General features: G+C 67.7%; 53 protein-coding genes and 1 pseudogene (2 of these 54 only partly in view). 34 read left to right on the top strand and 20 right to left on the bottom strand.

The genetic code is table 11. The features are described 5' to 3' along the window. Positions 1-2179 carry the 3' portion of a DUF3427 domain-containing protein gene (locus tag ABZ194_RS16630; RefSeq protein WP_355596956.1) on the top strand. The gene continues 908 nt to the left of window position 1, outside the view, so only the last 2179 of its 3087 coding nucleotides appear in the window; the start codon falls outside the window, past its left edge; its stop codon occupies positions 2177-2179. A 182-nt stretch (positions 2180-2361) separates the two neighbouring features. Here ABZ194_RS16630 and ABZ194_RS16625 read toward each other — a convergent pair whose 3' ends face one another. Both ABZ194_RS16625 and ABZ194_RS16620 read right to left on the bottom strand, forming a co-directional pair. Continuing rightward, on the bottom strand, positions 2362-2565 hold the full coding sequence (locus ABZ194_RS16625) for a DUF397 domain-containing protein (protein WP_355596954.1): 204 nt from the start codon (positions 2563-2565) through the stop codon (positions 2362-2364). Between the two features lie 11 nt (positions 2566-2576). After that, complete coding sequence (locus ABZ194_RS16620) at positions 2577-3428, bottom strand: helix-turn-helix transcriptional regulator (protein WP_355596952.1); 852 nt, start codon at positions 3426-3428, stop codon at positions 2577-2579. An 870-nt stretch (positions 3429-4298) separates the two neighbouring features. On the opposite strand from ABZ194_RS16620, the gene ABZ194_RS16615 reads away from it, so the two are divergent. From ABZ194_RS16615 to ABZ194_RS16585, 7 genes are all read left to right on the top strand, one after another. Next, the gene (locus ABZ194_RS16615; protein WP_355596950.1) at positions 4299-4799 is read left to right on the top strand and encodes an ATP-binding protein; all 501 of its coding nucleotides are present in this window, start codon (positions 4299-4301) and stop codon (positions 4797-4799) included. A gap of 198 nt (positions 4800-4997) precedes the next feature. Beyond that, a complete protein-coding gene (locus ABZ194_RS16610) occupies positions 4998-5351 on the top strand; it encodes a hypothetical protein (protein ID WP_355596948.1) in 354 nt (117 codons plus the stop codon). A gap of 563 nt (positions 5352-5914) precedes the next feature. Next, positions 5915-6151, top strand: coding sequence for a hypothetical protein (locus ABZ194_RS16605; protein WP_355596946.1), 237 nt, complete (start codon positions 5915-5917; stop codon positions 6149-6151). 159 nt (positions 6152-6310) lie between these two features. Continuing rightward, entirely contained in the window at positions 6311-6850 is a 540-nt protein-coding gene (locus ABZ194_RS16600; protein ID WP_355596944.1) for a DUF4262 domain-containing protein, read from the top strand. A 109-nt stretch (positions 6851-6959) separates the two neighbouring features. Next, entirely contained in the window at positions 6960-7511 is a 552-nt protein-coding gene (locus tag ABZ194_RS16595; RefSeq protein ID WP_355596942.1) for an RNA polymerase sigma factor, read from the top strand. After that, a complete protein-coding gene (locus tag ABZ194_RS16590; protein WP_355596940.1) occupies positions 7511-8425 on the top strand; it encodes a hypothetical protein in 915 nt (304 codons plus the stop codon). The genes ABZ194_RS16595 and ABZ194_RS16590 overlap by 1 nt, the downstream gene beginning before the upstream one ends. Before the next feature lie 207 nt (positions 8426-8632). After that, positions 8633-10204: a hypothetical protein gene (locus ABZ194_RS16585; protein ID WP_355596938.1), complete on the top strand. Its 1572-nt coding sequence runs from the start codon at positions 8633-8635 to the stop codon at positions 10202-10204. Here the strand turns inward: ABZ194_RS16585 and ABZ194_RS16580 are convergent. Both ABZ194_RS16580 and ABZ194_RS16575 read right to left on the bottom strand, forming a co-directional pair. Next, positions 10152-12107: a nitrate- and nitrite sensing domain-containing protein gene (locus tag ABZ194_RS16580; RefSeq protein ID WP_355596936.1), complete on the bottom strand. Its 1956-nt coding sequence runs from the start codon at positions 12105-12107 to the stop codon at positions 10152-10154. The genes ABZ194_RS16585 and ABZ194_RS16580 overlap by 53 nt on opposite strands. Positions 12108-12392: 285 nt before the next feature. Further along, entirely contained in the window at positions 12393-12944 is a 552-nt protein-coding gene (locus ABZ194_RS16575) for an ECF transporter S component (RefSeq protein ID WP_355596934.1), read from the bottom strand. A 1168-nt stretch (positions 12945-14112) separates the two neighbouring features. Between ABZ194_RS16575 and ABZ194_RS16570 the strand changes: the two genes are divergently transcribed. The 5 genes from ABZ194_RS16570 (at position 14113) to ABZ194_RS16550 (ending at position 19044) form a co-directional block, all read left to right on the top strand. Next, positions 14113-14469: a hypothetical protein gene (locus ABZ194_RS16570; protein WP_355596932.1), complete on the top strand. Its 357-nt coding sequence runs from the start codon at positions 14113-14115 to the stop codon at positions 14467-14469. Positions 14470-14692: 223 nt separating this feature from the next. Beyond that, positions 14693-15316: a TetR/AcrR family transcriptional regulator gene (locus ABZ194_RS16565; protein WP_355596930.1), complete on the top strand. Its 624-nt coding sequence runs from the start codon at positions 14693-14695 to the stop codon at positions 15314-15316. Positions 15317-15752: 436 nt separating this feature from the next. Further along, positions 15753-16130 carry a hypothetical protein gene (locus tag ABZ194_RS16560; protein WP_355596928.1) on the top strand — a complete coding sequence of 126 codons (378 nt, stop codon included), beginning with the start codon at positions 15753-15755 and terminating at the stop codon, positions 16128-16130. A gap of 171 nt (positions 16131-16301) precedes the next feature. Beyond that, complete coding sequence (gene secD, locus ABZ194_RS16555; protein WP_355596926.1) at positions 16302-18572, top strand: protein translocase subunit SecD; 2271 nt, start codon at positions 16302-16304, stop codon at positions 18570-18572. A 271-nt stretch (positions 18573-18843) separates the two neighbouring features. Next, a complete protein-coding gene (locus ABZ194_RS16550; RefSeq protein ID WP_355596924.1) occupies positions 18844-19044 on the top strand; it encodes an EF-hand domain-containing protein in 201 nt (66 codons plus the stop codon). 222 nt (positions 19045-19266) lie between these two features. On the opposite strand, the gene ABZ194_RS16545 is transcribed toward ABZ194_RS16550, so the two are convergent. Next, positions 19267-20658 (bottom strand): hypothetical protein, encoded by a 1392-nt coding sequence (locus tag ABZ194_RS16545; RefSeq protein ID WP_355596922.1) that lies wholly within the window; start codon positions 20656-20658, stop codon positions 19267-19269. A 397-nt stretch (positions 20659-21055) separates the two neighbouring features. On the opposite strand from ABZ194_RS16545, the gene ABZ194_RS16540 reads away from it, so the two are divergent. Continuing rightward, a complete protein-coding gene (locus tag ABZ194_RS16540) occupies positions 21056-21688 on the top strand; it encodes a helix-turn-helix domain-containing protein (RefSeq protein ID WP_355596920.1) in 633 nt (210 codons plus the stop codon). Between the two features lie 34 nt (positions 21689-21722). On the opposite strand, the gene ABZ194_RS16535 is transcribed toward ABZ194_RS16540, so the two are convergent. The 3 genes from ABZ194_RS16535 to ABZ194_RS16525 all read right to left on the bottom strand — a co-directional run bounded on the left by ABZ194_RS16535 (position 21723) and on the right by ABZ194_RS16525 (position 23987). Continuing rightward, the gene (locus ABZ194_RS16535) at positions 21723-21923 is read right to left on the bottom strand and encodes a hypothetical protein (protein WP_355596918.1); all 201 of its coding nucleotides are present in this window, start codon (positions 21921-21923) and stop codon (positions 21723-21725) included. A 109-nt stretch (positions 21924-22032) separates the two neighbouring features. Further along, a complete protein-coding gene (gene erm / locus ABZ194_RS16530; protein ID WP_355596916.1) occupies positions 22033-22860 on the bottom strand; it encodes an ErmE/ErmH/ErmO/ErmR family 23S rRNA (adenine(2058)-N(6))-methyltransferase in 828 nt (275 codons plus the stop codon). 326 nt (positions 22861-23186) lie between these two features. Next, on the bottom strand, positions 23187-23987 hold the full coding sequence (locus tag ABZ194_RS16525) for a phosphotransferase (protein ID WP_355596914.1): 801 nt from the start codon (positions 23985-23987) through the stop codon (positions 23187-23189). Positions 23988-24933: 946 nt separating this feature from the next. On the opposite strand from ABZ194_RS16525, the gene ABZ194_RS16520 reads away from it, so the two are divergent. The 11 genes from ABZ194_RS16520 to ABZ194_RS16470 all read left to right on the top strand — a co-directional run bounded on the left by ABZ194_RS16520 (position 24934) and on the right by ABZ194_RS16470 (position 35918). Further along, positions 24934-25575: a DUF4360 domain-containing protein gene (locus tag ABZ194_RS16520; RefSeq protein WP_355596912.1), complete on the top strand. Its 642-nt coding sequence runs from the start codon at positions 24934-24936 to the stop codon at positions 25573-25575. A 49-nt stretch (positions 25576-25624) separates the two neighbouring features. Beyond that, entirely contained in the window at positions 25625-26254 is a 630-nt protein-coding gene (locus ABZ194_RS16515) for a DUF4360 domain-containing protein (RefSeq protein WP_355597009.1), read from the top strand. A 198-nt stretch (positions 26255-26452) separates the two neighbouring features. After that, positions 26453-27622, top strand: coding sequence for a homogentisate 1,2-dioxygenase domain-containing protein (locus tag ABZ194_RS16510; protein WP_355596910.1), 1170 nt, complete (start codon positions 26453-26455; stop codon positions 27620-27622). Then, positions 27619-28404: a hypothetical protein gene (locus ABZ194_RS16505; RefSeq protein ID WP_355596908.1), complete on the top strand. Its 786-nt coding sequence runs from the start codon at positions 27619-27621 to the stop codon at positions 28402-28404. Before ABZ194_RS16510 ends, ABZ194_RS16505 begins: the two co-directional genes overlap by 4 nt. Beyond that, entirely contained in the window at positions 28404-29540 is a 1137-nt protein-coding gene (fahA, locus tag ABZ194_RS16500; RefSeq protein ID WP_355597007.1) for a fumarylacetoacetase, read from the top strand. The genes ABZ194_RS16505 and fahA overlap by 1 nt, the downstream gene beginning before the upstream one ends. An 88-nt stretch (positions 29541-29628) precedes the next feature. After that, a complete protein-coding gene (locus tag ABZ194_RS16495; RefSeq protein WP_355596906.1) occupies positions 29629-30837 on the top strand; it encodes an Ig-like domain-containing protein in 1209 nt (402 codons plus the stop codon). A gap of 96 nt (positions 30838-30933) precedes the next feature. Beyond that, positions 30934-31368 (top strand): NfeD family protein, encoded by a 435-nt coding sequence (locus ABZ194_RS16490; RefSeq protein ID WP_355596905.1) that lies wholly within the window; start codon positions 30934-30936, stop codon positions 31366-31368. A gap of 2 nt (positions 31369-31370) precedes the next feature. Next, positions 31371-32438: an SPFH domain-containing protein gene (locus ABZ194_RS16485; protein ID WP_355596902.1), complete on the top strand. Its 1068-nt coding sequence runs from the start codon at positions 31371-31373 to the stop codon at positions 32436-32438. Between the two features lie 270 nt (positions 32439-32708). Continuing rightward, positions 32709-33737 carry an L-threonine 3-dehydrogenase gene (tdh, locus tag ABZ194_RS16480; protein WP_355596900.1) on the top strand — a complete coding sequence of 343 codons (1029 nt, stop codon included), beginning with the start codon at positions 32709-32711 and terminating at the stop codon, positions 33735-33737. Further along, a complete protein-coding gene (locus ABZ194_RS16475) occupies positions 33737-34909 on the top strand; it encodes a glycine C-acetyltransferase (RefSeq protein ID WP_355597005.1) in 1173 nt (390 codons plus the stop codon). Before tdh ends, ABZ194_RS16475 begins: the two co-directional genes overlap by 1 nt. Before the next feature lie 43 nt (positions 34910-34952). Further along, on the top strand, positions 34953-35918 hold the full coding sequence (locus tag ABZ194_RS16470; protein WP_355596898.1) for a LysR family transcriptional regulator: 966 nt from the start codon (positions 34953-34955) through the stop codon (positions 35916-35918). A 59-nt stretch (positions 35919-35977) separates the two neighbouring features. On the opposite strand, the gene ABZ194_RS16465 is transcribed toward ABZ194_RS16470, so the two are convergent. After that, entirely contained in the window at positions 35978-36409 is a 432-nt protein-coding gene (locus tag ABZ194_RS16465) for an NUDIX domain-containing protein (RefSeq protein WP_355596895.1), read from the bottom strand. A 32-nt stretch (positions 36410-36441) separates the two neighbouring features. Here ABZ194_RS16465 and ABZ194_RS16460 point away from each other — a divergent pair, with 32 nt between their 5' ends. Then, positions 36442-37437 carry an aminoglycoside phosphotransferase family protein gene (locus ABZ194_RS16460; RefSeq protein WP_355596893.1) on the top strand — a complete coding sequence of 332 codons (996 nt, stop codon included), beginning with the start codon at positions 36442-36444 and terminating at the stop codon, positions 37435-37437. A 633-nt stretch (positions 37438-38070) separates the two neighbouring features. Here ABZ194_RS16460 and ABZ194_RS16455 read toward each other — a convergent pair. From ABZ194_RS16455 to ABZ194_RS16440, 4 genes are all read right to left on the bottom strand, one after another. Next, positions 38071-39102 (bottom strand): hypothetical protein, encoded by a 1032-nt coding sequence (locus tag ABZ194_RS16455; RefSeq protein ID WP_355596891.1) that lies wholly within the window; start codon positions 39100-39102, stop codon positions 38071-38073. After that, the gene (locus tag ABZ194_RS16450; RefSeq protein WP_355596889.1) at positions 39099-40391 is read right to left on the bottom strand and encodes a glycosyltransferase family 4 protein; all 1293 of its coding nucleotides are present in this window, start codon (positions 40389-40391) and stop codon (positions 39099-39101) included. Before ABZ194_RS16450 ends, ABZ194_RS16455 begins: the two co-directional genes overlap by 4 nt. Continuing rightward, positions 40388-41587, bottom strand: a complete 1200-nt coding sequence (locus tag ABZ194_RS16445) for an NAD(P)-dependent oxidoreductase (RefSeq protein ID WP_355597003.1) — start codon at positions 41585-41587, stop codon at positions 40388-40390. The genes ABZ194_RS16450 and ABZ194_RS16445 overlap by 4 nt, the downstream gene beginning before the upstream one ends. Positions 41588-41899: 312 nt before the next feature. Then, a complete protein-coding gene (locus tag ABZ194_RS16440) occupies positions 41900-42424 on the bottom strand; it encodes an ATP-binding protein (RefSeq protein ID WP_355596887.1) in 525 nt (174 codons plus the stop codon). Between the two features lie 139 nt (positions 42425-42563). Between ABZ194_RS16440 and ABZ194_RS16435 the strand changes: the two genes are divergently transcribed. After that, positions 42564-43493 carry a helix-turn-helix transcriptional regulator gene (locus ABZ194_RS16435; protein ID WP_355597001.1) on the top strand — a complete coding sequence of 310 codons (930 nt, stop codon included), beginning with the start codon at positions 42564-42566 and terminating at the stop codon, positions 43491-43493. After that, entirely contained in the window at positions 43481-43693 is a 213-nt protein-coding gene (locus ABZ194_RS16430; RefSeq protein WP_355596885.1) for a DUF397 domain-containing protein, read from the top strand. Before ABZ194_RS16435 ends, ABZ194_RS16430 begins: the two co-directional genes overlap by 13 nt. Positions 43694-43830: 137 nt before the next feature. Here the strand turns inward: ABZ194_RS16430 and ABZ194_RS16425 are convergent, their stop codons facing one another. Both ABZ194_RS16425 and ABZ194_RS16420 read right to left on the bottom strand, forming a co-directional pair. Next, positions 43831-44199 carry an HsmA family protein gene (locus ABZ194_RS16425; protein WP_355596883.1) on the bottom strand — a complete coding sequence of 123 codons (369 nt, stop codon included), beginning with the start codon at positions 44197-44199 and terminating at the stop codon, positions 43831-43833. 594 nt (positions 44200-44793) lie between these two features. Continuing rightward, positions 44794-46476 carry an Eco57I restriction-modification methylase domain-containing protein gene (locus ABZ194_RS16420; protein WP_355596881.1) on the bottom strand — a complete coding sequence of 561 codons (1683 nt, stop codon included), beginning with the start codon at positions 46474-46476 and terminating at the stop codon, positions 44794-44796. 174 nt (positions 46477-46650) lie between these two features. Between ABZ194_RS16420 and ABZ194_RS16415 the strand changes: the two genes are divergently transcribed. Continuing rightward, a complete protein-coding gene (locus tag ABZ194_RS16415) occupies positions 46651-47358 on the top strand; it encodes a PaeR7I family type II restriction endonuclease (protein ID WP_355596878.1) in 708 nt (235 codons plus the stop codon). Positions 47359-47695: 337 nt separating this feature from the next. On the opposite strand, the gene ABZ194_RS16410 is transcribed toward ABZ194_RS16415, so the two are convergent. After that, complete coding sequence (locus tag ABZ194_RS16410; protein WP_355596876.1) at positions 47696-48925, bottom strand: acyltransferase; 1230 nt, start codon at positions 48923-48925, stop codon at positions 47696-47698. A gap of 929 nt (positions 48926-49854) precedes the next feature. Between ABZ194_RS16410 and ABZ194_RS16405 the strand changes: the two genes are divergently transcribed. The 5 genes and pseudogenes from ABZ194_RS16405 (at position 49855) to ABZ194_RS16385 (ending at position 51876) form a co-directional block, all read left to right on the top strand. Further along, complete coding sequence (locus ABZ194_RS16405) at positions 49855-50106, top strand: hypothetical protein (RefSeq protein ID WP_355596874.1); 252 nt, start codon at positions 49855-49857, stop codon at positions 50104-50106. Next, the gene (locus ABZ194_RS16400; RefSeq protein WP_355596872.1) at positions 50087-50602 is read left to right on the top strand and encodes a DUF6879 family protein; all 516 of its coding nucleotides are present in this window, start codon (positions 50087-50089) and stop codon (positions 50600-50602) included. The genes ABZ194_RS16405 and ABZ194_RS16400 overlap by 20 nt, the downstream gene beginning before the upstream one ends. Then, positions 50484-50774: pseudogene (locus tag ABZ194_RS16395) on the top strand (helix-turn-helix transcriptional regulator); the annotation flags it as partial. The gene ABZ194_RS16400 and the pseudogene ABZ194_RS16395, both read left to right, overlap by 119 nt. Before the next feature lie 78 nt (positions 50775-50852). Next, positions 50853-51437 (top strand): DUF5753 domain-containing protein, encoded by a 585-nt coding sequence (locus ABZ194_RS16390; protein ID WP_355596999.1) that lies wholly within the window; start codon positions 50853-50855, stop codon positions 51435-51437. A 34-nt stretch (positions 51438-51471) separates the two neighbouring features. Beyond that, positions 51472-51876, top strand: coding sequence for a hypothetical protein (locus ABZ194_RS16385; protein ID WP_355596870.1), 405 nt, complete (start codon positions 51472-51474; stop codon positions 51874-51876). Between the two features lie 199 nt (positions 51877-52075). Here ABZ194_RS16385 and ABZ194_RS16380 read toward each other — a convergent pair whose 3' ends face one another. The 4 genes from ABZ194_RS16380 to ABZ194_RS16365 all read right to left on the bottom strand — a co-directional run. Further along, entirely contained in the window at positions 52076-53911 is a 1836-nt protein-coding gene (locus ABZ194_RS16380) for a GTPase (RefSeq protein WP_355596868.1), read from the bottom strand. Next, entirely contained in the window at positions 53908-55686 is a 1779-nt protein-coding gene (locus tag ABZ194_RS16375; RefSeq protein ID WP_355596866.1) for an ABC transporter, read from the bottom strand. The genes ABZ194_RS16380 and ABZ194_RS16375 overlap by 4 nt, the downstream gene beginning before the upstream one ends. A 258-nt stretch (positions 55687-55944) precedes the next feature. Beyond that, positions 55945-56661 (bottom strand): response regulator transcription factor, encoded by a 717-nt coding sequence (locus ABZ194_RS16370; protein ID WP_355596864.1) that lies wholly within the window; start codon positions 56659-56661, stop codon positions 55945-55947. Positions 56662-56805: 144 nt separating this feature from the next. Further along, on the bottom strand, positions 56806-56989 hold the 3' end of the coding sequence (locus ABZ194_RS16365; protein WP_355596862.1) for an ATP-binding protein. It continues 1217 nt past the right edge of the window; only the last 184 of its 1401 coding nucleotides appear in the window; its start codon lies beyond the right edge, outside the window; the stop codon is at positions 56806-56808.

The following is a 56989-nucleotide window of genomic DNA, read 5'->3' as shown; positions in this document are numbered from 1 at the left end:
CCACCCCTTCCCGCACCAACAGGAGATGCTGGCAGACCTCGATGTCGAACGGACCGCGCATAACCGGCACCGCAATCTACTGGTGGCCGCCACCGGAACCGGCAAGACGGTTGTCGCTGCCTTCGACTACCGCAATCTGCAACAACGACTGGGCCGACAGCCCTCTCTACTGTTCGTCGCGCACCGCAAAGAGATCTTGCAGCAGGCCATGCGCACCTATCGGCAGGTCCTAGCCGTCCCCGACTTCGGCGAACTACACGTCGGCGACGATCAGTCCCGGCACTGGCGGCACGTGTTCGCCTCAGTCCAGTCCCTCAACTCGCGCGGCATAGGCGCCTTCGCCGCCGATCACTTTGACGTAGTAGTCATCGACGAGTTCCACCACGCCGCCGCCACCACCTATCGGCGAATCATTGACCACCTCAAACCGAAAGAGTTGCTCGGCCTCACAGCAACCCCCGAACGGGCTGACGGCACCCGGGTCCAAGACGAGTTCTTCGACCAGCACATCACCTCCGAACTGCGCCTGTGGGACGCCCTAGACGCCGACCTGCTCTGCCCCTTCCACTACTTCGGGATCAACGACGAGACGGATCTGAGTGACGTAACCTGGTCACGGGGCGCTTACCTTAACCGTGAACTCAACGAAGTCTTTACCGGCAACAGTAACCGGGCTCGCCTTGTGTTCAACGCACTGCTTGACAAAGTCAGCGATCTGCAGGCAGTCCGGGGCCTGGGTTTCTGCGTCTCAGTGCAGCACGCACACTTCATGGCAGATTTCTTCACCAAAGCGGGCTTGAAGTCACTAGCAGTGGATGGATCAACCGACCACGCCGAACGTAGGGCAGCACTGGCTGACCTGCGTAGTGGGAAGGTCACATTCCTTTTCACAGTGGATCTATTCAACGAGGGCCTGGACATCCCCGACGTGAACACACTGCTCCTGCTGCGACCAACCGAGAGTGCGACAGTATTTCTGCAACAACTCGGCCGTGGGCTACGCCGTACACCCGAAAAAGACGTGCTGACCGTCCTTGACTTCGTCGGCCAGCACCGCAAAGAGTACAGGTTCGGAAACCGATTCCATGCGTTGACCGGGTTCGCCCGAGGACGCCTGAAGCAGCAGGTAGAAAAGGACTTCCCGCTGCTGCCGTCAGGATGCCAGATCGTCCTGGACCGAGTCACCAAGGACCATCTAATCGCTGAGCTTAAGGTCCAGCTCAATGCCACTGTCGCTACCCTTACCCAGGAAATTCGCTCCTGCGCAGAAACGTCCCTTATCAACTATCTCGAAGCCAGCGGGCGCGATATCAGCGACGTCTACCGTAACCGACGATACTGGACCTGGCTGTTGCGCCATACCAATCTCATCGAGAAAGACGCCTCCCCCATGGAGGATGCACTTGGTCGTCGCGTGCGAGCCCTGCTACACGTCGACGACCGGCGGCGAGCCGAGGCGTACGCACGGCTACTGCGGCCCGACGGCCCGTTCTACGGCCAATGCTCCCCTGCCGACCAGGCTTTTGCCCGCATGCTGTTCTTCTCCTTCTGGCGCGACGGCGGCGACTTCACCTCCTATGACGAGGCTCTCACGCAGCTGCGCGCCGAGTCCGCACTGTGCGAGGAAATTCAGCAGGTGATCACCTACGGTGCAGAACGTCCCCGACATGTCACTAAACCCCTGCCCGAGCCGCTGGGACAGATACCCCTCGCGGTTAACGCTCGGTATTCGGCCGACGAGATCCTCGCGGCCCTCGGCTGGGCGGCGCTAGGTGGCTCTGTGACGTCAACCATGCGCGAAGGCGTCGCATGGATCCCTGCCACGCAATGCGACGCGCTTCTCGTCACTTTGCACAAGAACGAGAAAGAATTCTCACCACAGACCATGTACCGAGACTTCGCTCTCACCCCGAGCCTGTTCCATTGGGAGTCTCAGCACCGTACGAGCGCCCAGTCGACCACTGGACTCCGCTATCAACACCATGAACGAGACGGCAGCCACGTGCTGCTGTTTACCCGGGAACGTAAGGAGAACGAGAACCGCCATCCTGAGCCGTTCGTCTTCCACGGAACCGTCCGCTATGTGGAGCACCGAGGAGAGAGGCCCATGGCCGTAACCTGGCGACTCGACGAGGAGATGCCAGCCGACCTGTTCCGTCGCGCCGCTATCGCAGGGTAATAATAACTCACCACCTAACGGCCGACGCCGAAGCCGCCACAAGTAGAAAATCGATTGATTTAACGACAACTTCCTTCTGCCAATTAGATGGTCATATCATTGGCAGAAGTGAGACCTTTTTCACACCCCCGGCAATCTTGATCATTCCCGCAGAGGATTTGCTTGAGCCGCTAGCCAGCGGACTATACCGTCGGACATTCTGTTTTGACACCGCTAATAAAAGCCCGCCATTCACTCTTGGTAAAGTACAGTATTGGCCCGTTTTGGTCCTTGCTGTCTCGTACGGCGCGGCCTCCATCGGGAAGGGCTGCCACCTCCACGCAATTGTCCTGCTGAGCACTCAAGCTGCTCTTACGCCAAGCGAGTGCAGGGGGGATTCGATCCACGGTTCTCGCCTCTACTCCTGCTGTAGCCGGTCAACCAGGGAAGCCACGTAGCGCACGGACTCCTCGACGGTCAGGGCAGCCGCCACTACACGGTTAAAAGTGAGCGTATACGCCTGAACCTCCTCTGGTCTCTCCAGGAAAAGGTTGTCGGTTGGCGTCTCCAGGTAGACGATCGACGGGTCCAGCTCACCTGCGAAGTCCAGGATGACAAACCCGCTCCCCATCGCCGCATGTGCGCCAGTCGAGTCGAGAAGTACCTGAACAGCGATGTTGGGGCGCGTCGCCATGTTGACGAGGTGGCCGAGTTGCTCAGCCATGGCTGCGGGACCGCCAACCATCTTCCGTAGCGCCGCCTCGTCGATAACCGCCCAGATCTGCGGTGGGTGGGTGCGATCGAGAATCGTCTGCCGGGCCAGGCGCGCTTCAACACGTCGCTGGACGGCGGTCTGATCGAGCACCTGCCCGGCATGGAAGATCGCCGTAGCATAGCCGGCTGTTTGGAGTAGGCCGGGGATGGTCACGAGCTCGACAGTGCGGACCTGGGTTGCCTCTGCCTCGAACCCGGGCAAGCTACCGCCAAATACGTCCTTGTACTTCGACCACCAGCCTCTCTCGCGGGACTGCCGAGCGAGATCGAATATTGCCTCACGTACTGCGGCATCGGTGACGCCGTAGACGTCCAACAGGAGGCGGATGTTACCGATATCGGGTAGGACCCACTTGTTCTGCTCCATATGAGTAAGACGGCCACGCGACCATTCCAGCCGCTTGGCCACCTCATCATGCGTGAGACCGGCTTGCTCACGTAGCCGGATGAGCTCGGCGCTGAGGCGCCGTCGTTTGACAGTGGGACTACCAGCCATCAGGCCTCTCTTCACACATCAAATAGGTGAATAACACGACCGAGTTACCAAAATCAGACAATTGCCACGATGGTATTTTGGCCTTGAAAATTCAGCGACGGAAGGTCACTATGGGGAAAGTATCCATCACCTACAGTGATTTGGGTGTGACTCTCATACAACGCACCTTCTGAACTCTCAGTGAGCTGCCCCTTGTGGTGTTGGCGGTCCGACACAGCCGGGTTCATCCGGCACTAAGGAGCACTACAGAAACGGCTCTGCCAGGCGAGTCACGTCGCCTGGCAGAGCCTCGATCGCACAATGGAGGTGCGACCTATGCTCAACCCTAGTAGTAGAGCCCTCCGGATTACGCGGATCCGCTGGCATGCCGAACAACCGCCGTCACCGCTTGGTTGTCGGTGGTGCGGGCATCCGCCGTACGCCCACGACGCGGCCAGCCTGCCACACCGCCCTGACCACCTGTGGGATCAGCCCACCCTCGCTCAGGTTCGCACCCGTACGACGGCCCGACGTCGCCTCGGATTGTGTGGCCGCCCCTCCACGACCACGCCGACCATCACGGCAACACACCCGCTGAGCTATCCTCCTGCGGTTTCCTCCGCAACCCGGGGATGCCACTCACGACCAGCCGTAACAACCGCTGTGCCGTACGGGCACGAATCACCGCCAAGCGCACGTCTTTCGCTTGGCAGGCGTGAACCGTACCGAAGAAGGTCTGCGACATGAACTTGTCGTCCGGGAAAGCAGACGTCAAGTACCCGCTCAGCGTTATCCCGCCCCAGCTCAGACCTCCTACGCCGCGACCACGCAGCCACAGCAGCGAGAACACAATTGAGGGGAGTGATGAAGATGGCGACACGACTCCTGTCCATGATCGTCAGCAAGTTCACTGATCGATTCCGAACGGCGGCCAACGACATCACAGCCCCCGTTCCCCCAGGCATAGCGCGTCCGCCGTATCTGACCCCAACGCCTGGGAACTACCCCGTGCTCTCTCGGCGTTTCAAGGCCACACCCGATCAGGTCAAGCCCGCGCGGAACTTCGTTGCTGAGCTTCTTGGGGACAGTCACCCATTCCGTGATGACGCCATGCTTCTCACCAGCGAACTCGCCACTAACGCCATTGAACACCCCACCGGGCCAGCCGCCAGACCGCAGGAATTCCTCATCACGGTGACCTTCATCCTCCACGGCGTGCTGATCACCGTTCAGGATCCCGGTTCCATGGAGATCCCCTGCCCAAGGAACTCGAAACCGGATGCCACAGGTGGTCGTGGACTTGCACTTGTCAACAGCCTCGCCACCCGATGGGGCTTCCACCGTGACTCCATCGGAACTGTGATCTGGTTCGAGCTCGGCTCGGCCAGCTGAAGGAGCAGTTACCGAGAAATTCTCGAACGAGTCTGACAAACCGGCGCGACGGCACGATCCCCAACGAATCCGATCCGGATCAAGACCTTCCCTATCCGTGCCGTGGCGCCCCTTCAAGAAGCCGTCGCAAGCGAAAACACAGGCGAACGGTCATGCAGCAATGCGCTCGGCCATACGTGATGGCTCAGGTGAAGCCGCATGGAAAACAGACTCGACTCTCACTTGGAGGAGAACATGCCGTCACCCCTGATCACTATGGATCCCGAGCAGCGGGCCGAGGTGCTGCGGCGGGCTCTGGAGAAGTACGACATCGCCTGCGAGACGCACCATGGGTACGGGCTGGCGCTGGTATTGATCCAGACGGGCCTGGTGGTGTGGTGTGACGGGTGGAGCTACTGGTGGCAAGTCGGCTGGAACGCCGAACGGGGGCGTGTCATCTGCGTCCGGCATTCCACGACGGAGCCCGATCGGGCCGCGCGACGGGTGGCGTTCTGCTACGCGGAGCTCCGCAGAAGACATCCGCTGGGCGAGGTCGCGGGGAACGCCTCGTGATCAGGTTAGGGAAGTACGTAAGCACACGTGGGGCGGTGGCTCGACGAGATCATATGTGGTTGGGGTGGGGGCACCCGAACCAGATGCTGGAGCAGGTGCGGCCGGTGGTCTGGACGTGTGTCTGTCGGGCCACGGACTACGGACGGTGTGAAGGGGGCGGATGGGCGTTTGTCCAGCGGAACGTTGAGCTCGACGACCGGAGCCGGATGCCTGAGATCTGCCGATGGCTGGTTACTGAGACTCGGGTGATCTGGACGGCTCCGCTGTCCGGAAGAACCCGGTAGACCGGCGTGGCGGCGTGGGCTGGAGGGGGCCGCGTCGCCACGCCTTACCGGTCTCGGGCCGCCACCGGCTCAGTGCGGTCGGTATTTTGGCGGGTCATGACGGTGAATCCCAGTCGCCGTTCAAAGCTCTCAGCCGCCGTGAACGGATTCCGGTTCTCCTCCCCATCCGTCGCGCGGGGTTCGGATGGGGTCTGTCGTGGTGGGAGGCGACCAAAGTCTAGGGATGATCCGACTTAGGGGGGACGCGAAAGGTCAGGGCGTTCGGGCACTCTGGGAGCCATGAAGGGATTCCTGAGGCTGGTCGGGGTGGTCTTCCTCATCCAGGGGGTCGGCGGGGCGGTCAACAATCTGCTGGGCTGGTGGCGCTGGGCCCATGATCTGCTGCTGGTGAACCGGCTGGAGTTTCTGCGGGGCTATGAGGTGGTCGTCGGCGCCGTGGTCGCGGCGATCGGCTTCGCCCTCTACGCGCTGGGAGCGGAGAGCGGAGAGGCGGCCCGGAAGGAGGAACCCTCGTAACGAAAGGCGGCTCCGCGGCCTTGATCCCCCCGAGCGGACCGCCGGTGGCCGGGAGCGGTGGACGAGCGGTAGGGAAGATGGTGTGCGCGGTCACCGCGTCAGGTGTCTTGGGCCGGGGCGGGCGGGGTGGTGGATCGCGGGGCCACTACGCTCGGGGCCATGTTCGACCAGCTCACCTGCCACTGTCTTCTCTGCGTCGAGCAGGACGTGGAGCTCGACGAGATCGACCGGAGCACCATGCCGCACGTGCGGGAGCACGGATGGGCGGTGATCATGGTGCCGGAGGACGAGGACGGGCCGGGGTGGGCGTTCACCGTCGGACTGTGGCACACGCTCCGCTCGCCCGAGGTGGCGATGTTCGGCCTCGGCGTCGAGGTGATGAGGAGCTGCCTGAACACCCTGGCCGACGCGATCGCGGCCGGTCACCGTCTGGTCGCGGACCAGAAGCGGGACGATGTCATCAGGGGCTATCCCGTCCTCACCAGAAACGTGGACGAGAGCTGGTACCGGTCGCTGTTCGGTACGGCGCTGCATTTCTACCGGCGGCCCCCGCTGCCGTTCGTGGAGGTCCTCTGGCCCGACGCCGCCGGCCGGTTCCCCGGGGAGGCCGATGCCAGGCCGGAACTGAGCGATCGCCAGCCCTCGCTGTGGATTCCCAAGGACGATCACGCTCCGGGGGTGTGGACGAAGCTGCCCTGAGCTCGGCTTCAACGGCGGAAAACTCGGCTAGGACAATCGCGGCGGAGGTGTAACAGAACAGCGGATCCGGACAGGTAGCGGTAACGAGTCCCCGTCGAAAGGGAACAGCGTGGCCCCCCCTGATCCGAAGCCGTACTTCGAGAAGATCTACGACGCGTACTATCCGGATCTTCTCGCCTACGTGCGGCGGCGCACCGACTCCCCCGACGACGCGGTGGACGCGCTCGCCGAGACGTTCACCACGGCCTGGCGCCGGCTGGCCGACATCCCCGAGGGGAACGACGCCAGGCTCTGGCTCTACGGCGTGGCCCGGCGGGTGCTGGCCAACCGGCGGCGGGAGGAGACCCGGCGGACCGTGCTGGCCGTACGGCTCCGCACCGAGCTGGCGGTCTGGGCCGAGAACTTGGTCGAGGAGGATCGCGACGGGATCCGCCGGGCGTTCATGCGGCTGAGCCCCGGCGACCGGGAGCTGCTCTCCTTGGTCAGCTGGGAGGGGCTCGACAGTCAGGAGATCGCGAAAGTGCTGGGCTGCTCGCGCGGCGCGGTACGCCTGCGGCTGCACCGCGCCAGGAAACGGCTGGCCAGGGAGCTGGACGCGGCGGGACTCGACATGGCCAGGTACGGCTCGCGCGCTATCGCGCTGGCGAAGGGGCAGCTGTGATGAACGACGTCGACCGTCTCGTCGCGGGAATCGCCCCCGATCCCGGCCCCGGCATGACCCCCGGGGGCAGGGAACTGTTCGACGAGATCACGGCCGCCCAGGCCGCCGCCCGTGTCCGGCGCCGATTCGCCGGGTTCCCCGGCCTCCGGTGGAACGCCCACCGCCCGGCCCCGGGCGCCCGGCGGCGACGGTGGCGCCTCGCCGTACCGGCCGTCACCGGACTCACCGCCGCGCTCATGATCTTGGGCTGGCTGTTCCCCGGCGGGTTCGGCACGACTCCGGCCTCCGCCGCTCTGGACATCAGGCGGGAGGGCGACTACTACGTCATCACGGTGAAGAATCTGCTCGCCGCCCCGGAGATGTACGAGCACGAGCTCAACGCCCGGGGCCTGCACATCAAACTCCGGCTCGAACCGACGTCCCCCAGCAGGGTCGGTCACATCATCGTGGTGAACGGAGGCGTGGAGGGGCTGCGGCGGGGACGGGTGGTGTCGGAGAAGGACTCCATCACCACCATTGAGGCCTCCGGCTCCTGCCACCGGTTCACGGGCTGCCCGATCGGCCTGAAAGTGCCGGTGAGCTTCACCGGAAAGGGCGAGATCCGGCTCGGCAGGGAGGCCCGTCCAGGCGAGAAGTACATGATCTTGACCGGCATGGGCCTGCCCGGCGAGCCGCTCCACTGCGTGGACTACATCAATGGGACCGTCGACGAAATGCTGCCCATCCTGCGACAGCACGGCGTGGAGCCGAAGTTCACCTTCTACGCCAAGAAGGAGACGTCGAGTCCGGTACCGGGCAACTGGTATGTCCACGACGATGTCATGACCGAACCCGGCAAAGCGCTCATACTCATCGATCCCAAGCCCAACCCCTCCCCCCGCCCGATGGACGACTTCTGCCCCAACCGTCCCTGAGCCCCGAGGTTCCCGGCTAACCCCTGCCCGGCACCTCAAAGACCCGGGAATCCCCCGCACCACCTCCCGCTGACCCCGTGCTCCCATCCGTCGCGCAGAGGAGCACGGGGCCGGAACCGTTCCTCGCCCGCCGCACGGCCCGTTTCGCATGCGCGCGATCACCCCTCCCCCTCTTCCGCGACTTCCACGACGACGATCGGATTCGGCATGCCCGCAGACATCCGCCCAGCGGCGATCCCTCGGATCCGCCGCGCGCTCGCGGCCCACCTGTCCACCGTGACCCTCGCGGCCGGCCGCGCGGTCGCCGTGGCCCTCGTGACCCATCGACTTTTCGCCGCGCTTCTCGCGTCGGCCGCGGCCCTCCGTGTGGTCACGATGCTCGGCTACCGGCCCGCCCTGCTCTACTGGTACGACTCCTTCACCTACCTGGACGCCGCCGTCCACCTGAAGCCCGCGTCCGGTTTCCACCCGATCGGCTACCCGCTCCTGCTGAGAGCCCTCTGGCCGTTCCACAGTGTCGAGGTGATCGCGGGTGTCCAGCACGCCATGGGACTCGGCACGGGGCTGATGCTCTACGCACTGCTCCGCCGCAGGTCGCTGCCTGTCTGGGCGGCGGCACCGGCCGCCGTGCCCGTCCTGTTCGACGCCTCGTTCCTGCGACTGGAGCATGCGGTGCTGTCGGACACGCCGTTCATCTTCCTCGTGGTCGCCGGGCTCACCACCCTGATGTGGTCGCCGCGCCTCTCGGTCCGGGCCGCCTTGGGAGCGGGCCTGCTGTTCGCCGCGGCGGCGCTCACCCGGACGATCGCGCTGCCGCTGTTCATCCTGATCGTGCTCATGCTGGCCGTACGGCTCCTGCCGGCCGTACGGCGCGGCGAACCAGGCGAATGGCAGGGCGGACCACAGGGCGGGGAGCGGAGCAGGCGGCGGGGCGAGGAGCGGAACGGAGGGCGAGGCCGGAGGCGGAGCGGGTGGTGGCCCCTGGGGGTCATGACGGTCGCCGGGATCGTGCCGCTGGTGGCGTACGCGGGCTGGTACGGCCACCACCACGGCAGGTTCGCCCTCAGCGGCTCGGACGGCGTGGCGCTCTGGGCGCGCACCATGACCTTCGCCGACTGCTCGGTGATCAAACCACCGCCGCCAGAGGCGAGGCTCTGCCCGAACGGCTCGACCGCCGACGCCGCCTCCGAGTACGTCTGGGCGCCGGACTCCGCGCTCAACCGGCTCCCCGGCGACCGGTTCTCCCACAACGACCTGGCCCGCTCCTTCGCACTGCGCGCCATCGCCGCCCAGCCGCTCGACTATCTCCACGACATCGCCCGGGACACCGCGCTCACCTTCGCCTGGACCCCGATCGCCCACCCCGGACGGACGACTCCGGCTTTCGGCTTCGCCCACGGATACCGGTCACTGCCCGGCCGGCCCCTGATCGACGAGATGCGCGAGGTGTACGCCCCGGACATCCGCGGCCAGCGTTCGGTCCGGCCGTACTCCGATCTGCTGATCGCCTATCAGTATCCGGCGTATCTGCGCGGCCCGCTGATCGGCGTGATCCTGCTGGTGGGGGCGGTCGGCGCGGTGCTGCGGTGGCGTGGTGTGCCGCTGCCCTGGGTTGTCGCGATGTTCCTGCTCGTCGCCCCGGTGGCCGTCCTCGACTTCGATCATCGCTACGTGCTGCCGGTGATCCCGGTCGCCTGCCTCGCCGCCGCGCCGGCCACCGTGAAGATCACCGCGAGGATTGCCGCGAGGATTGCTGCGGGAATTCGAGCGGGGGGATGAGAGGGGGAGCGGGGGGGATCTCTTCGGGGGCGTCGAGGAGGGAGCGTGGGATGAGGACGACCGCGGTGGCCCCGCCGAAGGCCGAACGGTTGAGGGTGACCTTGATGCCGTGGCGGGCGGCGAGCCGGCTCACCACGAACAGGCCGAGCTGTTCGCGGTCGATCAGGTTGACCTCCGGCGGGTTGGCGAGGCGCTCGTTGATCTCCTCGCACTCCCTGTCCTGCAGGCCGAGTCCCCGATCCTCGATCTCCAGCACGAAGCCTCGCGCGACGGACTCTCCCCGGATGTTCACCTGGGTGTTCGGCGGGGAGAAGACGGTGGCGTTCTCCAGCAGCTCGGCCAGCAGGAGGGTGACATCGGCGGTGGCGGAGCCGGTCAGCCTGATGCCGTCCGGCATGGGAAACACGGTGATCCGCCGGTAGTCCTCGACCTCGGCCACGGCGGCGTATACCACGTCGGGGAGGGGGGCGGGATTGAGCCAGGTACCACCCGCCGCGGCCCCGGAGAGGATGATCAGCCCTTCCGCCTTCCGCCGCATGCGGGCGGTGAGGTGGTCGAGCCGGTTGAGGTCCTCCAGCACCTCCGGCTCACTGGCCTTGCGCTGCATGGCGTCGAGCTGGGCGAGCTGGCGGTGGACCAGTGCCTGGTTGCGCCGGGCCAGGTTGCGGAAGACCTGGTTGAACCCGAGGCGGAGTCTGGCCTCGCCCGCGGCGGACTCGACGGCGGTGCGCTGGACGGTGGAGAACGCCCGGCTGATGTCGACGATCTCCAGTGTGCAGCCCTTCGCGACGATCGGCGGCACGCTGACCCCAACCTCCACGGCCTCGCCGCCGCGGAGCTGTTCGACGGCCCTGGGCAGCCGGGTCTCGGCCAGTTCCAGGGCCGTCCGGCGCAGCTCGCCCAGCTCTCTGGCCAGTCCTCCGCCGAACCTGGCGGACAGGACCACCACCCCCACGATCGCCACCAGGCCGAAGCCGCCGGCGATGACGATCTCCGCGATGATCCAGCCCGCGGCGTCGTCGACACGCCCGTTCAGCAGCCGTGACCGGGTGGCGAGGAGCCGGTCCATGCTCCCGCCCAGATCGGCGGCGACGGAGTTCCAGAGAGCACTTTCCTCCGGGAGCCGGGAGGTCTCGACGATCTCCTCCTCCAGGGAGATCAACTTCTGGTGCTGGGCGGAGGCCAGCAGCGTGTCGAAGGGGCCGCGCAGTTCGTCGTCCAGGGTGGCGGTCCCCTCGGTGAGCAGCAGCAGCCGATTCGGCGCGATCACCTCGACCGCCTTGTACTCCGGGCGCTTCAGGCGGCCCGCGAGGATCGCGCCGGCGACCAGCGCGTCCTCCCTGGACATCATGTCGCGGGCGTGGGCGATCCGCTGGAGGCCGACCGCCTGCTGGTAGAGGTCCACATTGGAGGCGGTGACGAGCCGGTCCTGGAGGCGGTAGACCGCGTCGACGACGCGGCTGAACGACTGGACGGCCCGTAGCCGGTCGGACACCCGGGCGTCGACGTCCGCGCGTAGCGTGGGCAGCTTGTCCGCCTCGGCGACGACCTGAGCGATCGCCACGCGCACCTCGGAGCCAGTGGTCGTCATGGCCTCCATGGAGGTGGCCTGCCCGCGGAAGGCGGTGACCGCCGCGTCGGTCAGATTCCGGGCATCGGCCAGCCCAGGCTTCTGGCCGACAGTTCCGCTCAAGGTGACGGCTGAGAGCTTACGCTCGGTCTGCACCGCGATGACCAAGGCCGTCGACGGGACCGCCACGCGCTCATACAGCGTAGCGGCTTGGCGCAGTTGAAAAAAGTCGCCGATGACGTGACCTGTAACGAACATCCAGAGCCCGATAAGAGCCACGATCGGGAGGCTGAGCAGCGCGTACAGCTTGGAGCGAATGGTGCAGTATAACATGTCACCACGCTTGTAATATCGATAAATGTCACGAAAGGTAGCAGGTTAACACCCGGTAGTGGCCGTCGTCTGGGAATCCCAGATGCCCCTCGTCCGAGGATCGCGGCAACATGGGGGCCAGGTCCAGCCCCCGGCGCGACCGCATCCGGTTCCTCCAGGCCGACCGCCCGGCTGGAGCGGCGGAGCAGATCGAGATGGAGCACGGGGACCGGTTGGAGTACCCGCGGGTCACGGCGCGCGAGGGGGGATCCCACCCTTGGACGACGTGGCGTGACGTCCATCGGACTACGAGCCCGCCTGCTGGGAGAGAAGATCCCAGGCGATGTCCAGCGCCGGGACCAGGACGACGATCCCGATGCCGTCCGTCAGCAGCACCACCAGATAGTTCACCAAGGCGGTGCCGGAGTCGACGCCCTCCTGGAGCCAGACGTCGGTGAACACGAAGAGCAGGCCGAGCCCGGCCGCGGCGAGCGCCCCGAAGGCCGTCACGATGTGCCGGAGCGCCTCGTTGGAGATCTGCGGGAACGCCGCGAAGATCAGCGCGGCGATGGCGCCGACCAGGCCGTTCGCGACGCTCCAGTTCCACCAGAGCAGGCCGGAGCCCTGGATCAGATCGATGACGACGTTGCCGGCGAGGCCGGCGGAGAAGCCCGCGACGACACCGAACCGCTTGCCGAAGAGCGGCACCAGCGCGAACGCGGGCCGGATGGCGATGCTCTGGGTGCCGGGAATGATGAGGCTGAACAGGCCGAGCACGGCGTAGAGGGCCGCGCCGATGACCGCCCGGGAGCCGACCGTCCACGGTGAACGGCGGAGGGGTAAGGAGTCGATGCTCATGAGGGGGGTTCCTTACCGGCAGGGGATGAGGCATGCGCTGTTCGGGGCGCGCGACCGACCCGGCGGCCAGACGCTTACCGGCCGCCAACAGGCCGGCTAGCCGAAGAATTGCGTAAATAGCGGCCCGCAGCCGCTTATGTCAGCCTTTCGCGTCTTCCGTCCGGTCTATTGCAGGATTCGATTAAAAACGAGAGCGGGCCCGCTGACAATGCTCTTGCAGTCATAAAAACCATCAATGACCACATCTGATCGCCTCGAAGATCGGTTCCGCCCACATGGCCCCCCGGGTCCGGGCGAGATGCCCGATGACATCGGCCCCCGCCCGGGCGGCTTTCCCGGGCACATCCGCCTTCCCCGCCCGGCCGGGGTTCCGGCGCCGGAGCACGGGCCAGGAAGAAGGCAGGAGAGAAAGGGAGAGGAGCCGGGGGACGAATTGAGGAGGCGAGGAACCGGCGGGCCCGGAAACCACACTTCACGGATTCACAGACATCGGAGCAATATGTCGCTCCGCGGGATTGTCTCGCCGACGTTTTCCTATCGGAAGACATCCGGCATCAAGGCCGGCGTTCCCGGATCGAGCGCGGCACGGGTTCGGCGACACCCGTCACAGGGCACGCCCCCTGGCCGGCCCCCGCACCGGAGGGCGGAACGAGCTCGAACGGCCCCTCGGAGGCAAGGTCCCGGATCGCCGCGAGCGGGCAGTGATCCCGAGCCCTCCGGGACAGGGCTTCGCGGCCGTCATCGGACCGCCCCGGACGCACGCGGGCGACGGCGGGCGACCTTCCACCTTCCGCCCTCCACCGTCCCGATGCCGGCCGGTGAGCGGCGAGGCCGATCCCGGGGCACGGGTCCGCCGGAGTCACAGGCGCGCCCCCGGCGGGACTTCGACCGGGCGGGTCAGGTCGAGGTGATCATGAAGGCCAGGCCGAGCAGGACGACGACGGGGATCAGCCACACCACGGCCTCGACGGCGAATTCCTTGTACACGGCGAGCTTCTCCCTAAGTTCTGGCATGTCTATAAAAGAGATAAAGGACAGCCTATGCGCATTTGACGAAAACCCATACTCGGCCGTACGGCACAGCAGGCCGGACCCCGGCGACGTCCGGCGCACCCCGATGTCACAGAATGGATCGCAGTCACTACTTACCGTAGAGAAGAGGCGGGCGATGGCGGACGCGGACGACGAGGGGCTGGAGCTCCTCGACGAGCGACTCATGATCGGCACCGGCTTCGCCGAGGACGAGCGGTCCAAGGCCGTCGAACGGCTCGCCCCCCTCGGCAAACGGCTCCGCTCCTATCCTCCCGGCTCGGCGGAGTTGCGGCTGAGCGTCAAGAATCGCGGCCGGGCCGAGCAGAAGGTGACCTTGGAGTGCTGGATCGCCCGCGCGGAACCGCTGGTGGCCAACTCGACGGCACCGGAGTTGGCCACCGCGCTGACCGAGGTCCGCGAGGATCTCATCGAACAACTGGAGAGGCTCAGGACCAAGCGAGACCCTCGCCACGCCCGCCCCCACCGGCCGTGATCCCGCGGCGGACCGAAGTGAACGGAGGCGCCGAACGCGGAGGCGCCGAACGCGGAGGTGCCGAACGCGGAGGTGCCGAACGCGGAGGTGCCGGGCATGGTGAAATCCGGCGAAGTCCGGGATCATCGGGGAAAGTGCGGGAGATCGGGGTCCCCCGCCCCCCTCATTCTGTATCGATCACTAAAATACGGCCCCGCCGAGTTTCTTTAGCGATCGCTATAGAATGCTCCGGGTGAGCAGACGGCGCAGCTTCGATCGGGACACCGCGCTTGAGAGCGCGCTCCTGGAGTTCTGGCGATACGGGTACGAGGCGACGTCGATCGCCTCCCTCACCGCCGCGATGGGGATCCGTCCGCCCAGCCTCTACGCCGCCTTCGGCGACAAGCGCCGGCTGTTCGACGCGGTGATCCAGCGATACCAGAAGACCTACGGCACCTTCCTGGCACGGGCGATGGCCGAGGAGCCGACCGGCAGAAGGGCGATCGGCCGCCTGCTCCGCGACGCCGCCGCCGAGTACACCAACCCGGCGCACCCCCCGGGCTGCCTGATCATCAGCTCGGCGGTCAACTGCGGGCCCGAGTCGGCGGAGGTGGGGGAGGCGATGCGCGAGCTCAGGGAGGCGGCCAAGGCCGGGATCGGCGCCCGCATCGCCAGAGACGTCACGGCGGGCCTGCTCCCCGAGGACACCGACATCGACGCCCTCGCCGCGTTCTACGCGGGCACCCTGCAGGGCATGTCCGTCCAGGCCCGCGATCGCGCACCCCGCGAGCAACTGGAGCGGATCGCCACCCTCGCCATGCTCGTCTGGCCGGACCCCTCCGACGGGTGCCCGCCGGAGGGACGGTGACCGTCGGCGGGTGTCCGCCGGAGGGTGTGCTCCGGAGGGTGTCCGTCCGGCAGGCGTTCGTCTGGAAGGGGTTCTTCGGAGAGCGTTCGTCCGGAGGGTGTCCGTCCGGCAGCCTTTCTCCGGAAGGCGTTCGTCCGGAGGGGCCGTGTTCACCCGGAGGGACGGCGTTCGCCGGAGAAGGACCGGCACGTCTCAGGGTCTCGGGGAGGTGTTTTCCATCACAGGCCGGTGATGTGGGCCGGTCACGCGGGACCGCAGGAGCGCGGCGCGGGCATATGCGCGTGCGCCCGATGTGGGTCGGTCACGGGGGATCACACTCCCCGACCTGGCACCCTATAGGGATCTATCACGGGACACGCCCCCATAACCAGCGGTGACCTGCGGCCATGCCCATCTCCGAGCGGCTACCGTGGGTACGGACACCCGGGAGGAGACCATGCGACAGCTGAGGCGCGGCGCGCCCGTTGGCTGGCTGCTCGCGCTCCTGCTCCCGCTGCTCGTTCCCGGAGGTCCGAGCGGCGACACCGTCACCGCCCTGCTGCGGCACTCGACCGTCACCGCGGTCACCGCGCAGCACCAGCCCCTGTCCCGCCAGGCCGCCCCCGGCGGACGGCAGCACGACTTCACCGCGCCCCTCACCGGGGTCGCGGCCGGAGCCGGTGGCTGCCATCCGGTCGGGGCCCCTCCGCCGGACGCCCGGCATCCGTCGCTCGCCGCCGGTCTCGACTCCAGGGCCGCCGGCGGCGGCAGTCCACGTCCGCTGTCGGCCCTGCTGGTCAGGCCGGGCCGGGCTCCGCCCTCCACAGGCGTCTGAGGCACCCCGGAGCCGTTCCGGGCGCTTCGCCGTACCCACGCTCCGGATACCTCGCCGCGCGCGAGAACGGTCCGGGCGCTTCACCACGCCCGAACCGCAGGTGCCTCACCGTGCCCGGGCTTCAGGTGCACCGCCGTACCCGAACACTTTCCCAAGCCTGTGGAGGCTTCCATGTCGCGTGCCCCTGTGGTGCGCGCGGTGGCGGCATTGGCCGTCATCGCCATCTCACTTTTCGTCGCGTTGACCATGTCCCCGCGCCTCGGCCTCGACCTGCGCGGCGGCACCCAGATCGTGCTGGAGACCAAGGACTCCCCCACCCTCAAGGCCGACGCCGAGGCCACCGACCGCACCCTTGAGGTGCTGCGCCGCCGGGCCGACGCCCTGGGCGTGGCGGACGCCCCGCTGGCCCGCTCCGGCGAGCGGCGCATCATCGTGGAACTGCCCGGCGTGCAGGATCCGACCAAGGCCGCCGAGGTCATCGGCAAGACCGCGCAGCTCACCTTCCACCCCGTCGTGGCCGTGGCCGACGAGACGACCAAGGCCGGCAAGGGCCAGCAGATCGTCTCCGACGAGGACGGCATGAAGCTGCTCATCGGCCCGGCCCGGCTCACCGGGGACGGTGTCGGCGACGCCGAGGCGGGGACCGACCCCCAGCAGGGCGGCGGCTGGTTCATCACGGTGGACTTCCGCAAGGACGGCCGCCAGGCGTGGGCGAAGCTGACCGGCGAGGCCGCCTGCCAGCCGGTGGGCGACCCGGGACGGCGGGTCGCCATCGTGCTCGACTCCAAGGTCATCGTCTCACCGCAGGTGAACGAGGACGTGGGCTGCGGGGTGGGGCTCACCGGCGGCTCCACCCAGATCACCGGCTCTTTCAGCGTCGAGGAGGCGCAGGACCTGGCCGCGCTGATCAAGGGCGGCTCGCTGCCCGTGCCCGTGGAGATCGTCGAGCAGCGGACCGTCGGCCCGACGCTCGGCGCCGCCGCGATCGCGGCCAGCGCGCAGGCGGCCGTCATCGGCGTGGCGCTCACCGCGCTGTTCATCGTGGTGATCTACCGGCTGGTGGGATGGCTCGCCGTCGTGGCCCTGGTCTGCTACGGGCTCATCTCGTACGCGGCGCTGGTGGCGCTCGGCGCCACGCTCACCCTGCCGGGCCTGGCGGGCTTCGTGCTCGCCATCGGCATGGCGGTGGACGCCAACGTACTGGTCTTCGAGCGCGCCAGGGAGGAGTACAGCGTCGGGCCGAAGCTCAGGCCCGCGCTGGAACAGGGCTTCCGCAACGCCTGGAGCGCGGTGGCCGACTCCAACATCACCACGCTGCTCGCGGCCGGACTGCTGTTCTTCCTGGCCTCGGGGCCGGTGCGGGGCTTCGGCGTCACGCTGAGCATCGGAGTGATCGCCTCGCTGATCACCGCCATGGTCATCACCCGGGTCCTGGCCCAGTGGGCGGTAACCGTGCCCGCGGTGGCCAAGCGGCCCCGGATCACCGGCCTGGCGGACATCGGACGGGTCCGCAAGTGGCTGACCTCGCACAACCCCAACCTGATGAGGTGGCGGACGGTCTATCTGGCGGCCACGGGCGCGGTGGTCGCCGCCGCCCTGGCCGGAGTGGCGGTCCGGGGGCTCAACTTCGGGGTGGAGTTCACCGGCGGCAGGCTGATGGAGTACTCGACGAGCGTGCCGATCACCGCCGACGCGGCCCGTGAACTGGTCAGCGAGGCGGGGTTCCCGAACGCGGTCGTGCAGTCGTCGGGCGAGGACATCTCCGTACGGACCGGCCAGATCGGCTCGGCCGACGCGGCGAAGATCGAGGCGGCGCTGGAGAGCGAGGGGGCGAAGGTCACCAAGGAGCGCGACGAGCTGATCGGCCCGAGCCTCGGGGACGAACTGCGGCGCAACGCGCTGATCGCGCTGGGCGTCGCGCTCGCCGCGCAGCTCGCCTATCTGGCCTTCCGGTTCCGCTGGACGTTCGGCCTGGCGACGGTGATAGCCCTGGTCGCCGACGCGGCGATCGTCGTCGGCGCGTTCGCGTGGCTGAACAAGCCGGTGGACGGGATCTTCCTGGCCTCGATGCTCACCGTGATCGGCTACTCGGTCAACGACAAGGTCGTGGTCTTCGACCGCGTCCGCGAGCTGTGGGGGCTGCGGCGCAAGACACCGTTCGCCGAGGTGGCCAACACCGCGGTCCTGCAGACCGTGCCCCGTACGGTGAACACGGGCCTGGGCGCGCTGTTCATCCTCGCGGCGCTGGCCGTACTCGGCGGTGACTCGCTGACCGACTTCGCGGTGGCGCTGCTGATCGGCATCATCGTCGGCACCCTGTCCTCGACGGTGGTCGCGGCACCGCTGGCGATCATTTTCGAGAAGCGCAACTCGGCGCCGCCGCCGCAGGGCCGGAGTGGGTCCACCACCAGGGCCCGCGCGGGGTCGGGCGCCGTGCTCTGACCTCGGAGGAGGTCACGGAGAGCTCCGCGCCAGACCTCGGCGAGGTCTGGCGCTGGGCTCTCCCCGAAAGCCGCGGGCCGGGCTGAAGGCCGCGGGCCGGGCCCGGGGCCTTCAGAAGGCCACGGGTCCGGCCAGAGCCTCTCGGAAGACCGCGGGCCGGACCGGGGCCTCTCGGAAGACCGCGGGCCCGGCAGGGGTTTTCCCTCGGCGGGGCATCTCCCGCTAGTGTGCTGAGGTCTGATTTCCCTGCTGCCGGAAGGCGGATGCACCCGTGGCGGACGACTACGCGACGACTTTCAAGATCATAGATGTCGACGGCGACGGCCTGATCTCGGCCACCGAGATGACGCGCCTCATGGAGGTGCTCGGCCAGCCGATCACCCCGGAGGCGGCCGCCGCGGCCATCATCGGAATCGACACGGACGGTGACGGCCTCATCTCCCTGGAGGAGTTCGCCGGTTACCTCGGATAGACGCCGGGCGGACCCCGACAACGGACCTCCCTCCCGCCGGGGCCCGGCACACCGCCTGTGAGCCGGGAACAAGCGGCTGCCGGCGCTTCGCCTCATCCGCGACAAGGCCAGGGCCGGGCCCGCGTTCGAGGCCGAGAGGGGTGGGGGCGGTTCCCGGCGTCCGGCCTCGACGGGGTGTGATCGGCGAGACCCGTGAACCTCGGGTCTCCACCGGTCACGGGCTCAGCGGGCGGTGAGATAGACCTGGCCGAAGACCTCCGAGAGCTTCTTGAGGTCGGCGGCGACGTCCGTCTCGGGGGTGGCCGGATCGTAGACGGCGGCCACCCGGCGCTGGATCGGGGTGAGCTTCTTCAGCTCGTCCCAGGCGGTCAGCCGGTTCACCGTCCCCTTGGCGTCCTGGACCCGGGTCCAGACGTTGACCTGCTGGGCGGATCCGTCCAAGACCGGCTTGGAGACCCGGGCCGCGATCTGCTCGCCGGTGACCTGGCCGACCAGGCCCGTCTCCTCGGCGGTGACCTGTGCCAGGACGTCCCAGGCGCGGGCGCGGACCTGGATCCACTGGTTGCGCCGCGCCTGCTCGGCGTTGATCTTCCAGGTGTCGTAGCCGCCGTGCAGCAGGCCGCTGTCCAGGGAGACCTGGTCGACACGGCCCGAGACCAGGTGCGACTCGATCCTTTCGGGGGCGAGCAGCGGGTACCGCTTACGCGTCTCGCTCTCGCAGGTGTCGTCCGCGCCGCAGGCGAGCTCGGGAACGACGGTGTGCACGCCCAGCCGCTTGCCGGGGGCCACCTGGCGCAGCGCGGCCGACGCGGCCGTGACGAAGGCGTCGACCTCGCCGCCGGTCTTGAACGTGGCGTTGTAGCCCAGCTGCGAGCTGAACCGGATACCGGCCACCTCGGGCCGCGCGGCCAGCGCGCCGATCCGTTTGACGGCCGAGGCGAAGCCGGCGGCTCCGGCCTTCCAGTCGTCGGCCAGCTCGGTGTCGATCCAGACCCTGAGCCCGTTGGTCTTCGCGGCGGTGATCGCCTGACCGGCGGGGCTCTGGGCGGCCGCGGCGATCTCCTGCGCGGTCGGAGCCGGGATCTGGGCGGTGGCGGCCTGCGTGGCCGGGGCGCCGGTCTGTGTGCCCGTCTTTCCGGTGGAGGTGGCGGGGTCGGCCGGGCTGCCCGGCTCGGGCGCGCTCTGCGTGCCGTCGCCGCCCTCCTCGTAGCCGGCGACGGAGCACTCCTGGCCGGACTCGCACTCGGGCGCCCCGCCGTCCTCCGCGCCCTCGGGGAGCGGGGTGTTCTCGTCGCCGACGGTGCCGTCACCCTCCAGCGCCGGGCAGGAGCTTCCCGGCGCCGAGCAGTCGATGAACTTGCCGTCCGTCGGGGTGGCGCTCTTGAGCTTGGCCGCGTCGTTCTCCGCCCAGAACTTCACCACGTCGTACGCTTCGCCGGGTTTGGTCATCCACCTGCACACGATGAAGGCCGGGGCGTCGGCCCCCATCAGATCGTTGCAACTACGAGGGTCGTCCTGCGAGTTCTGCGAGGAGGCGACGGCCGCGGGGGTCACCGCGCCGATGACCGCGAGCATGGCACCGACGGTGAGAGTCCGCCGTACGTTGAATCCCATGTCTGAACTCCCCGGTAAAGCCGGTCAAAACGATCGTATTGCACTTTATATGGATCATCATCCCCCCAACAGCCCCGGTCAAAAAGTCGTCAAACTTCCGCCATGCCACATTCAGCTGGGATAGGCCATACCAGTAGGCCATAACACATAAAAATGAGGCGTCCCATCCGTCCGAACCTCCAGGCGCCCGGCCGGCTCCCCCGGCGCCCCGGTCCTCTCGAACGCCCCCATCTCCCGGACGGCCCGACTCCCCTGATCCGGGGCCGCCCCGACGCGAGTCCACCAGGCTCCGGTCCACCACGACGCGGGCCATACCGCCGGGAGCGGGCCTCTCCACGCCCCGCCGTACGCACCACGGATAATCGGGGACATGTCTCCAGCCCAGCGGGTGCCCTGAATGCCGGCCGAGTCCTCGCAGACCCTGGAACGCGGCCTGCGCCTGCTCCGCCTGCTCGCCGACGGCCACCGCGGTCGCACCCCGACCGAACTCGCGGCCGAACTCGGGCTGAGCCGTCCGGCGGTCTACCGCCTGCTCACCACCCTGCAGAGCGAGGGTTTCGTCCGCCGGGACGGCGACGGCCGTGTCCACCTCGGTTTCGGCGTGCTGGTCCTGGCCCGCGCCGTCCAGCCGCTGCTCCGCGAGGGCGCCCTTCCCACCCTGCGCAGACTCGCCGAGGAGGTCGGCGCGACCGCGCACCTCACGGTGGCCGAGGGGGACGACGGGCTGGCGGTGGCGGTGGTCGAACCCTCCTGGACGGACATGCACGTCGCCTATCGGGAGGGCTCCCGTCACCCCCTCACCCGAGGAGCCGCCGGGCTCGCCGTCCTCGCCCTGCGGCAGGGCCGTACGGGCTACGTGGTCACCGAGGGGCAGCTTCAGGAGGGGGCGCGGGGCGTGGCCGCGCCGATCACCGATCTGCCCTGGCTTGAGGCGTCGGTGGGGGTGGTCGCCTTCACCCCCCTTGACCCCGAAACGGTGGGTCCCCGGGTGTCCGCCGCCGCGGCCGAACTGGCCCGCTCCCTGACCTGACCCGGCCTGACCGGACACCGGCGGCGGGCCCCGCCTACATGGTGTTGACGATCAGACCGATGTGGGTGAAGTAGTTCAGCGCGCCGAACAGGGTGAACGCGAGGCCCGCCAGGAGGAGGCCCACCCCCGCCGCGACCGCCATGATCGTGTTGTAGGTGGGCATCTTCGTCCAGTCGATCTTCAACTCCGGGGCCGCCTGGACCAGCCGCGCCACAATCACCCCAGCTATCGCCATAGAGAGACATTGCCCTAAGTAGTGATACCAAAACGGTGTGTGGCCAATCCGGTGCGCGGCGGCGGACGACGGGGACCGGGGACCGCGCGACGCGGTCCCCGGCCGACCGTCACCGGGTGTGGTGGAGACGGTCGTAGAGGACCGCCCACCGGTCGGGGTGGACGTGCGCCACAACGGTGCCGGGGGCGACCTCGGCGGCGGTGAAGGCCGCGTCGACCCGGTCGGCCGGGTAGCGCAGCCGCATGGTCGCGTGCAGGGAGCCGCCCAGGCCGGTGAACCCGTAGTCGACGAAGGCCGGATAACCCGGCAGATCGGGCGCCTGAGAGCGGCGTTCGATCCGCAGGATGGCCGAGTCGGCCGAGGGAACGGGCCGGAACACCTCACGGTCGAGGCGGCCCAGCAGCTCCCAGCCGTACCAGGGCCAGGTCCGCACGGTCAGCATGCTCCACCGGCCGAAGTCGCCGGTGCGTTTGCGGGCGTACTCCAGTTGGGTGGTCAGGGTGGCCGAGGTGAGTCCCGGCGCCCGCAGGCACCAGTCAACGATCTTCGAGGTGATCGCGTAGGGGATGTTCCCGGCGACCGCGAACGGCTCGCGCGGTGCGCGGGCGGACAGGAAGTCTCCCCTGACGACGCGGACGCGGGCGTCGTGCCGGGTGCCGGCCGCCAGCCTGCCGGCCAGCCGCGGATCGACCTCATAGCCGACGACCCGGCCGCAGGTCTCGGCGAGCGCCCGGGTCAGGACGCCCTCCCCCGCGCCGGGCTCCAGGATCAGATCGTGCGGGCCGACGGCCTCGACGAGTCGGGCGATCGCGTCCGGATCGACCATGAAGTTCTGCGACAGGGTGCGCCTGGCCCGGTCACGGTCGGTTCTTCCGCCGCCGGTACGGGCTTTCCTCTGGGTGTGTGAGTAGTTTCCGTGAGCGAAGGACTGCGCCACAGTGTTGCCCTTTCGGGTCCGAGATGAAGTGGTCTCGGAAGGCCCGGGGCACGCGTGGGAAAGGGCGGGATCCCCTCCCTACCGGCCCGGAGCCGGGCTGCGGCGCAGACGGATGAAAAACTGCGGTGCGCGACATGTGAACGACATGGGATTCACGTTACGGAGCGGCACGCCGCGCACACAAACGGTTTTCGGCCGGTGCGTTCCGGTCTCGTACCGGTGCGTGCCGGTACAAGACCGGTGCGTGCCGGTACGAGATCGGGGTTTCCCGCCGGATCGAGCGGATGGCCGCCGCCCGCTGTCACACAGGCGGCGGCCACCCTGGATTACGCCGTGACGGCGCCCTGCAGCAGGGACCGGTGGCGTAGCATCCATGCCGCCGAACGCGCCTGCCAGGCCAGCGCCCAGAGCGGCGCGGGGTCGCCGGACTCGGGCGTGATCCGCGCGTCGATCGCCACGGACGCGCAGTCACGGACGGCGTACTCGATCATCCGGTTGACGAACCCCTCCCGGTCGGCCGCGGAGAGCCCGTAGCCGTCGAGGAAGTGGCGCAGCTGTGCCGCGCGCGCCGTCGCCTCCGGCAGGTTGCGCCGGGCCGCGATGTCGTCGTCGTGCAGCTGCGCGTTCCACCAGGCGACGCCGGCGATCTCGTCCAGACGGTCGGTCGGACCGGCGCTCGTCCAGTCGATGAAGGCGACCGGCCGGCCGTCGCGCGCCACGATGTGCCAGGGGCCCGCGTCCCTGTGGCTGATGATCGCCTCAGGGGACGCGCTGTGGAACGGCCACGGCTGCCAGACCGCGTCCGGTGGCGGCCGGAAGCTCGCGGTGGCGTCGTGGAGCTCGCGCAGCAGCCCGCCGACCCGCCAGACCCCCTCATCGGTCCAGGCGTGCGGGTGGGTGAACTCGCCGTCGATGTAGGTGACGGCGTCACGCCCCTGGTCGTCGTAGCCGTCACCGGCAAGACGCGGGCTTCCGGTGAAGCCGACGTCCTCCAGGTGCCGCAGCAGGGCGTGCACGGTCTCGGTCCACGGGGCCGCCGGACGCAGCACCGTGTCGCGGTGCCGGAGCACCGGGGTGGGATTGCCCTCGGCCCCGCGAAGGGGCTCGAAGGAGGATTGCGAAGACACCTGTGCTCCTCGTGATCGAAGTGGTGACACCACGGACATGGGCACCACGCAGGCAAGATCGCGGGGCTCTCCCCGCGGTCATGAAAGATCACCTCAATGTGAGGAGCGCGTCAGCGAGCGGCTCATCGCCGACCGGACGGATCCGGTCCGAGTCGCCGGATCGCGTGCGTCAGAGTGCGACGAACTCCTGGATCGAGGTGCGAGACGAGGCCTTGCCAAGAACCATGATCGCCATGATCAACCTCCCGATGGCGGGCTGGAAACGTCGTGGAGACGCTGCCACCGCGGAGTCCGGCCGCGCAACACCTTTTCCGGCGCCCCCCAGGCTCCAACGCGGCCCCGGCGGGGAGGCGATCGTGGCCGGCGGATCCACTTCGCCGGCCCCCGAAAGGAGCGGGGAGTCCTCTTGGTCCTCCTCGGCTCCGCGCTCGCGGAGAACGTGCCAATACGTAATCGAGGGCCTGACGCATCCTGCATAAACTATGTTTCCTCCCTCATGGCGCAGGACAACCCGTCAGAGCAATTCTCGTCCCCCGGATCCTCGAAACAGGATGAAAAAGGCCGGCCGGCCCGGGTTCGTGATGACGGGGGACACACGGAGCGATCCATCTTGACACGGGGTCCCGCCGGCGGAATCCGGTTACTCCGGATCCATATACGGCTGTTTTATGAAGAAATACTAAAACCCTGACCCAAATGGCTACAGATAGTCAGAATCAGCTACCCTGAGCAAGATCATGCGAAACAGGGGTTTTGACAAAACAAGCCATTGACAGCGTCAGAGGTCGTTCATAACATGCGTACACCGGAGATACCACTCCGGCGATCAATCGCTGATCGAGCATCCCGCCGACCACAGCGCCACCCCTTTAATCCACTGCAGTTCCCCTGCAGAGCGGGTAGCTGAACCATCGGTGTATCAACATGGCCTTAGGAGGGATTCTGCATGCTCAAAATGATGGCGATCGGCGGCGCAGCCATGGCACTCCTCGCCCCGATCAGCTCGCCTGCGAATACCGCGGACTCGATGCCTCCGACCAACAAGGTCAAGGTGGAGGTCGTGACGGTTAACGGCTCGGGCTGCCCCCGTGGATCGGCGGTCGTGACAGAAAGGTCCGACAACACGGCCTTCACGGTCACCTACAGCGACTTCCTGGCACAGGCCGGAGTCGGCGCCAAGCCGACCGACTTCCGGAAGAACTGCCAAATCAATTTGCGGGTGCATGTTCCTCAGGGATACACCTACGCGATCGCTCAGGCCGAATACCACGGCTTCGCGCACCTGGAGGAAGGGGCGTCCGGCCTCCAGGAGGCGAACTACTACTTCCAAGGCAGCTCTCAGACGGTCCCGGTCAGCCATGTGCTCAACGGCCCGTTCGAGGGCGGCTGGCAGAACACCGACACGGCTGACGTGGAGGCGTTGGTATACAAGCCCTGCGGCGAGGATCGCGGCCTCAATATCAACACCGAACTAAGAGTCAATGTCGGCACCTCGAACCCGGAGAAGACGACCAGCTTCATGACGATGGACTCCACGCGCGGGAGCGTGCACACCGTCTATCAGTTCAGCTGGAAACGCTGCCTCTGATTCAGTAATCGTCGACTGACAATAGAAGGGATTCTTCGTGCGCAAACTCATGGCTGTCGCCGCGGCGGTCGTGGCATTCATCGCCACGGCCACCACCCCGGCGAATGCCTGGCCCGCCGTCCCTCCGCCAGACAAAATCATCATCGATGTCGCAACGGTCAACGGCTCAGGCTGCCGGCCTGGGACGGCCGCGGTGGCCGTTTCACCCGACAATATGGCCTTCACGGTCACCTACAGCGACTTCCTGGCGCAGGTCGGAGTCGGCGCCAAGCCGACCGACTTCCGGAAGAACTGCCAGCTCAACCTGCTCGTGCACGTTCCCCAGGGGTTCACCTACGCGGTCGCTCAGGTCGACTACCGCGGCTTCGCGCACCTGGAGCCGGGCGCGACCGGCGAGGAGAGGGCCAACTACTACTTCCAGGGGCACTCCCAGACCACATCGACCACCCACAAGCTCCAGGGTCTGTTCGAGAACAACTGGCAGAACACCGACACGATCGACGTGGCGCAGCTGGTCTACCTGCCCTGCGGTGAGATGCGCAGCTTCAACATCAACACGGAACTGCGCGTGAACGCGGGCACCTCGGACACGACGAAGACCACCAGCTTCATGGCGATGGACTCGACGGACGGCAGCATCGCGACCACGTACCACTTCTCCTGGAAGCAGTGCCCCTGAATCCATGGAAACCCTGACACCGTACCGGTGACTCAGTGAGTGCCCGCCGCCCGATCCGGATTCGGATCGGGCGGCGGCTTGCCGTCGTCACCCGTTCCGGCGACGACGTTCATGTTTGACATCGTCCCACGGGTGGCGGATGGTTGTTCGTATAGAGGACGCATATGTCCGATAAGCGGACGAAATTGGGAGAAGCGGATGCCGTACTACCGCGTCGTGGGTGAGATACCGCGCAAGCGACACGTGCAGTTCCGGCGGCCCGACGGTGGGCTGTACGCCGAGGAGCTGATGGGTGAGGAGGGGTTCTCCAGTGACTCCTCCCTGCTCTACCACCGGTACCTCCCCACCGCGATCATCAAGGCCGAGGCGGTCGAGCCCCCCGCGGCGACGGCGCTCACCCCGAACCTGCCGCTGTCGCCCCGGCACTTCCGCACCCAGGACCTGCCGGCCGGCGGCGACCTGGTCACCGGGCGCGGGCTGCTGGCGGGCAACTCCGACGTCCGCATGTCGTACGCCGCGAGCGAGACGCCCAGCGAGCTCTACCGCAACTCCATGGGCGACGAGTGCGTCTACATCGCCTCCGGCCGGGTCGGGTTCGAGTCGACCTACGGCGCGATCGAGGCGGGCGAGGGCGACTACGTCGTCATCCCGACCGGAACCGTTCACCGCTGGGTCCCCCGGGGCCGCGTCACGGCCTTCACCGTCGAGGCCTCCGGGCACATCCGCCCGCCCAGGCGCTACCTGTCCTCCCACGGCCAGTTCCTGGAGCACGCCCCCTACTCCGAGCGGGACCTGCGTACCCCGCGGGAGCCGCTGATCGCCGAGGGCGAGGAGGTGCCGGTGCTGGTCCGCACGCGCGGCGGGCTGACCCGGCTGGTCTACCGCAACCACCCCTTCGACGTGGTCGGCTGGGACGGCTGCCTGTATCCGTACGCGTTCAACATCAACGACTTCGAACCCGTCGTGAAGCGCACCCACGCCCCGCCACCGGTGCACCAGACCTTCGAGGGGCCGAACTTCGTGATCTGCTCGTTCTGCCCCCGGCCACTCGACTTCCACCCGGACGCCGTCCCGATCCCCTACAACCACCACAACGTCGACTCCGACGAGCTCATGTTCTACGCGGGCGGGGACTACACCGCGCGCAAGGGCTCGGGCATCGACGTCGGCTCCATCTCGCTGCACCCGGCCGGGTTCACGCACGGCCCGCAGCCCGGCGCGGTCGAGGCCGTCATCGAGGCGGTACGGCAGGGGCACACCACCACGAGCGAGCTGGCCGTGATGGTCGACACCTTCCGCCCCCTCGACCTGGGCCCCGCCGGACTGTCGGCCGAAGACCCCTCGTACGCCTGGACCTGGGCGCGATGAGGCTCTTCCACGCCCTCGTCGACGACGCCGGGCTGTTCCCCCCGACCGCGCTGCCGATGGCCGAGGCCCTCAAGCGGCACCGGGCCGATCTGGCCGGGGGCAGCCCGGTGCTCACCCACCGCCTCCTGTGCGCGGCCGGGCGGCTGCCCGAGCTCCGCGCCCACCTGGACGGCCTGCCCATCCGGCTCGGGCTGATCCTCGACACCCCGGACCTCCCGCCGGTCGGAGATCTCGACGTCGAGCTGGTCGAGGTGCCGGGCGGGCGGGCCGTCGCCCTCGGCGATCTCGCGGCCCGCCAGTTCGTCGAGGTCGTCGCCGACCGGCCGCCCGTGGACCCGCCCCCCGGGGTCGGGCTCAAGATCAGGTGCGGCGGGACGTCAGCGGCGGCCTTCCCCTCCGCCCACGACCTGGGCGCCTTCATCGCCCACTGCGTCGAGCGCGGACTCCCCTTCAAGGCCACGGCCGGGCTGCACAACGCGGTCCGCCACTTCGACCCGGTGCTGGGCGTGGACCGGCACGGCTTCCTCAACCTCGTCCTCGCGGTCTGCGCCGCCGTGGAGGGCCGGGACCCGGTGCCCGTGCTGAGCACGACGGACGTGGGCGAGCTGGTCCGGCTGGCCCGTGCCGTACCGGACGGGACCGCGGGACGGGCCAGGGAACTGCTGGTGTCGTACGGCTCGTGCAGCACCAGAACCCCGATAGACGATCTGCTGGCCCTCGGCCTGATCACAGAACAGCACGCCGGCGCGGCCGGCGTCACCGGCACGGAGGAGAGCGCGTGATGGCCTGGGGTCTGGAGAACCTGCCCTACGGGGTCTTCTCACGGCAGGAGGGCGAGACCCCTCGCGTCGGCGTGCGGTACGGCGAGCACGTCGTCGACCTCGCCGGGGCCCTGCACGACGAGGTGTTCGCCACCGGCTCGCTCAACGCCTTCATGGCCAGGGGCGCGACGGCCTGGCGGGACACCCGGGCGGTGATCCAGAACAAGCTGAGCACCGACCGGGGCGCCGTCGAGCCGCACCTGATCCCGCTGGAGCGGGTCACCCTGCATCTGCCGATCGAGGTGGCCGACTACGTCGACTTCTACTGCTCGCTGGAGCACGCCTCCAACCTGGGCCGGATGTTCCGGCCGGACGAGGAGCCGTTGAAGCCGAACTGGCGGCATCTGCCGGTCGGCTACCACGGCCGGGCCGGGACCGTGGTGGTCTCCGGCACCCCGATCACGCGGCCGTCCGGGCAGCGCGGCGCCGGGGTCTTCGGGCCGTCGGCCAAGCTGGACATCGAGGCGGAGCTGGGGTTCGTCGTCGGCACGCCGACCGCCCTGGGGACGCGGGCCGGCCGGTTCGCCGACCACGTGTTCGGCGTGACGCTGGTCAACGACTGGAGCGCCCGGGACATCCAGGCGTGGGAGTACGTTCCGCTGGGGCCGTTCCTCGGCAAGTCCTTCGCCACCTCGATATCCCCGTGGATCACCCCGCTCGCGGCGCTGTCACAGGCCCGGGTCCCGGGCAGGGAGCAGGATCCCGAGCCGCTGGACTACCTGCGGCGTCAGGAGCCGTGGGGGCTCGATCTGACGCTGGAGGTGTCGCTGAACGGCGAGGTCGTCTCCCGCCCGCCGTATGGGGGGATGTACTGGACGCCGGAGCAGATGCTCGCCCACCTGACCGTCAACGGCGCGAGCCTGCGCACCGGGGACCTGTACGCCAGCGGCACGGTCTCCGGCGCGCGGCCGGGGGAGCGGGGGTCGCTGATCGAGCTGACCTGGAACGGCACCGAGCCCCTCAAACTGCCCGACGGTTCGGCCAGGGCCTTCCTGGAGGACGGCGACACCGTCACGATCACCGCGTCCGCTCCCGGCCCCGGCGGGGCCGTGATCACTCTGGGCGAGGTGTCGGGAACCATTAGATCCGCCCAGTAGGTCCGTGTTGTTACTCGGCGTGCTTCATTGATCACCTCTCGCTACCCTGGGGCGCCCGAGTACTCGCGAACTTCAAAGGCAGGAACCAATGCGGCGCGCCGCGGGATGTCTCCCGATCGTTCTCCTCCTGCTCCCGGTCACGGCCTGCTCGTCGGTCGTGGCCGGGAGCGGCGCTCCACCGGGGACGGCGCCCGGCGTGGAGATCGTCCCCGCGCCGGGCACGACGGGGGCCGAGACCGGCCGGGGCCTGACCGTCCGGGCCGGCACGGGCACGCTGACCGGGGTGACCGCCTACGCGGGGGGCGCCCCGGTGCCGGGCCACTTCGACGGCGCCCGGTCCACCTGGCGCTCGGACTGGGCGCTCACCCCCGGCCGGGAGTACGTGGTCAACGTCACCGTCTCGGGGCTCGGCGGCGTCCCGGTGACCACCTCCGGCAGGTTCCGCACACTCGTCCCCGCCCGGACCTTCGGCATCCGGTCCGTCACCCCCTTTCCGGGGGAGACCGTCGGCGTCGGCATGCCGATCATCGTCGGGTTCGACACACCCGTGGTGGACAGGGCGGCCGTCGAGCGGGCGCTGGAGGTGCGCTCCACCAAACCGGTCGAGGGCTCGTGGCACTGGACGGGCGACAGCGAGGTGGTCTACCGCCCCCGCCGCAACTGGCCGGCCCGGCAGCGGGTCTCGTTCACCGCGCACCTGTCCGGTGTCCGCGCCGCCAAAGACACCTACGGCACATCCGACCACGAGACGCCCTTCGCGGTCGGCCGCGAACAGGTCAGCCTCATCGACACCCGCCTCCACCGGATGCGGGTCAGGCGGGACGACAGGCTGGTCCAGCAGATGGCGATCAGCGCGGGCATGGGCACCACCAGGGAGTACACCACCACCAGCGGCGTCCACCTGACCATGGACAAGGGCAACCCGGTCCGCATGGTCTCCCCCGGCCGTAAGAAGGGCGAACCCGGCTACTACGACCTGATGATCGACCACGCGGTCCGGATCTCCAACAGCGGCGAGTACGTCCACGCGCTGAACAACGTCTGGGCTCAAGGTAGCCAGAACGTCAGCCACGGTTGCGTCAACGCCCGCCCCGACCAGGCCGCCTGGTTCTTCGCCACCTCCCTGCGCGGCGACCCCGTCGTCATTCGCGGCACCGACCGGGAACTGGAGTGGAACAACGGCTGGGGGTACTGGCAGCTCCCCTGGAGCGAGTGGCGCGGGGGGAGCGCGCTGCCGGCCGCCCAGCCGCCGCGCCCCTGGGTCTCCCCTACCCCCCAGCCCCCGCGATCACCGTGACGGGCGGCCCTGCCGCTCCCCCGGAAGACGGCATACGGTAGGGGAAGGGAACCTCCGGGACATCCGAGCCGTTCAACTATGTAGGAGGGCCGGGGCATGGATTATTGGGTCATCTGGTTGATTCTCGCGGTGGTGCTGGGTGTCGCCGAGATCTTCACCCTGACCACGGCCCTCGGCCTGCTCGGCGGCGCCGCCCTGTTCGCATCCATCGCCGCCGGCCTCGGCCTGCCGCTCCCGCTCCAGCTCGTGGTGTTCATCGCCTCCCTGGCGGCCGGGGTGGTCGTGGTACGGCCGATCGCCAAACGTCACCTCATGCCCCCGTCGTCGGATCGGCGGTTCGGAGTCCAGGCCCTCGTCGGCAAGCACGCCTACGTCCTGCGCGAGGTGACCGGCAGGGACGGCCGGGTGCGAATCGGCGGGGAGGAGTGGTCGGCCAGGGCGTACGACGAGACGCTGGTGATCCCAGCGGGGGCGGTCGTCGACGTCATTGAGATCGAGGGTGCCACCGCCCTCGTGTATCCCCGGGAGTAACCATGGACGCATTGCTGATAGCCGGGCTGCTCGTCATGTTGTTCGCCGTGTTCACGGTGATCCGTTCGGTGCGTATCGTTCCCCAGGCCCGCGCCCGCAACGTGGAACGGCTCGGCCGCTACCACAGCACGCTCAAACCAGGTCTCAACTTCGTGATCCCGTACATCGACCGGGTGTATCCGATGATCGACCTCCGCGAGCAGGTGGTCTCCTTCCGGCCGCAGCCGGTGATCACCGAGGACAACCTGGTCGTCGAGATCGACACCGTCCTGTACTTCCAGGTCACCGACCCCCGCGCGGCGGCCTACGAGATCGCCAACTACATCCAGGCCGTCGAGCAGCTCACGGTCACCACCCTGCGGAACGTGGTCGGCTCACTGGACCTGGAGATGACGCTCACCTCCCGTGACACGATCAACAGCCAGCTCCGGGGCGTGCTGGACGAGGCGACCGGCAAGTGGGGCATCCGGGTGAACCGGGTGGAGATCAAGGCGATCGACCCGCCCAAGAGCATCAAGGAGGCGATGGAGAAGCAGATGCGCGCCGAACGCGACAAGCGCGCGGCGATCCTCAACGCCGAGGGTCAGCGGCAGTCCCAGATCCTCACCGCCGAAGGTGACAAGCAGAGCGCGATCCTGCGGGCCGAGGGTGACCGGAGCGCCGCGATCCTCAAGGCTCAGGGCCAGTCCCAGGCCATCGACGAGGTCTTCCAGGCCGTGCACCGCAACGACCCCGACCCCAAGCTGCTGGCCTACCAGTATCTCCAGGTCCTCCCCGAGCTCGCCAAGGGACAGGGCAACACGTTCTGGGTGATCCCCAGCGAGGTGACCTCCGCCCTCCAGGGCGTGTCCAGGGCGTTCACCGAGTCTCTGCCGCAGTCCCCCGCGACCCGCGAGGCCCCGGCGATCAGCGAGGCCGCGGCCAGGGAGACGGCCCAGGCGGAGAGGGCGGCGGCCGAGGCGGTCGCGGAGGCCGCCGAGGCCGACATCGGCCCCCGTCAGCTCGGCGCCGCGTCCGCCACCGCCGACCCCCTCGCCGACCTGCAGAAGAGCCGCCACCACTCCTCCTGACCTCCTCCCGGCCCCTCCGTCCCCGCCAGTTCCGCGAGAGCGGACGGGGACGGCCGGCGCCTCCGCGACGTCCGGGCGACGTCCGGGTGGTGACCGGGCGACGTCCGGGTGGTGACCGGATGGTGACCGGGTGGTGACCGGCACCCGCGGGAGTGGTGTCCGGGAACAAGCGTGAAGCAACGCTGTGGGCCGGGTTAAGGAAACCGCGATGGACACCCCCCGAGCCGACCCGGCACAGTGCGTAAAGTCGGAAGCCAAGGGGGATCTGTGATGAAAGCGCTGGTCAAGGAGAGGGCGGAACCCGGTCTGTGGCTGACCGACGTACCGAGGCCGGTCACCGGGCCGGGAGAGGTGCTGATCAGGGTGCTGCGCACCGGCATCTGCGGTACGGACCTGCACATCCGGAGTTTCGACACGTGGGCCCGGCGGACCCTGCGGACGCCGTTGATCATCGGGCACGAGTTCTGCGGCGAGGTCGTCGAGACGGCGCCGGGCGTGCGGGACATCGCGCCGGGCGACCTGGTCAGCGGCGAGGGGCACCTGGTCTGCGGCAGGTGCCGTAACTGCATGGCCGGGCGGCGGCACCTGTGCCGCGACACGGTCGGGCTGGGGGTGAACCGCGACGGCGCCTTCGCCGAGTACGTGACGCTTCCGGCCTCCAACGTCTGGGTGCACCGGGTGCCGGTGGACCTCGACATCGCGGCGATCTTCGACCCGTTCGGCAACGCCGTACACACCGCGCTGACCTTTCCGATGGTCGGCGAGGACGTGCTGGTCACCGGCGCCGGGCCGATCGGGCTGATGGCCGCCGCGGTGGCCACGCACGTGGGGGCGCGCAACGTGGTCATCACCGACGTCAGCCCCGAGCGGCTGGCACTGGCCGGCAAGCTCGGGGTCAGCCTGGCGCTGAACGTCACCGAGCGATCCATCGCGGACGGCATGCGCGAGCTGGGCATGCGGGAGGGCTTCGACGTGGGCCTGGAGATGTCCGGGAACCCGCAGGCGCTCCGCGACATGATCGCCAACCTGACGCACGGCGGGAGGATCGCCCTGCTCGGGCTGCCGTCCGAACAGTTCTCGGTGGACTTCGCGACGGTCGTGACCTCGATGATCACCATCAAGGGCATCTACGGCCGGGAGATGTACGAGACCTGGTACGCCATGTCAGTGCTCCTGGAGAAGGGCCTGGACCTCTCCCCCGTCATCACCGACCGCTTCTCCTACCGCGACTTCGACGCCGCGTTCGACACCGCCGCGAGCGGCAAGACCGGAAAGATCATCCTGGATTGGACCTCCTGATGTTCGACAACGTCCGCGCCGACCTGCGCGACACCCTCGACGAGATCGCCGACGCCGGGCTGCTCAAGCCCGAGCGGGTCATCACCACCCCGCAGCGGGCCGGCATCGCCGTCGCCGGAGGCGGCGAGGTGCTGAACTTCTGCGCCAACAACTACCTGGGACTCGCCGACCACCTTGAGGTGGTGGCCGCCGCCAAGGAGGCCCTGGACCGCTGGGGCTTCGGCATGGCCTCGGTGCGTTTCATCTGCGGCACCCAGGAGGTGCACAAGGAACTGGAGGCACGGCTGGCGGACTTCCTCGGCCAGGAGGACGCGGTCCTGTACAGCTCGTGCTTCGACGCCAACGGCGGGGTGTTCGAGACGCTGCTCGACGAACGCGACGCGGTGATCTCCGACGCGCTCAACCACGCGAGCATCATCGACGGCATCCGCTTGTCGAAGGCCCGCCGCCTGCGCTACGCCAACCGCGACATGACGGAGCTGGAGGCCAGGCTCAAGGAGGCGGCCGACGCCCGGCGCAGACTGATCGTCACCGACGGGGTGTTCTCCATGGACGGCTACGTCGCGCCGCTGGACGAGATCTGCGACCTCGCCGAACGCCACGACGCCATGGTCATGGTGGACGACTCGCACGCGGTCGGCTTCGTCGGCGAGGGAGGCCGGGGCACCCCGGAACTGCACGGCGTGACGGACCGGGTGGACATCGTCACCGGCACGCTCGGCAAGGCGCTCGGCGGGGCCAGCGGCGGCTACGTCGCCGCGAGGAAGGAGATCTGCGAGCTGCTCCGTCAGCGTTCCCGCCCGTACCTGTTCTCCAACTCGCTCGCCCCGATGATCGCCGCCGCCTCACTCCGCGTCCTTGACCTGATCAGCGGCTCCAGCGAGGCCCGGGAACGGCTGCGCGCCAACACCGGGCGGTTCCGCACCCGGATGACCGAGGCCGGATTCGACATCCTGCCCGGCGACCACCCCATCGTCCCGGTGATGATCGGCGACGCGACCGAGGCCGCCGCATTGGCCGAGCGCCTGCTCGAACAGGGGATCTACGTGATCGGCTTCTCCTACCCGGTCGTCCCGCACGGCAAGGCCCGCATCCGGGTCCAGCTGTCGGCGGCGCACTCCACCGAGGACGTGGATCGGGCGGTGGACGCCTTCGTCACGGCCCGCGGATGACCTCGCCGGGAAGTCGGCGGACGGCCTCGGCGACAATGAGAGGGTGATAGACACGCGGCGGCTCAGGACCCTGCGCGCGCTGGCCGACCACCGGACGGTCACCGCCGCGGCCGCCGCCCTGCACCTGACCCCCTCCGCCGTCTCCCAGCAGCTCGTCGCCCTGGAGCACGAGGTGGGCCACCGCCTGCTGGAACGCGACGGCCGAGGCGTACGGCTCACCTCCGTGGGCCGGATCCTGCTCGGCCACACCAACGAGGTGCTCGCCCAGCTCGAACGGGCCGAAGCCGACATCGCCGCCTACACGACGGGTACGGCCGGCGAGGTGAAGGTGGCCTCCTTCGCCACCGCGATCGGGCTCGTCGTGGCCCCGGCCGTGGGGGCACTCCGGGACAAGGAACCGGGCATCCGGGTGCACGTCCTGGACGCCGAGGGTGACCAGAGCCTCACCATGGTGCTGGACGGCGCGGTGGACGTCGCCGTCGCGGTCGAGTATCGCGGCGCCCCCGCCGAGGACGACCGGCGTCTGTCCCGGATCCCCCTCTACTCCGAACCGTTCGACCTGGTCCTGCCCCGCGCCCACCGCCTGGCGACTGTTCCCGGCCGCACCGAAGACGTGCCCCCGCTCCCGGACCACGACGCCGAGACGCTGTCGGTCGCCGATCTGGCCGGGGAGACCTGGATCGGCCCCTACCCGGGCAACCCATGCCACGACGTGATCGCGCTGGCCTGCGAGCACGCGGGCTTCATCCCCGAGTTCGCGCACTCCTCGGACGACTTCAGCGCGGTGGTCGCGCTGGCCTCGGCCGGAGCGGGCGTGGCGATGGTGCCCCGGCTGGCCCTGCGCGACACGGACCTGTCCGGCGTGGTGATCCGCCCGGTGGCGGCGGGCCCGAACCGCCGGGTCTTCGCCGCCGTACGGCGAGGCGCCGAACACCACCCCCTGCTCATCCCCCTGCTGAACACCCTCCAGGACACCGCGACATCCCTGCGCCGGTCTCCGTCCCCATGACGAAGTGTGGTGCTTGGCGAGATCAGACCATCCTATGCGGGTCAAGGTGAAGAGTATGTTTAGCCGTTCCAGGCGTGCCAGAACGGTGCGGCACCTTCACCCGCTGCCAGTAGCGCATTCTTGAGTGCGCTGGGCCGGACATCGGTGTCAGCGAGTTGGGCTACCGGGAGCCAGTGAAATTCGAGGTGGTTTTCCTGGCTCACCGGTTCGGGGACGCTGATTTCCACCTCGAAAACGAAGTTCAATTCATGGTGCGTGGCACCATTTTCGATGTAGCCGTGTTCCACTACCCCGGCGAAACCAGCGATCTTCGCATCTGCGCCGAGCTCTTCGGCGATCTCGCGCACTATCGCGGCTTCGACACGTTCGCCTGGCTCGACGTGCCCGCCCGGTAGGAACGACCACGCTTTACCGCGCTGTCGGACGAGAAGAAGGCGACTGTCTCGCCAGATGACTGCTCTAGCAATGATTTCTGTGGTCGCGGCGCTCATGGTTGTGCCTTTCTTGTCGGGAGGTGGCTCTAATGTTTCAGCTTGTGGGCATTGTTGAACTAAGCGTTGATCAGGTGGCCGCCGCTATCGGACAACTGTTGCCGGATGCCGTCCCGGTCCGGCCCCGCACGGCGCTGCGGACGGGTCGTAGTCACGCGTCGTGGGTGTTCGACTCCGGTCGCGGCGCGCTGGTCGGCAAGGCCGGGCAGGCCGGTCATTCCGATGTTGTCTTACGGAGGTTGGCGGAGCATCGCCGGGTGTGGAGGCACGGCGTACCGGTGCCGCGCCTGTTGGCGTTCTCGGCGTCCGATGACCTGGTGGGCGGTCGGTTGCTGATCGTGTCCGAGTACTTGCCCGGTCACGACGCCGAAGACGCGGCGGGCTCGCTGCATCCCGCTGCGATGGGTCGGGTAATAGCCGAGACCGGCGCGGCGCTGGCACGGCTCCATAGCGTTCCGGTGAAGGCGTTCGGTGATGCGCTTACGGGTCTGGGGGCCGATGCGGATTCGTGGAGCGTCGCGGTCGCGTCCCGTATTGAGTCGCTGTCGCGGGCGTATCGCGACCACGAAACTGACAGTGGCACAGGCGATCTGGTGCCTTCTGGTCTGGCTTTGCTTGGGGCGCTGTCTGATTCGGTGTCGCGGGTTGTGCGTCCGGCGGTCGCGCATTTGGATGTGTATTTGCCGAACATCCTGGTCGATGATGCCGGACGCTTCCGGGTGCTGCTCGATCTGGAACACCTGCGGTGGGTTGACCCGGTGATGGATTTCGTGAAACCGGCCATGTGGATGTTCGAGAAGCGCCCCCAGTGGGCGGAGCAATTCGTCAGCGGGTACCGGATGGTGAGCGAGCTGCCGCAACTGTGGCACGAGCGGCTGTCCGTCGCGGGCGGCTTGGAACTGCTGACCGGCGTGGACTACTGGACACGGGTCAGTGATCGTTCTATGCGCGATGACTACCTCCAACGGCTGCGGGCGTGGGTGCGGTCGGATGGCGCCGTCCATATGTGGCCTTCGTCGGTGAAGTGATCAGGTCCGCGATCTGAGCGGCCGAATCGTCCCATCCCTCGCCGTCAACGTCGATAACCCGCGATGGCATGGGTGAGGTCCGAGCCCAGCACAACAGGCGATCTTGGGCACGCTGCACGTATTGTGCTCTCGCTCGATCGTCGGGACCGAACCCTTCCAGGTAGGCGGCCCATCGTGGGCTGCGATGCGCGCGGGTGGACTCCACGCACTGTTGACGTATCCGGTTGGTTGGGACTCGGAGAACAACCAGATGTAGCCCCAGCGCCGCGAGGCGGTGTTCGATACTCAGCAGAGAACGCCGGTCCAATGGCAATCCGTAGACCGGCGCGTCGAACCCGAGCCCTTCCAGTAAACATGTAGGGGCCCACGCGGGCGCGAACCTGTGGTTCGGCAAGGTGCTGACCTGAAACCTCCGGTCGAAGTCTTCGAGAAACACGGTCAGGTTCTCCAACCACGACCGAATATTTGCTACGTGGTCGGAGCCGCTGCCGGTCGTATAGGTGTGCGTGGTCAGCGTCGCTGCTTGCGGTAGAGCGATCAGCGACTCACAGCCGCCCGCGATCAACTCGGCGGCGCATCGCTGGTAGACGGCCGTTTTACCGGCACCCCACACCCCCGCCAGCACACACCCCCTCATCGCGCACCACCCGCGATGATCGCCGCGACCCGGGCCAACTCGACGGGATCACCCCAACAGATCACCTGCACGGGCAGGCCGGCGAGCGTGGTCCACCAGGCATCCGGGTCCGTCGGATTGTTCGCGTTGCCAGGTAGATGTGGCCGGATGTTCAACCAGTCGTCCGCGAAGAAGTCGGCCCTGCCGAAGTCCAAATGACGACGCAGAGACCGCGCGTCTGGTGTCACCGGTTGTTCGTTGGGCGACCGCATCAGCACGATCACGCGGGTGACTTGGGTTGTGGATGTTGTTGGGTTGTCGAGTATCTGGCTGACTTCCAACGGAGTGAGTTCCACCTTGCTGTCAGTGAGCCCACCGCCACGCCGGGGCGTTGTGTGCGCCAGAGCACCCGAGAGCCGTGGTGAACCGCCGATGCCCTCAGGTGTGAAGCGCCACGCCAGCGGGACGCCGACCGCGCGCCACGTGCCCGCATCATCGGGTACCACCACGGTCCGATCGTTGGACAGGGCCGCCGCGCCGTGGTCCTCCACCAACCGTGTCAGGACGCTGGTCTTGCCCGCGCCGGGCTGCCCGCCGACCAGCACACCGTCACCGTTCGCCACGACCGCGCCCGCATGAACGGCTTGCCCGCCACAGGTTTCGCCGCCGCGCATGATGAGCTGCCGAACGACCCGAACGCCGATAGTCGCGGCTACGTTTTCCCGCACACTGGAAACCGTGATGTGGTTTCCCCGAACGGTGATCACATGGTCTTGCTCTCGCTCTGGTGTCAGGACTTCATGGTCTCCGCTTATCCATACCTGATACCGCTGGTCAGGATGGCTATTGCGTACCTCGGTCGGTGGCGTCGCGGGCACTGACCGCCGCACCCTGGCAACACGGTCGTAGCTCAGAGTCAGTGCGACATCAGTGCCGTTGCGCTCGGGCACGCGAAAGGCGCTCAGGTAGTGGGCCATCATCGTGTGAACGGGCTCGGCTGCCGTGACCGAACACGTACAGGTCACCAAGTCATAGGTTCGGCTGTTCACAGGCTCGCACCTCTTCCGCCCAGCACCCCTGGCGGGTGCGCTTCGGCGCGGCGAAGCCATACCGGCCGCCCCTGACTGGTGAATTCCGGGCTCCCCAAAGCGTTTTGACCGCCGTGTTCCGCGAGCCAACGCGGCACGCTGAGCGCGTCCGTGGCGGCCTGTGGGTCCAGCTGTTTCGGGGCGGGATGGTCGAGCCAGACGCCCACGTTGCTTAGCAGATCGGAGCCGATGTGGTGCCACGATAGTTCCCGCTCGACCGATCGGCGGCCGTCCGTGCCCACGGCCCGTAGCGCTTCGTGATCCCGCAGCAGCACCGCGAGCACGGATGCCCACGCGCTCAGGTCGTCCTCAACCACGACGCCGGGATGATCAGTGGACAGGCCCGTCACGGCCTCACTGGTGCCCAGCACCGGCAGACCAGCGGCCAGGTAATCAAGAACTTTCATCTTCGCCCCAGAGCCCGCCGTCAATGGTGCCAGCGCCACAGTTGCGCCGCGAAGTGCGGCGTTGATCGAGTCCACGCGGCCGGTGAATTCCAGACCGTCGGTGGGCGTGGTCAGCTCGGCCGGTCCCCGGCCGATCGCCCGTACCCGAATGTCGAGCCCTTCGGCGCGCAGCGACGGCAACAGCATCGTACGGATCGCCTGAACCGCGCGGGCGTTCGGTTCGTAGTACAGGTTGCCCACGAACACCAACGTGGCCGCGTCCACCGCCGAGCCCCACCACGTGTGCTGATCGGGGTCGGCCCCGTTGGGCAACATCGCCACCCGCGTGCCGTCGATCCCTGCCTCACGCACCAAACCGGCTTCGTGGCGCGTGGACACGAAAACGTAGTCGGTCGCCTCCAGCGCAGCCCGCTGGACCGTCTCGTACTGCCGTACCGTGGCGGGTGGCTCACCCAGGCTGGACGCCACGGCCGCTTCGTCGTCGTGAACGTCATACACCAACCGCGCGCCGAGACGACGCGACAGTTCCCGCCCTATCGTTAAGAGTGCTTCGGCCTCGCAGATCGACACGAAATCTGTTGCCACCGTGACCGATTCCAACATTCGCGCGAGTCGCCAATCCGAATAGAAATCGTTCGGATGCACCAGCAGCACGTCACAGGGCCAATCGGCCGCCGTGCCGTAGTCGGCCCCGCGATCACACAACACGAGCGTCACAGCCGCCCCAGCCCGGTAACTGTGCTCGGCCAAACCCAGCACCCGCGCGGGCGTGCCCGCGAGCGCACGGCCCCGCCACACATTCGGCGTATCCAACAGGAACACCACCGCCGGAGAAGAACTCATGACACCCTCCCGGCGTACTCACCTCCGGTAACGACCTCATCGAACTCGGCTTCGACCGTGTACCGGATGCCGCCACCAAACGAGACGTGCGGCCACCATGGCACCAGTTCCCGCAATCGGTCCGGCGCGGCGCACAGATTCGGGCGGACTCGGCGACGCAAACGCCCGTGATCCCGTTCTATTTCGACCTCGCGGCCGATCACTGCCGCAACCGTCTGAACCAGTTCCCGCCCGCTCACTGCGGTTCCGGTCCCGACATTGAACACCCCCGCCTCCCCGATGTGCAGTAGCGCTATCAGAGCTTCGGCGGCGTCTTCGACATAGACGAAATCGCGAGCGGACTCCAGATCCCCAAGCCGGAGAACAGAACCATTGCGGAGCTGCCGCAACACTTCCGGGAGCAGGTGCGGATGCGGATCACCCGGACCGTACACGTTGAACAGACGGCCGATAGTGATCGTGCAGCCGTCCAGCCGGTACGCCTGGTCGCGCAACAACCGCTCACCCAACAGCTTGGACACCCCATAAGCACCGACCGGGCTAACGGCGTCATCCTCGCTGTGCGGCAGCACGTTCGCGGCGTACACGTCAGCGGTTGACGCGAAGACGATCCGGTGCGGCGGATGCTCCGCGCACGCGTCCAGGAGATGCTGTGTCCCCATCACATTGACCTCTAGCGTCTCACCGGGGAACCGCTCACAGTCCGGGATGAAATGCCGCGCGGCCAAATGCACAACCGCCCACGGGCGTTCGGCAGCAACCAAACCGGCCAACGCCACCCTATGGCGAATGTCCGATATTCGGACCGCCACCTGTGGATTGCCGTTGAACTCGACCAACCGCCCCAGCGTCCCGGCGCTTCCATCATCGACCGCGACAACCCGGAACCCGTCGCGGAGCAGACAGCGCACGACGGATACCCCGATCAGACCAGCCGCCCCGGTAACCAGCACCGCCCGACCGGACCCTCGATCAGCCTCCGACCGTCCCGGATCAAAACTGCCCACGGTTCCCCCCTGTTCCTGGATCCACCGAGCCGATTCTGAACCGAAGATCCTGAAACGAGAGGAGGTGCCCTCCGACCTGGGATGATGGGAGTTCTTCAGGCTTCCCTTGCCTTGATCGAGAGGACACCTCTCAAACCACGCTGTCAGGATCTGTCCGGTGGATTCGTGGTCGATCAGGGCATTCCACATGCGCACGAACGCCCATTCCGATAGGTGTTCACGGGCGCGCAGTAAACGGTGCCGGTTGGCCCATTACACGCCTCGAAGCAGAAGATAACTCTCATAGTTGAACGAAGGTCAGAGGCGCGACGCATACGTTCACCGAAATACCGTTCCCTGACCGAACATGGCGGAGAGCCAGGAACGCCACCACCACCCGGACGGGAGGAACTCCGCGCCGGGCGCCGTCCTGTGATGGCACCCCTGTGGCGCGAGGCCCCCGGCGGGCGCTTCGGCGGGGGCGGGAGCGGGTCGGTTACCTCGTCCGGACCGTCGGCCGTCTCATCCGGACCAGACGAGGAGGGTGGAGGTGTCCGGGAGGGGGTCTTCGCAGGGCGGTGGATTGGCGGGGATCTCGCACCAGACGGTCCGGCCGAGGCCGGGGCCGTGCGAACGGTAGCCCCAGTTCCCGCCGGAGAGCGCGTTGACGATCGCCAGCCCCCGGCCGCTCTCCACGAGCCGGCACACCGGCTCCACGCGGATCCGGGGGTTGTCCTGGCTCCAGCCCCGGTCGGTGACCGTTATACAGAGCAGGTCGTCGTAGACCGTCAGCCGGAGAAGCAGTGAGTCGGCCCAGGATCTCTCATCCGGCTCCTTTCCCCCCTGCCGACCTTCCCCGTGCTGATTTCCCGCGTACTGACCTCCCCCGTGCTGTACGGCGTTGGTCACCAGCTCGGACACGGCCAGCCGCGCGTTCTCGTAGGCGGGGTCGTCCCTCCCCAGCCATGTGCGGACTTTGTCCCGCGCCCGCGAAACGGATTCGGGAATTCTGGGCAGACAGGTCTCGTGAAGCGTCCCCGGAATCATTGATTTGCCTCCTCCGGCCGAATTCGACCGGTTTTACGTCTCACTCAGGCCATTGGCCGGGGTGCCACCGCGTCTCTGAGGTGGGACTTCATACGGTCGCAAACACCCGAGGGCCGAGGTGTTGAATCGTGTTCGCAATATGTTCACAGTTGCCGGAACACCCTGGCGTGCCGGAAGGGATCCCCCTGACAATGACCTGAACACGGTGCCCAGCATCGAGAGGAGCCCGGAAATGAACGCCCCCCTGGAACCGGACCCGCACGTATCCTCACGCATTCAATTCGGCACGGAACTACGCAAATCCCGACTCATTGCGGGATTTACCCAGAGAAGGCTCGGCGAGGCGATTCACCTGTCGGTCAGCCAGCTCAGCATGATCGAGAACGGTCACCGGCTGCCGACCCTGGAAGTGGCCGGCGAGATGGACGACGCCCTCAACCTGGGGACGGCGCTCACCGGCCTGCTCGACCGCCTGAACCGCGCGGCGGCCCAGCTCCCCCGCTGGTTCCGCCCCTGGCTGGACTTCGAACGCGAGGCGGAGACCCTCCGCGTGTGGGAGCCGCTGATGGTGCCCGGCCTGTTCCAGACCGAGGACTACGCACGGGCCATCCTGAACCGCAAGCCCGGCACCACCGCCGAAGAGACCGTGGAGGACGTCGCGGCCCGGATGGATCGGCAGGAGATCCTGAGAAAGCCGACGCCCCCGATGCTCTGGGTCATTCTGGACGAGGGCGTGCTGCACCGCCCGATCGCCGAACCGGAGGTGATGAAGGGGCAGTTCGAGCGCCTTCTCGAAGCCGGGGAAAGCCCGCGAATCTTTCTCCAGATTCTTCCCTACTCGGCGCGGAACGTGCTTGGCTTGTTGGGAGGTTTCACCATCGCGGACTCGTCGAGGGGGCACCACCCCGTGGCCTACATCGACTCGCAGAGCACGGAAGACCGGGTCAGCGACCGGCCCGAGGACCTGAAGAACCTGGCATTTCTGCACGACGCGATCCGGGCGGACGCCCTGCCCCGGCGCGAGTCCCTCAGCATGATCAAGGAGACAATACGGAGATGCACGACCTGATCCGGGAACTTCGCACCGCCCAGTGGCGCAAGTCCACCCTCTCCGGTCACGACGGAAGCAACTGCGTCGAGGTCGCCACCCTCTCCGGCGGCCACCGAGGCATCCGCGACAGCAAAGACCCCAACGGCCCCGCCCTCATCATCACCCCCGACACCTGGACCACCCTCCTCACCGCCATAAAAAACGGCACCCTCGACTAACCTCGCACACCCCTTCACCCGAACAGCCCTCCGGTCCCCCTTCCGGAGGGCTTCCGAGGGATGCCGGGGCCGGAGGTTCAAACAGCGGGAGCCCGTGGTGTCAGCCGAACCTCGGCGACCGGGGCGGGAGAGGGGCGTCACATCGCGCTGATCGCGCCTGTCACGTAGGGGGCCAGCCAGATCGCCCAGACCACGAGGCTGAACCGGTGGAAGCTCTGCTTCTCGCCGGGCCGGTCACGGACCAGCACGACGACGGCCCAGAGCAGATGGACGGCCATCAGGACGAGGGCGACGCCACCACTCACGATCATGATGCTGCTGAGTCCCGAAACGGACGCCCCGGTCGCCGCACGGTCGTCGGCGATCATGCTCATCAGGAAGGTGCCGGTGGCGTCGCAGGTCAGACCAAGCATGAAGGCACCGGCGTGCCACCACTTCAGCGTCTTCTGCAGACGTTCCGCCCAGACTCCGATGGTGTAGAACACAAGGGCGAAGGTGATGATCACAATGGCGAGGGGAAGCAAGGGGACTACTCAGGCGCGACCCCGGCGACAGCGATCACCGGAAGGGCCGCGAAGATACCGTGAACAGCCCACCTGAACGGCTTGAGCGCAGGCGGGAACGGAAAGTTCGTCATTTCTCACTAACGGTAGGTAACCCCTCTTCTGGCGCGCATCGTTCAAAAGGTGTACTGCCGCAGTCCGAAAGAGCCAACCCGGGCAGATCATCCTCACGATGCGCGAGAAGAGCCCGTCGCCGCAGGCCGGAGGCATCCAGACCAACCCGTACCTACAGGGATCTCCGACTCCAGGCGCCACTGGCAGGACGAACCGTGGTCGAGAAGGACAGCGGGCGGCGTATCCCCATCCCAGGACCATCAGGGCGATACACGACGCGGGAGACTCCGTGACCGCCTGAGCCGACAGGGCCGACACGCCGGACCTGCCGGCTCAGATTCCGGTCCGGAAGGCGTACCCCCGTTACCCCGCCGCCCGGCCGGTGGCGAATCTCCCCGAACACCGTCGACGTCGCGGCGATTCGAGGCGACGTCAACGACGGCGCCTTGCTGATGGGGCACGCCTTAATGACGCGATGACAGATCAGCCCGGCCATTCGGCGAGGCCGTACACTTCCAGAGCCTTAGATGTCGCCGCCTCGACATCCCGCTTTCGGAAGGCGTCGATTAACCCTTCCCGCTGCGCTGAGGTGAGGGCCGCGGGATCTGGGACGGGGATGCGCCGGAGGTACTGGGCCTGAAACCGGAGAGTCTTCCCACGCATCTTCACGGCGTACGCGTCCACGAAGGCTTCTGCCACTCGGGATAACAGCAGCCCGCCGAGTACTTCTAGGTTCCAGATATCTGAAGTGATGAAGTAGAGATTGTGGTGTGGATAGAAGTCGCCCTTGTCGAGGACGGGGTGACTGCTGAGTTTCAGGTCTGGAAAGAGCAGCTTGGGGCGCCCGGCAAGGCCCGCCTCGACTTTGTCGATCGTCTTATACCACTTATCCGGATTTTTTCTGGCGACGTAGCGCTCTTTTAGCGCTGTGGCGTTCCGGTTGAGGTAGGACCGGAGCTTCGGATACTGATCCAGGTCGACCAGGTTGCCGCCGTCGTCCCAGGGGTTGATCAGAAAGTTTCCGGACCATTCCAGATGACCACTGGTTGTATCCCGGACCATCGACATGGGGAGAAGACGATCGGCCTCAACAAGATCGAGGTCACGGGTGATGAAAACCCTGTCGGCGCCGGTCGCGACACCGATCCCTACCCGAACCCCAGAGGTATCGCCCAGAGTCGTGAAGCGTTCCGTAAGATCTTCCAGGACAGCGAGCCGAGCAGGTGAGCCGGCAGGCCACAGATCATCACCCGAGAACCAATGTGGCATCCTGGCGATCTCGAATGACTCCTTCCGGAGAGCCTTCTCTTCTCGGCGGTCGATCCAGGACAGGAGTTCTTGAGCTTCAGTTCCTCCGAAACGGCTGGTTGTATCGCCCACAATCGCAGACTCCTGAGCGCCTCGGCGCAGGACCGTCACCGCTGGATAGGCCGCGACCTGTTCCTCGAAGGCGTCAACGTCGTGCATCGTGACGCAAACATCCAACGCGAACTCATCACCTACAAGTCGGCGAAGTTCTCTGCCGTACTGATTGCGCATCCACCGATCTGCGCAGATGAACCCGAGCCGGCCTCCGGCTTGAAGGGAGCGGAGAGCCGCCTCGAAAAAGCCGACGTAGATGTCTGCCCGTCCTACCATCGTGGGCCAGAGAGCCCGATAGAGGTTCATACGCTCTTCGGGCAGGTCCTCCAAGCGGATGTAGGGCGGATTGCCGACTACAACATCCACCTGAGGAGTGCCTGGAGGCTGCTCAAGCAGATAGTCGGCTCGTCTCACCCACGAGCGCGCTACACGGGAGGCATCGGCGGAACCCCAGCCTTCCGCCGTCAGGATGCTCTCGACCAGAGCTCGCGATGACGTCACGTTTCGTGGCAGAAGGTCTGATGCCCTGACAGCGTCGAGGGCATCGGTGATGTCTCGCTCGTGCTTATGGCACGAGTCGCTGAGACGCTGAGCGATCACGCCGAGGAACGCACCGGTCCCGCATGCCGGTTCGACGAGTCTCAGCGCGGCAAGATCTTGATCTGCACGGTAGCCGACGAGATCGAGGATCATGTCCACGATCCATCGACGGGTGAACACCTCCCCGTGCTCCACCGCCTCATCCGGTATGCCCGCCAGTGAGGTACGAGGGGCGAGGTCGGTGTCCCGAGCAAGAGCTTTCACGATGCCACCTTAGGAGGTCTGGCGCCCCACAGCCGCGCTTGTGCCCAACGGCTGGCTGGAGCACGGAGCGATAGCAGATCCGGATGGAATGAACGAACCCGGCGTGATCCAGCGCTCTGCCCTGTTACCTTGATCGAATTCAAGGCTCGGGTCAGGGGCAGAGGAGCATCGGCAGTGCGCAAGGAAGCGGTTCAGCAGGCGGTCGAAGAGTTCTGGTCGAAGCGCCAGGCGCAGATGGACAAGCTCGAAGACCAGGGAAAAGCTGGAGGCGCCGCCCGCGCGAACGGCCATATGGACGGATTCACCAGCCTAGTCGCTCAAGAGTTCATTTCAGCAGGAGTTCCCCGCGAATGCATCAAAAGAGGACAACCCTATTTGCCCGGCTACTACCGGGTCCGCAAGCAGTGGGACCTTGCGATCGTATGGCAGGGGATTCTCGTCGCTGCGATCGAGTTCAAGTCACAGGTCGGCAGCGTCGCAAAGAACATGAACAATCGATTCGAGGAAGCGCTGGGGACTGCGACGGATACGCATGCGGCGCATGCCAAAAATGAAACCTATGGCGAAGTCCCGCCCTGGCTGGGGTACGTCTTCGTGCTGCAGGAAACACCTGAGACGGAACAGAAGGGCAGGGCAACCAAGGCGCTTTTTCCGACCGATTCGATATTTGAAGGAATGTCCTACAGTGAACGCTACCAGGAGATGGTCAAGCGCTTCATCGGGGAACGCGTCTACCAAGCCGGCTGGTTCGTGAGCACCAAAGTCACCGATGAGGGCATCGTGTACAACGAACCCTTGGCAACAGCCGCCGCCGAAACATTCGCAGTGCAGATCCGCGGCCAAGTCAACTACGTGAGGACCGTGCTCAAGGCGATGGGCTGATCTGGCGTCCATCGAGCGGGACAGGACAACCACGTAGCCCGGACACCGCCGAATTGTTCTCACGGGTATCAAGTACGGCGGCGCCCCGGGCCGTAGCCGCACCGCTCACCCGCCGTAACCGGCGTGATGCGCCGACATCGACCCGTGCGACGCGCCGCCGCCAGACTCTTGATCCTGCTGTCATCTCCTGACTGCTCCTGCGCCCGCTCCAGCGCGTCCACCGATCTGGCATCCGCCCCGAATACCGGGTGGATCCGCGCGAATGGTGCCTGTCAGCGTCGACACCGCCTTCCCTCGAAGGGCGTTGAGCCACGTGGGACTGCTCTGGTGGTTCTGTTCAGGCGGAGGTCATCCGGCGGGCCAGGTCGTGGCCCTTTCGCTGCGCCGGGCGCTCGATCCAGCGATACGTCACCCAGCAGACGGGCAGCAGGACCGCCAGGAAGACGACCAGCGGAACGGGGTTGTCGTGGTCGCGCCAGCGGCCGACGGTCACGTCGGAGACCTTCAGCAGCAGGGGATGCAGGAGATAGACGGAGAAGCTCATCATCCCCAGCCGGACCGCCCAGCCGGGCATGCTCCGGTGGCGCGTGGCCATGCCCACGCCGAAGGCGCAGGCCGTGAGCACCAGCGTCACCGTCCAGGAGACCGGGCCGCCCTCGACGTCCTCCGGATGCCACCACCCCTGGGCCGTCGTGACCACGAGCACTCCCGCGCAGGTCAGCGCCGCCGTCCGCCATCGCAGCAGTCCGTGCTCCGCGCGGTGCAGCACGGTGCCGGTGAACATGACCGCCAGGATCGACAGCCCGAACCACGGTGAGAGCCTGCCGTTCAGGATCACCAGGGCCAGGGCGAGCACACCCCCCGCCACCATCCCGCCGCTGCGCAGCGACGGCCGGGAGAGGTAGGCCGATCCGATCGCGATCGCCATGCCCAGGACCGTGACGGCGACCACGACGGGAGCACCCAGCGCCCCGGTGAGGAGCGTCCCGGCTCCCACGGAGCCCAGGGCCAGACCGCCCAGCGTCAGAACGGCGACCACGGGCACCGAGCGCTCATGCCACCGGATCGCGAACAGGCCGGTGACCACGAGGTAGAACGCCATCTCGTAGGAGAGCGTCCAGAGCACGTTGACGGCGTTGGGCACCGTGAGCAGGTCCTGCATCATCGTCACGTGCGCCAGTACGGCGGTCACCGGGTCGAAACGGTCCAGTTCGCCCCGCAGCCGGCTTACCTCCGTCACCGCCAGCACGGACAGCACGACGGCCCCCGCGCACCAGAGCGGATAGATCCGGAACAACCTGCTGATCCAGAACCGCTCAACGCGGCCGTGCCGTTCCAGCGAGGCCGGAATGATGTATCCACTCACCAGGAAGAACACCATCACGCCCCAGAGCCCGGGGTTGAACCACTCCAGCGTCGCCTCCCGCGCGTGGGGGGTGTACAGGAAGGTGGCGTGATGCACCGCCACCGCGATGGCCGCCACCCCCCGCAGGGCATCCAGCCATCCAAGCCTTGGTGCTCCGTTCCGAGCGAAATGAGTGGTTCCCGTCAAGACGGACGAGGTCACTTTTGGTTACCACCAATCATCGGAACGCTCGTTCGGGGTTTATTCGTCGAGCAGCGACCGGATATTCTCCCGCTGGAAGACCATAATGACCCGCGCCCCTGAAGGTTTGAGGAGGGCAAAAAACTGGGCGGCGGGGCGAGGGGCGCCCGGCCCTCCAATTCTTTGGGAGTTGGGAGGGTTGAGCAGCCACCAAGAGTTTTAACTCTTGGACAGCCCCCATTCGGGTGCACGGCGTTTCGCTGATGGCGAAAGCCCCAGGTGGTTGAGTACAGCTTCCTCCCCGAGATGTCGTCGACTCGGCACCATCACCGACAGGGCGACTCCGGATGCCTTGGCATTGACCGACGGGATCCGTGTGACGTCTATCCGGGGGTGGGAACCGAGTCGGCGGCGACCGCGCTTCTCCGCGGTTCATCCGACCGGGCGGCGGGGAATGGCTCGCCGGAGGTGCGGGTACGGCTCGCCGGGCGGGGCGTCGTCCCCGGCGGGACTTCGAGCTCAGCGGCCTGACGACCGGCCTCCGTCGTCGTTTGCCGTCAGCGCGAACTCCGCGGCGACCACAGCCACGAGGACGTCAGTCGTAAAGCACTGTCGCATCCTAGGGTGTGCTTGTGCCGGTTGTCGCACAATGGAACGTGCGACTCCCGCAGCGGCCCGGATTTCATCGGATCGACCGTTTCCGGTGATGGATGAATTCTACGGATCGGGTCGCCGCTCAATCACGCTGAGTGGGAAACCGGCTCTTCGACCCCGAGAGAGAAGCGCTCCGGTGCGGGCGGCATATCGGACCGTTACAATGCCGATTGCCAGGCGGTGATCGACCCTCCCGCAATCCTCCGATACCAAAGCGGCTATTATTCCTTTTTAAGGTGCGTTACGGACATCTCCTTGACTGCCGGCCTTCACTCTCTGAATGATCTCAGGGACAGATGGAGCAATACGAGCAACACTCGTTGGAGGTCCAGGTCATGACAGTACGGTTTCTCGGTGGGGACACCGGCAATGACGGTTCGCCGCGGCTTTATGAGGATGGGGAGGACTTCCTCGTTCAGGGGTACCTGATCGAGGACGCGTCCGTCCTCGCTCAGCTCAAGATCCCGGAGGGCGAGACCGTGGTCCGCATCCCGAAGGGACTGATGAAGTACCTTCCGGAGGAAGTCAATGGAGCAACTGTCCCTTGAGGAGTTCCGCACCAACTTCCGCCGACATACCCATGCCGTCCACCTGGAGATGAAGGAGCACTACGGCATCACCGAGGAGGACGAGCCATTCCGCAGATTCATGGCGGGGGAGGACGATGACTACGCGTGGCGAGCGGGATACTTCGCGGCCATTCGGGCCGCCACAGCGGCGGGAACCGTGGTCCGGCGGATCCGGGTCGTCAGAGAGCCGCTCAACGACTACGCCCGCTTCCTGCTGCACATCGCCCCCGGCAACATCGCGGCCGGGGAGCAGATCCGCTACCTCCCGCGGGACAGGGCCACCGGGGTGGAGTTCCCCTCGGAGGATTGCTGGTTGTTCGACTCCTCCAGACTCATCCTCGTGAAGTTCTTCGATAATGGGCGGATGGACGGCTTCTACGTGGCTGACGATCCCGAGCTTGTGCGGGTGTACCGGCACGCCTGTGCGCAGGCGTGGGAGCGAGCCACCCCCTTCGCTGAGTATGTCGACGGCTAGTGAGGCCAGAGCTGCTCTCGGCATTCGGCTCAAGAACATACGGATGGACGCCAGGCTGACCGGCCGCGCGCTGGCCGGCCTGGCAGGCTGGCACTTCACCAAGGTCTCAAAGGTGGAGCATGGTCGCACCATGCCCAGCGAGACCGACTTGGAGCTGTGGTGTTTTCACTGTCGGGCCCAGAGTGAGCTACCAGATCTGATAGCCACAGTTCGGACTATTGAGAAGATGTATGCGGAGATACGGCGCTTGATGCGCTCGGGCACGGCCCGATACCAGCGCGAACTCCTGGACGAGCGCGCCAAGAGCCACCGGCTGCGTACCTTTCAGATCTCCCTCGTCCCGGGCGACCTCCAGACGCGCGAGTACACGACGGAGATCCTGACGGACGCCGCGAACATGCTCGGCCACCCGGCGGACATCGAGGCCAGCGTGGCCGGCAGAGCGGAACGGGCGCAGCTCATGCGCTCGGGGAAACGGCTCTATCACATTCTCCTCTGCGAGAACGTGCTCCGTTCCGGGGTGGTCTCCCCCGCCACGATGCGGGGGCAACTCTCCCACCTGGCCACATTGTTCTCGGTGGCGTCGGTGCATCTGGGGATCATCCCGGCCGGGGCGCGGCTCTACATGCCGATGTGCGCTTTCTGGATCTTCGATGACAGGCACGCGGAGATCGAGACGTTCTCCGCGATCATCAAGATCACTCAGCCTCGCGAGATCGGCGTGTACGCGAAGATCTTCGACCACTACTCCGGGGCCGCCCTGTACGGCCAGGAGGCGAGAGAACTGGTGATGAAAGCTCTTCATGATTTGGAGCAACATGGGGAAACCTCATAGTCCCCAGGTCTACCTTGCTTCTACCGTCTGATTTATGGCTTTTGGACAGACAGCAACGCCACCCCACACAGAGGTCCAGGAGGACGAAGGGGTAACCGAACTCACCGCTGAACAGCACGACAGGGCCCTGGCCGTTGTGCAGCGACTGCTGAAGGCGCGGGGAGTCCGCGCCCGATGCCATCACCGGATCGGCCTGAAACTGTTCGGCGACGGCAGGCCGTTCCTGCTGGGAGAGCGCCGGCAGTACGTCCCCGAGCTGATCGTCTACAGCGGCGCGGGACGGAAGAGCGCCGTGATCTCCATGGACAGGCAGTCCAGCCACTATCTGATCTCCCACCCGACGTTCGGCGTCGAGCGCCGGACCGTCAACGCCGACCAGCCCCAGGCGGTCGTGGAGGTGATCCTCGCGACGCTGTCCAGGATGGGCGACGCGGGGTGATCGAGGCGGCACGCCCGTGACCCCGGGCGGGCGGCGTACACGGTCGGCGACCAGGAAACCGTACGGGCCCGATCCGCCGGCCTCATGGAACGTGGCAGTCCCACGGCCCCGATCCGCCGGCCTCGTGGAACGTGTCAGCCATACGGGCCGCCTCCGCTGGAAGGTGTCAGTCGTACGGGCCCGTCCCCCCTGGAACGTGTCAGAGGCCGTCGCCGTTGCCGGCCACTCTGATTACCTCGACGAACCGGCGATAGCGGGACAACTCCTCCCCCACCGGGGTCAGCACGAGATCACGGCCGACCTGGTCCACACTCGCGCGCAGCGCCCTGGCCGCCCTGCCCGCCCGGCGGCGCCCGCCGAGCCAGGCGGCCACCCGGGAGAGCAGTGCGATCACCAGCCCTCCGAGGACACCACCGGCCAGCAGGAGGGTGGGCCAGGGCAGCTCACCCGCCGTCGGCAGGTAGGGCGGGGGAAGCCGGAGATAGTCCAGGGCGAGCAGGCCCAGCAGCCAGAGCCCACCGGCCGACACGGCCGCGAACATCAGCCACTGCGCCGCCCCAACCGGCCACCACCAGGCGGGGCGGCCGGACGCGCCGAGCGAGGTGGTGGCCACGGCACGGTCCAGACCGTCCTCCAGCTCGTCCCCGCGCGAGCGGGCCACCTGCCGTACGGCCGCCGCCCACGGCTCGGGAAGTCCAGCCGAGGCGGCTCCGGCGACCTCCCGGACGGCGGTGTCCATCCGGGACCGTTGCACGACGGTCGTGGCGGGGATCGAGGTCCGTCCCACCGGCTCTCCGGAGTCCCGGGTCGCGGAGGTGCCCAGGCGGAGACGGCGGAGCGGGTCGGGCCGGAACCGGCGGATCCACCGGGTGGGCGGCCAGCCGGTGGCGGCGACCGAGCGGTGCCGGTGGGCCTTGGCCACCGCCTCGACGACGAGGGGCACCCCAGCGGCCTCCGAGAGCGCGGCGGTCAGCGGCCGGGCGAGGCCGTCCAGGGACACTCCGGGTTTCAAAGCGGAGGCGTCATCCGGGGTGGTTGATCCGGCGGAGTCGGCCGGGACGGAGCCGACGGCGCGGGGACGCGACCGGGCCGGGGGCTCCGGCCGGTCGGGGAGGCCGGACGCCCTGCCGAGCGCGGCGGCGGCCGTACCGACGTCGGCGGCCAGCCGGGCGGCCCACGACCTCCGGCCGGCGACCCGCGGGGCGAGCACGGCGCGCAGCTCGGCGACCCCCGTCCCGGTGCGCGCCGAGACGCCGACCAGCGGCACCCCGGTCAGCCCGTCCTCGTCCAGGAGCCGCCGCAGATCCTTCAGGCACCGCTCGGCGGCGGCCGGTGAGAGGCGGTCGATCTGGTTGAGCACGACGACCGTCACGTCCCGGTGCCGGGCCAGCGGCCGGAGATACCGCTCGTGCACCGCCGCGTCGGCGTACTTCTGCGGGTCGAGCACCCAGACCAGCAGATCGACCAGCTCGACCAGCCGGTCCACCTCCAGCCGGTGCGCGAGCCGGATCGAGTCGTGGTCGGGCAGGTCCAGCAGGATCAACCCGGCCGGATCCCCGTCCGCCCAGCCTCCCCCACCGGCCGCCGCCCCCGGCCCGGCCGCGTCGCCGCTCACGGGGGTTCGCGGAGCGTCGCCCTCCCGCCCTGCCCACGCCTGTACGGCGGACGCGCCGGGAGGCGGCACCTCGTGGCGGCGGGGGATCCCCAGCCAGTCGAGCAGCGGCCCGGCGCCCTCGCCGTCCCAGAGCGCGGCCTGCGCGGTCGAGGTGGTCGGGCGGGTGACCCCGACCGTGGCGAGCGCGGTGCCGGAGAGCAGGTTGAACAGGGAGGACTTGCCGCTCCCGGTGGCCCCGGCCAGCGCGACCACGGTGTGGCCGACCGACAGGCTCCGCCGTACCCCGGCGCGGGAGACCACCGAACGCGCCTCGGCGACCGCGTCGGCGGCCAGCCGCCCGTCGGCCAGGTCGGCGGCTTCGGCCAGCCCCTCCAGCCGGTCGTCCAGGGAGACCACGCTCTTGCGCCGCAGCAGCTTCACGCCTCGCCCGCCTCTCGGTCGGCCGTATGAGACAGGGCGTCCCGGCGGCCGGGGGCGGGCAGCTCTCCACGGTGATCCCGTACGGCCCGCGCGGCGGCGCGGAGGGCGAGGGCGGTGTCCTCGGGGGGTTCGACGGCGTCGAGGAGGGCTGTGAACCGGGTGGCCTCGGCCCCCAGGAGCGCCGCGACGCGGGCCCGCAGGTCGGCGCGGGCCTTGACGGTGAGGGTGCGGACGGCCTGGTCGCCGAAGACCGCCTCCAGGAGTTTCTGGCTCAGCACGCCGGTGCCGCCGGCGATGCCGATCTCGATGCCGGTCAGGCCGCCGGTGGAGGCGAACACCGCGAGCATCAGCAGCAGTCCGGCGCCGTTCACCCCGTAGGAGGTGACCCGGGCCGTGGTCCGTTTGTCGGCGCCCTCCTGGCTGACCAGGTCGAGCACGTATCCCTGCCAATCCCTGACCGCCGTCCGCGCCCTCTCCCGCAGGTCGGCCGAGGCCCGGCCGAGACGCCCGGCCGCCGCGACCCCGGCCTCCTCCAGCAGGGCGCGCCCCGACGGGTGCGACGACCACGACTCCAGCGTCCGCTCGGCGGCGCCGTCGGCCGAGGCTCTGATCAGCGACTCCACCCCGCTCTCCAGCGCGACGCGCAGCTCGCTCTCGGGGGCGGGCCGCCCGGTGAACATCGCCACCACCCGGTCCCTGAACCGGCTCACCCGGTTCTCCAGGGAGCGCATCAGGTCACCGGTGCCGATGAAGTCCTGCCAGCGGGCCAGCACCTCGCCCCGAAGCAGCGAGCCGTCCAGCATGCCCTCGTCGAAGGAGGCGAGCCCCCCGGCGTAGGCGGCGCCCGCCATCGCGCGGAGCTCGTCGGCCGCGCCGTGCTGGCGGTCCACGGCGTCGGCGAGCGCGGGGACGCGGACGGCGAGGCTCTCCAGGGCACCGGACAGGGTCTGGCGCACCACCTCGGCGCGGGCCCGCGAGTCGGCCGCGATGCCGGTCAGCCAGTCGACGACGGGCTGGACGGCCGGGCGCGGCAGCCGGGCGTTCTCCTCGGGCAGCACCAGCTCCGGCAGCTCGAACAGGAGTGTCCCGCCCAGCCCGTTGGCCTCCAGCAGGCGGCTCAGATCCCTCTCGACCACGCCGAGCGCCTCCGGGGGGACCCGCGACAGGATGACGGCCAGCGCCGTACTCCGCTCCCTGGCCGAGCGCAGGAAGCCCCACGGCACCTCGTCGGCGTAGCGGGCCGCGGTGGTGGTGAAGAGCCACAGGTCCGCGGCGGCGAGGAGCTGGGCGGCCAGTTCGCGGTTGGCGGTGACGACCGAGTCGATGTCCGGCGCGTCGAGCAGGGCCAGGCCGGGCGGGAGGGACGGGACGGTGACCACCCGGAGCGTGCCCGGGTGGTCACCGGCTCCTCCGGTGACGCGGGGAAGTCCCGGCAGGACGTGCTGGGCGGTGAACCACGCCTCGTCGGCGGGGCTGGTGACCAGGGTGGGGGCCAGTGTGGTGGGCCGCAGCACGCCGGGTTCGGAGACGTCGGCGCCGACGACGGAGTTCACCAGGGTCGATTTGCCCGCTCCGGTGGAACCGCCGACGACGGCGAGCAACGGGGCGTCGATCGAGCTCAGCCGGGGGATCAGGTAGTCGTCGAGCTGGCCGGTCAGCTCGCGCAGCGCCCGGCGGCCGGTCTCGGCGTCGCCGGTCGCCAGCGGGAACAGGTCGCGGTCGAGGTGGCGGCGCAGCTCGCGTAGCGCCTCAAGCAGACCCTCGCTCCGGTTCACAGGAGCGATCCTTCCCGTGGAAGAGGCTCCTAGACGTGTTTTGCCCCACCGCTCGACCGGGTTACGGGGGCGAACCCACTGGAGCGATGGGGCCTTCCCCCGGTCTCACGTGGAGGCCGTAGCGGCCCGTCTCCCCCGCAGCTGGAGACGGACCCGAACCCGTCACATGATCACGGGGTGGTCGGGGGTCGAACACCGTCCATTGGAACATTCGAAGCTCAGTGTCAGATCAGGCCAAGCTGAAAGTAAGCTGAAAATTCAACCATTATGTGGAGCTCGTAGGACATATCCCACCCCGCGCAGGGTGTGGATGAGCCTCGGCCCCGTCATGTCGACCTTACGGCGCAGGTAGGAGACATAGGACTCGACGACCCCGGCGTCACCACCGAAGTCGTAGTTCCAGACATGCTCCAGGATCTGCGCCTTCGACAGCACCCGGCCGTTGTTGACCATGAAGTAGTGCAGCAGCTTGAACTCGGTGGGCGACAGCCGTATCGACTCGCCGGAGCGCCACACCTGGTGCGCCTCCTCGTCCAGCTCCAGGTCGCCGACCCGCAGCCGGCTGGGCAGGTCGAGATCCCCCCTGGTACGGCGGAGCACGGCCCGGATCCGGGCGAGGACCTCCTCCAGGCTGAACGGCTTGGTCACGTAGTCGTCGGCCACCCGCAGACCGGCGACCTTGTCATCGGTCGCGTCCCGCGCGGTCAGGAAGACCACCGGCATCTGCGCGTCCATCGCCCGCAGACGCCCGGCCACGGTGAACCCATCCATGTCGGGCAGCATCACGTCCAGCACGACGAGGTCCGGGCGGACCCGCTCGGCGAAGTGCACGGCCTCGCGGCCGTCCACCGCGGTCACCACCTCGAACCCGGACCTGCGCAGGCTGGCCGAGAGCAGCTCGCGGATGTTCGGTTCGTCATCCACGACCAGCAATCTGGCCTCGGCTCTCTCCAGCACGACACGAGGCTTGCTCACCCCGCTGGAACACAGCTCAGCTCCGGCTGAACGTTTCCTGAGAACCCTGTCAACGCCGCCCCCCGGCGCCGCCCTCGCCGAACAGGTCGCGGCGCGGGGCGTTCCGGTCGCCGGCCTGGTAGCCGTTGGTGGTGCCGTACCTGATCAGATCAGTGGGGTTCCGGCGGATTCGAGGGCGAGGGGGAGTACGACGCGGAACGTCGAGCCCTTGTCCGGCTGGGACTCCACCCCCACGGTGCCGCCGTGGGCCTTGACCATGGCCGCCACGATGGCCAGGCCGAGACCGCTGCCGCCGCTCTCCGGCGCCCGGCGCCCCCGGGAGGAGTCG

Origin of the sequence: Streptosporangium sp. NPDC006007 (genome assembly GCF_040614315.1) — a bacterium.
GTDB lineage: Bacteria > Actinomycetota > Actinomycetes > Streptosporangiales > Streptosporangiaceae > Streptosporangium.
Note: the sequence above shows the minus strand (reverse complement) of the source record. Positions and strands in the feature narration are given on the sequence as shown.

What these genes read in the sequence shown, in the direction of transcription:
- ABZ194_RS16620 (WP_355596952.1), bottom strand. Translation starts at nt 3,428, where the DNA reads ATGGCTGGTAGTCCCACTGTCAAACGACGGCGCCTCAGCGCCGAGCTC.
- ABZ194_RS16615 (WP_355596950.1), top strand. Translation starts at nt 4,299, where the DNA reads ATGATCGTCAGCAAGTTCACTGATCGATTCCGAACGGCGGCCAACGAC.
- ABZ194_RS16610 (WP_355596948.1), top strand. Translation starts at nt 4,998, where the DNA reads ATGGAAAACAGACTCGACTCTCACTTGGAGGAGAACATGCCGTCACCC.
- ABZ194_RS16605 (WP_355596946.1), top strand. Translation starts at nt 5,915, where the DNA reads ATGAAGGGATTCCTGAGGCTGGTCGGGGTGGTCTTCCTCATCCAGGGG.
- ABZ194_RS16600 (WP_355596944.1), top strand. Translation starts at nt 6,311, where the DNA reads ATGTTCGACCAGCTCACCTGCCACTGTCTTCTCTGCGTCGAGCAGGAC.
- ABZ194_RS16590 (WP_355596940.1), top strand. Translation starts at nt 7,511, where the DNA reads ATGAACGACGTCGACCGTCTCGTCGCGGGAATCGCCCCCGATCCCGGC.
- ABZ194_RS16585 (WP_355596938.1), top strand. Translation starts at nt 8,633, where the DNA reads ATGCCCGCAGACATCCGCCCAGCGGCGATCCCTCGGATCCGCCGCGCG.
- ABZ194_RS16580 (WP_355596936.1), bottom strand. Translation starts at nt 12,107, where the DNA reads ATGTTATACTGCACCATTCGCTCCAAGCTGTACGCGCTGCTCAGCCTC.
- ABZ194_RS16575 (WP_355596934.1), bottom strand. Translation starts at nt 12,944, where the DNA reads ATGAGCATCGACTCCTTACCCCTCCGCCGTTCACCGTGGACGGTCGGC.
- ABZ194_RS16570 (WP_355596932.1), top strand. Translation starts at nt 14,113, where the DNA reads ATGGCGGACGCGGACGACGAGGGGCTGGAGCTCCTCGACGAGCGACTC.
- ABZ194_RS16565 (WP_355596930.1), top strand. Translation starts at nt 14,693, where the DNA reads ATGCTCCGGGTGAGCAGACGGCGCAGCTTCGATCGGGACACCGCGCTT.
- ABZ194_RS16560 (WP_355596928.1), top strand. Translation starts at nt 15,753, where the DNA reads ATGCGACAGCTGAGGCGCGGCGCGCCCGTTGGCTGGCTGCTCGCGCTC.
- secD (WP_355596926.1), top strand. Translation starts at nt 16,302, where the DNA reads ATGTCGCGTGCCCCTGTGGTGCGCGCGGTGGCGGCATTGGCCGTCATC.
- ABZ194_RS16545 (WP_355596922.1), bottom strand. Translation starts at nt 20,658, where the DNA reads ATGGGATTCAACGTACGGCGGACTCTCACCGTCGGTGCCATGCTCGCG.
- ABZ194_RS16540 (WP_355596920.1), top strand. Translation starts at nt 21,056, where the DNA reads ATGCCGGCCGAGTCCTCGCAGACCCTGGAACGCGGCCTGCGCCTGCTC.
- ABZ194_RS16535 (WP_355596918.1), bottom strand. Translation starts at nt 21,923, where the DNA reads ATGGCGATAGCTGGGGTGATTGTGGCGCGGCTGGTCCAGGCGGCCCCG.
- ABZ194_RS16520 (WP_355596912.1), top strand. Translation starts at nt 24,934, where the DNA reads ATGCTCAAAATGATGGCGATCGGCGGCGCAGCCATGGCACTCCTCGCC.
- ABZ194_RS16515 (WP_355597009.1), top strand. Translation starts at nt 25,625, where the DNA reads ATGGCTGTCGCCGCGGCGGTCGTGGCATTCATCGCCACGGCCACCACC.
- ABZ194_RS16510 (WP_355596910.1), top strand. Translation starts at nt 26,453, where the DNA reads ATGCCGTACTACCGCGTCGTGGGTGAGATACCGCGCAAGCGACACGTG.
- ABZ194_RS16505 (WP_355596908.1), top strand. Translation starts at nt 27,619, where the DNA reads ATGAGGCTCTTCCACGCCCTCGTCGACGACGCCGGGCTGTTCCCCCCG.
- fahA (WP_355597007.1), top strand. Translation starts at nt 28,404, where the DNA reads ATGGCCTGGGGTCTGGAGAACCTGCCCTACGGGGTCTTCTCACGGCAG.
- ABZ194_RS16495 (WP_355596906.1), top strand. Translation starts at nt 29,629, where the DNA reads ATGCGGCGCGCCGCGGGATGTCTCCCGATCGTTCTCCTCCTGCTCCCG.
- ABZ194_RS16490 (WP_355596905.1), top strand. Translation starts at nt 30,934, where the DNA reads ATGGATTATTGGGTCATCTGGTTGATTCTCGCGGTGGTGCTGGGTGTC.
- ABZ194_RS16485 (WP_355596902.1), top strand. Translation starts at nt 31,371, where the DNA reads ATGGACGCATTGCTGATAGCCGGGCTGCTCGTCATGTTGTTCGCCGTG.
- tdh (WP_355596900.1), top strand. Translation starts at nt 32,709, where the DNA reads ATGAAAGCGCTGGTCAAGGAGAGGGCGGAACCCGGTCTGTGGCTGACC.
- ABZ194_RS16475 (WP_355597005.1), top strand. Translation starts at nt 33,737, where the DNA reads ATGTTCGACAACGTCCGCGCCGACCTGCGCGACACCCTCGACGAGATC.
- ABZ194_RS16465 (WP_355596895.1), bottom strand. Translation starts at nt 36,409, where the DNA reads ATGAGCGCCGCGACCACAGAAATCATTGCTAGAGCAGTCATCTGGCGA.
- ABZ194_RS16460 (WP_355596893.1), top strand. Translation starts at nt 36,442, where the DNA reads ATGTTTCAGCTTGTGGGCATTGTTGAACTAAGCGTTGATCAGGTGGCC.
- ABZ194_RS16450 (WP_355596889.1), bottom strand. Translation starts at nt 40,391, where the DNA reads ATGAGTTCTTCTCCGGCGGTGGTGTTCCTGTTGGATACGCCGAATGTG.
- ABZ194_RS16445 (WP_355597003.1), bottom strand. Translation starts at nt 41,587, where the DNA reads ATGTGGAATGCCCTGATCGACCACGAATCCACCGGACAGATCCTGACA.
- ABZ194_RS16440 (WP_355596887.1), bottom strand. Translation starts at nt 42,424, where the DNA reads ATGATTCCGGGGACGCTTCACGAGACCTGTCTGCCCAGAATTCCCGAA.
- ABZ194_RS16435 (WP_355597001.1), top strand. Translation starts at nt 42,564, where the DNA reads ATGTTCACAGTTGCCGGAACACCCTGGCGTGCCGGAAGGGATCCCCCT.
- ABZ194_RS16430 (WP_355596885.1), top strand. Translation starts at nt 43,481, where the DNA reads ATGCACGACCTGATCCGGGAACTTCGCACCGCCCAGTGGCGCAAGTCC.
- ABZ194_RS16405 (WP_355596874.1), top strand. Translation starts at nt 49,855, where the DNA reads ATGGAGCAATACGAGCAACACTCGTTGGAGGTCCAGGTCATGACAGTA.
- ABZ194_RS16400 (WP_355596872.1), top strand. Translation starts at nt 50,087, where the DNA reads ATGGAGCAACTGTCCCTTGAGGAGTTCCGCACCAACTTCCGCCGACAT.
- ABZ194_RS16390 (WP_355596999.1), top strand. Translation starts at nt 50,853, where the DNA reads ATGCGCTCGGGCACGGCCCGATACCAGCGCGAACTCCTGGACGAGCGC.
- ABZ194_RS16385 (WP_355596870.1), top strand. Translation starts at nt 51,472, where the DNA reads ATGGCTTTTGGACAGACAGCAACGCCACCCCACACAGAGGTCCAGGAG.